Below are 57,671 nucleotides of genomic sequence, written 5' to 3' on the forward strand. Positions count from 1 at the left end.
CCTGCGGTTTGGCGCTCGTGTTGGGGTGGCCGGTGGTCCCCACTTTGGGGGGGTGGGGCGCCGGCCCCGGCCCCGTGGTCGGCTGCGCGACCCCCGCGCACCGGGGCGGCCCGGCCGTTCACGGGCGCCTCCCGGCCATGGGCTTTTCTCAAACCAGACGCTTGTCTTTAAACTGGCGCCATGGGTTACGACTCCTCCGCCACGCGTGCGCGTCTGATCGAGGCCGCCTACGCCGAATTCGTCGCGTACGGCCTCGCCGGAGCCCGCGTCGAGCGCATCGCCAAGAACGCCCCGGCCAACAAGCAGGCCATCTACGCCTACTTCGGGTCCAAGAACGAGCTCTTCGACACCGTCCTCGGCAACCGCCTGCGCATCCTCGCCGACGTCGTGCCCTTCACCGCCCACGACCTCCCCGCCTACACCGCCGCCCTCTTCGACGCCTTCATCGCCGACCCCGACCTGATCCGCCTCACCCACTGGAAGACCCTCGAGAAGCCCGAGGCCTCCGCCCAGGAGCTCCAGGCGCACCTGGAGAAGGCACAGGCCGTGGCGGACGCCTACGGCGCGGACCTGGAGACCGGGATGGACGCGCTGATGATCGCGCTGTCCGCCGCGCAGTCCTGGCTGGCCACCCCGCCGGCCATCCGCAATCCGGGCGAGGACGCCGAGGAGGCCCGGCTGAAGCGGCACCGCGCGGCGGTGATCGCCGCGGTCGAGGCGATGACGGACCGGCTGCTGCCGTCGGGCGGGTGACGGCGGCGGGGTCGCCGCCGTCCGGCGGGTGACAGGGCGTCAGCGCAGCAGGGGCAGGCTCCCGGTGAGGCTGTTCACCGCCTTGCGCGTACCGTGGACCGCGATGGCGGCGGGCTGGAGCTTCTCGGTGGGGGTGCCCGCGACCAGTGAGGTGAGTTCCTCGTAGCTGTTGGTGGTCTGTGCCACGGCGGGGAACTCGCACAGTCCCAGGCCGCGTTCGACGGCCCGCGCCGCGATCAGACGCAGTGCGTCCCGGTCGGCGCGCAGCACGGGCAGGCCCGTCGTGTAGGTGCCGGTGTGCGCGAGGCCGTCGGCGTCCGTGAGCGGGGCGCCGAGCAGATGCGGCATCGTCGCTCCGACGACGAGGCCGGCCACGGCGACGGCGTTCGCCAGGTGTCCCAGGGGAAGGTCCTGGTCGACGACGATGACGAGCCGTTCGACGGGCTCGGGTGCGGGTGCGGTCGCGTGGGTCATGCCTGTCCTCCGTTTCGGTTGCGCACGCTCTCGGCGAGCCGGTGCAGCAGTTCGGGTACGTCGTCCATGCCGGTGCGGGCCTGGACGAGGACCATGCGGTCGGTCGCCCGGCGGGCCCGGTCCAGGGCGTCGGTGAGTTCGGCGGGTGTGGTGGCCCGCAGGACGAGGGCGTCGGGTGCGCCGAGCGCGGCCGGGACGGCCTGCCAGTCCCAGGCGGCGATGTCGTTGTAGGGGGCGCGGGGGCCGTGGATGGCCCGTTCGACGGTGTAGCCGTCGTTGTCGACGAGGACGATGACCGGGGTGAGTCCCCGGCGGGCCAGGGTCCCGAGCTCCTGAATCGTCATCTGGGCCGAGCCGTCGCCGATGAGCAGCAGGCCGCGCCGTGCCGGGTCGGCGAGCTGGGCCCCGAGGAGGGCGGGCAGGGTGTAGCCGATCGATCCCCACAGGGGCTGGGCGATGAACGTCGCGCCGCCCGGCAGGCGCCGGGTGCACATGCCGAAGAACGAGGTGCCCTGTTCGGCGACGACCGTCGTGCCGGGTTCCGTCCAGGCGGCCAGGGTGTCCCACAGGTGTTCCTGGGTCAGGGGCGCGTCCGGCGCGGCGGGCACGGGCGCCTCGGGCCGGGGTGGGGCGAGTGGTGCCGGGGGTGTCCCGCCGGGCCGTCCCTCGACGAGTGCGGTGAGCACGTCGAGGGCGTCGGCCATCGGCAGCCGCTCGAAGGTCTTGCCGTCGACGCGCGCGGTGCGGGGGCCCACGTCGATCCCCGTCTCGGGGTCGAAGCCGTGGGTGAAGCCGCCGGTGGTGGTGTCGGCGAGGACGACGCCCACGCGGATCAGCAGGTCGGCCTCGTCCACGGCCCTGCGGGCCCGGGGTTCCACGAGCGCTCCCGAGTAGACCCCGGCGTATCCGGGGGTGTCCTCGCCGAGCACGGTCTTGCCCGACGACAGGGTGGACCAGGTCAGGCGGCCCGTCTCGATCAGCCGGGCGAGCGGGGCCCGGGAGTGGTGGCGGTGGGCGAGGAAGTCGGCGAGGACCGTGACGTCCCGTGCCCCGGCGAGGCGGGCGCGGGCCGCGTCCCGGAAGGCGGCCCGGCTCTCCTCGTCCGTCTCCGTACGCGGGTCCAGCGGCGCGGTGGGGGCCCCGACCCGTACGGCGGCCACGTCCGAGGGCAGCCGGAGGTACCCGGGCCGGCTCTCGCGCAGGGCGGTGGTCAGGACGCGGTCGATCTCGGCCGCCGCCGTGTCGGGCCGGAGCACGGCCGACGCACAGACGAGGGGTGCGTGGGCGCGGGCGAAGCGGTCGTAGTCCCCGTCGGCCGCCGTGTGGTGCACGACGGCTCCGGCGCGCTCGGCGCTCTGGGCGGGGCCGACTGTGACATGCACCAGGGGCACGCACTCCGCATAGCTTCCGGCGACGCCGTTCGCGGCGCTCAGCTCCCCCACGCCGAAGGTGGTCAGCAGGGCGCCGAACCCCCGTACCCGGGCGTAGCCGTCGGCCGCGTAGGCGGCGCCGAGCTCATTGGCGGTGCCGACCCAGTCGACGTCCGGGAAGTCCAACACGGTGTCCAGAAGTGCGAGGTTGTAGTCGCCGGGGACGCCGAAGAGGTGGTGCACGCCCAGGGCGGAGAGGCGTCGCAGGAGGTACTCGGCGACCGTGACGGTCGCGGGCGGGTCGTTCGCGCTCATGGCTCCAGCATCGTTTTCCGGCGCAGGCCGCCGCTACGGAGGGATCGGAGAAGCGGGGGCGGTGAAACTGTGGATTCCACAGGGCGGCCGTTAGCCTGGCCGAAAGGACCGGGAAAGCCGGGGGAAGCCCGGGGAAGGCGGGGACGCTCGTGGCGGCTCGGGAGTCGGTGGTGGAGCTGTGCCGTGCGGTGGCCGGTGACCTGGGGTCCCTGGTCCCGGCGATCGTCGACCGCATCCGCCGGGAGGTCCCCGGCTACGAGGTGGTGGACCGCGCCGAGCACGAGCAGGCGGTGACGCTCCAGTACGAGGGGCTGCTCACGGGGCTGATCACCCGGCGTCCGCCGTCCCCCGAGGCGAGCGAGCGGGCGCGGGAGCTGGGCCGGCGCCGGGCCCGGCAGGGGCTGGCCATGGAGTCGATGATGAGCGCGTACCACGTGGGCTACCGCGAGATGTGGAACACGCTGCTGGGCCGGGTCGGGCCCGGGGACCAGGCCATGCGGTCGGAGCTCGCGGGTCTGGTCGGCACGGTGTGGCTGTGGATCGAGCAGGCCGGCAGCGCGGCGGCCGACGCGTACGGGGAGACCGTGCGCGCGAAGGACGCGGCGCGGCTCGCCCTCACCCACCGCCTCCTGGGCGCGCTGGCGGCGGGCGGCCCGCTCACGGCGGAGCACACGCGGATGGCGCAGACCCTCGGCTTCGACCCGGCGGGCGCCTTCCAGGCGGTGTGCTCCCCTGCGGACGCCTGGCCGGACGAGGAGGTGACGGCGCTCAGGCAGACGCCGGACGCGCGCCGCGGCACGCTGCTGTGCGCGGTCCGCGACACCGTGCTCGTCGCCGTCCTCCAGGGCGCCCCGGCCGAGGACCTGGCCGAGGTGATGCGGCGGCTGGTGCCCGGGGCCGCCGTCGGGGTGGGGCTGGTCAGGGCGGGGCTCGCGGGGGCGAGCGTGAGCATCGTGGACGCGCTGGCGGTGCTGCCGGCCGCCGGTCCGGGTGAGGTGGCCGCCTTCGAGCGGGACTGGCTGATCGCGACGGTACGTCCGCAGGCGGACCGGCTCGCCGCGCTGCTCGGGCCGTGCCGCGAGGTCGCGCGGGCGCATCCGGACCTCGCCGACACGGTCCGCGCGTTCGCCGGGCACGGCTTCTCCCTCACCGGCACCGGCCGGGCCCTGCACGTCCACCCCAACACGGTCCGCTACCGGCTGGACCGCTGGCAGGAGCTGACGGGCCGGGACGTGCGCACCTGGGCCGGGCTGAGCGCCGGCATGATCGCGCTGGGTCTGCCGCTGCCGGAGTGAGCACGGGCGGGGCGCGTCAGCGGACCTCGGCGCACCGCTTCAGTTCGGCGAGCCAGCCGTACCGCAGGAAGTTCTCCCACTCGGGGTGGGCGTCGCGCATGGTCACGGCCATCGGGCCGCGGGCCGTCTGCTCACTGACGACGGTCGTCGCGTCCTGCCGTGGGCTGAAGGTCCACGCGTGGTAGAAGTGCAGGCCGGGGCCGAGGCCCGACCAGCCGAGGCGGGCGCCGGGCTGCCACTCGCCGATCAGGCACTCCAGCTCGATGCCGTAGAGCCGGAAGCGGAAGGACTCCTGCATGCCCAGGGGGGAGCCGGACAGGGTCGCCGGCCCGGCGTGCGTGACGCCGGGCACCCAGCGGGGCCATTGCGCGAGGTCGACGAGCCGCTCGAAGACCGCACCGGGCGGTGCCTTGACGGTGGTCCGTGCCCGGAAGTGGTAGTCGGCGTCGGTGGGTGTGAACCCGGCCGGCCAGTGGATGCTCAGGCCGTCGTCACCGCTCATCTGTCATCGTCTTTCCCTCACTGGACCGCGGCGCGTCGCACGCCCGGCCGCCGGTACGCCGGAGGCGGGGGCCGCTGCGTCCAGGATGGGACGGCACCGGAACCGGTGCATCAGTCATCTGACTGGAAGGACGGGCCCGCCCGGTTCAGCTCTCCGCCGTCCCGGCGTCGAGGGCGGCCAGGGCGTCGCGCAGCGCGGCCCGCGAGGTGATGCCCAGCTTCGGGAAGATCTGGTAGAGGTGCGAGCCGACGGTGCGGTGGGAGAGGAAGAGACGCTCGCCGATCTGCTTGTTGGTCAGGCCGGAGGCGGCCAGTGCGGCGATCTCCCGCTCCTGCGGCGTCAGTACGGCTGCCCGGCCGCCCTCCCCCGCCTCCCGGGGCAGGCTCTCGCCGGCCGCCCGCAGCTCGGTGGCGGCACGCTCCGCCCAGGGGGTCGCGCCCAGGCCCCTGAACACGGCGAGCGCGTTCGACAGCTGGGTGCGGGCCGCGCCCGTGCTGCGGGCCCGGCGCAGCTGCTCGCCGTACAGGAGCTGGACGCGGGCGTGCTCGAAGGGCCAGCGGCGCGCGTCGCTGTCGGCGAGCGCTGCCTCGTACAGCTCGGCGGCCTCGTGGTCCGCGGCCGTGAGCGCCCCGGCGGCCCGGACCAGCAGGCGCAGCCGGGGTGACAGGTCGGCCATGGCCGACGCCCGCAGGGCGGCGGAGTGCGCGCGGGCCTCGGCGGTACGGCCGGTGCGGACCGCGGACTCCACCAGGTCGAGCGCGCCCCACATGGCGTGCGGCACGAAGGCCGCCAGTTCACCGGGCGGGGTGACCAGGCAGGACTGCCGGTACGCCTCCTCGAAGTCGCCGCCGCCGAGGGCCGACAGCGCCCGCGCCTGGGCTCCCCACACGGCGGCGCCGTGGGCGCCGCGGGGCGCGGACCACTGGATGATCTGCTCGGTGAGCACCCGGTTGGTGTCGTTCTGGCCCCGGACCGCGGACAGGACGGCCTGGCAGTAACGGAAGTACCAGACGAAGAAGTTGTACTCCTGCTCCTCGCACAGCCGCAGCCCCTCGTCGGCGAGGGCGTCGGCCTCGTCCCAGCGGCCGGTGAAGAAGTGGTCGAGGCAGATGTGCATGAGGGCGCCGAGGTGCCGGCGCACGGGGCTCTCGCCGCGGCGGCCCTGCCGCACCACGCGCCAGGACGCCTCGCGGACGTCGGCGAGACGGTCCGGGTAGACGGAGGCGGTGCCGATGCGGATGATGCGGGTGGGGTCGGTCTCCTCGGGCAGCCGGCTCAGCACGGCGTCGAGCCGTGCGAGTCCGTCGGCGCCGGTGCGGGCCGCGTCGCCGAAGGTGCGCGAGACCACCCACAGCAGTTCGGGCGCGGCGTCGCCGAGCCGGTCCAGGGCGGCGAGCAGGGGCGTCCAGAGTTCGGCGCGTCCGCCGTACCAGCACAGCAGCAGGAGGGTGTGCAGGGCCTCGGCGAGCGCGAACTCCTCGGTGGCGTCGGCCACGGAGGGGTGGGCCTCGACGGCGCCGGCGAGCAGGCTGTGCGCGGTGTCGACGTCGCCGTCGGTGTTGATGAGCAGATGGGCGGTGGCGGCGGCCGCGAGCAGGGAGCCGCGCAGCGCCGGGTCGGCTCTTCGGGCGCTGTCCAGGAGGGCGGAGGCGTTGCGCAGTTCGCCGCCGGCGTCGGCGCCGATGTAGGCGGCCTCGGCCAAGCGGCGGCTCTTGTCCTGGGCGAGCGGGCTGAGGCGGGCCGCACGGGTCAGGGCGGCGACGGCTCCGGTGGCGTCGCCCTTGGCGAGGTTGCGCTGGGCGGCGGCCTCCAGGAGCTTGGCGACCTCCTCGTCCGGGAGGGCGGCGGCCTCGCCGAGGTGCCAGGCGCGGCGCTCCGGGTGGGCGGTGAGGGTCTCGGCCAACGCCCGGTGCGCGTCGCGGCGTTCGCCCGTGGTCGCGCTCTCGACGACGGCCGAGGCGAGCAGCGGGTGGGTGAAGGTGAGCCGGTGGGAGGCGAGGTCGATCGCCACGACGCGGGCGCGTTCGGCGGGTGCCAGGTCGTCGATGTAGGGGGCGCCGAGGGCCGCCTCCTCGATGACGGACAGGTCGCCCGTGCCGTCGAGGGCGGCGAGCATCAGCACTTCGCGGCAGCGCGGGGGCAGTTCGGCGACGCGCTCGGCGAACAGTGCCGTGAGGCGTTCGTTGAGCGGGAGGATCACCGGCATGGCGGTCTCGGCCTGCCGCTGGGGCTCGGAGAGCGTGGCCGGCAGTTCCACGAGGGCGAGGGGGTTGCCGTGGGACTCGGCGACGATGCGGCGCCGCACGCCGGGGGCGAGGCCCGGGTGGCACGCCTGGAGCAGTTCGTGGGCCGGGGCGTCGGCGAGGGGCCGGAGGACGAACTCGGGCAGTCCGCCGCGTTCGAAGTAGCCGTCGGTGTGGGCGCGGGCGGCGGCGAGGAAGCCGATGCGGCTGCCGATGAGCCGGCGGGCGACGAAGGCGAGGACGACGGCGGTGGAGCGATCGAGCCAGGGCACGTCGTCGACGACGAGCAGCACGGGAGCCGCCTGGGCGACCTGGCGCAGCAGGAGCAGGGTGGCCGTCGAGACGAGCAGCCGCTCGGGGGCGGGGCCGCTGCCGATGCCGATGGCGACGCGGAGGGCGTCGCGGTGGGCCTCGTTGAGGGAGTCGAGGTGGTCGAGCAGGGGCACGAGGAGCTGGTTGAGGCCGGAGTAGCTGATGTCCGCCTCGAACTGGGCGCCCGCCACGCGCAGTACGGTGCTGCCGCGCTCCCGTGCCTCGCCGGCCACGGCGTCGAGGAGGGCGGACTTCCCGATGCCGGCGTCACCGGTGACGACGAGGGCGCCGCCCTGGACGGAGGCGTTGGTGAAGAACCGCCGGACGAAGTCCAGTTCCTCCCCGCGGCCGACCAGGAGCCGGGCGGAGTCCAGCGGCGGAGGTGCGGGGAAATCGTCCATGCGGCCGGCCTCTTCTCCATGCGGCATTACCAACAGCGGATGCCCGCATACCCGCCCATGCGGTCACATTCCAGCCGCGGAGGGGCCCGGTCGACGCCGAGACGTTGTGTGCGGCACTGCTCCGTGGCCGGCGACGGCCACAGTGTTCATCACGCGGGACTTCTTCTCGACGGCGTCATCCAGGCGTGTTTCAGCCTAAACGGCCTGATCTGCGCCAGGCAAGCCCGTCACCGTCTCGTGATCACCGCTCCCGGCCGCCGGGCGTGGGTCATGGGTGCCGGACCGGGCGCGCGGCGAGGACATGGTGCACCGCGGTCACCAGATCCGCCAAGTCGGGGTCGGCAGGAGTGCGTTCCAGCGCGGTGAGGTGCGCGCGGGCGGTCCCGGGGTCGGCGGCGGCCCCGGTGGCGGCGGCGAGGGCGCGCAGGGTGGTGACGTACGAGCGTGCGCTCGGCGGGGGCGGGCCGGTGCGGTGTGCCGCCTCCCCGGCCAGGGCCGTCGTGTGCCGGACCAGGTCGTCCAGTACGGCGATGGCCTCGCGCACGGCGCCGCGCTCCCCCGCGGTGCGTTCGGCGACGAGGCCGAGGTGGCTCTGCGCCCGTGCGAGGGCGCCCGTGGCCGCGGGCCTCCCGGGTCGCGGCTCCAGGACGTCGGCGGTGGCCGTGAGGACGGCCGTGACCGCCCGGAGCCGCTGGTCCACCGCCCAGCGCGCGGTCACGAGCTGTCCGGCGAGGAGGGCGCCCGCGCAGCCGACGAGGGTCTGGAGCAGGCGCTCACCGGTCAGCGCCCAGGGGGCGGGCGGCACCGGGGACACGAGGACGGCGAGCAGGATCGCCATGGGGGTCACGAAGAGCATCGCGAGGGCGTAGTTGCGGGCGACGACGCACTCGGTGAGCAGGGCCAGCAGGGCGAGCAGCAGCACGGTCGCGGTGTGTCCGGGGCTCAGGGCCAGGACGGCGCCGGCCAGGAGGCATCCGGCGAGGGTACCCGCGCCGCGCAGCAGGGCCCGGTCGCGGACGCCGGCCGCGTGGTTGCCGCCGGCCAGCACACCGCCCGCCGCGGCCATGGCCCAGAACGGATGCGGCGCCCCCACCAGCACCGAGAGCCCTCCGCCGGCCCCCACCCCGACCGCGGTGCGCACCCCGGCCCACGCGAGCACACCCCCACGCACCGACCACCTCGCCCATCGGAGGAACGGGGCCCGGCTCGCGAGGGGCGGTCCCGGCGCCACGGCGGGCACGGCGGCGGCCCCCGCGCCGCTCGGCGACGGGCCCGCCGAGTGCCGGGGCGACGGGGGGCGGTCCTGTGCCGGGGTCGGGGGAAGGGCGGCGGTGGGCGGGCTCCCGCCCCGGTCCCCGGGGAGTGCCGGGTGCGGGTCCCCGGAGCGGTCGTGCGGGGGCCGGGACTCCGGGTGGGGTGGTGCCGGGTGGAGTGCGGCGTGGAGGCGGGACGTCGTCCAGATCAGGGTGGTGGCCAGGAGGCCGGTCGCGGTGATCGCGGCGGCCGCCGGCCAGGGGTTGCCCGGGGGGAGGCCGGTGGCGACGGCGCCGACCAGGATCGGCATGACGATGCCCGGTGGCCTGGCCCCGAGCGCCCCGCAGGCCACGGTGACGACGGCGGCCCACAGCGCGGTCACGAGGACGGCGGGCCAGGGCCGGCCCTGTGCCGTGGAGCAGACGAGGAACCCGGTGGCGAGGGCGAGCGTCGCCGTGGCCGCGGCCCTCGCGTCCCGGCCGGGCGCGCCGGGGCGGCCGTAGAGGGCGGCGAGCGAGCCGAGGCTGCCGAGTGCGCCCAGCGCGGGCCGCTGCGCGGCGGCGCCGGCGAACAGGGGCAATGCGGTGCAGACGGCGGCGATCGTGGCCGTGCGGTAGCGCTGCGGCGCGGGCCGGACGCGGACGAGCCGGGTCAGGAGGCGGTCGGGCGGGGCGGTGGTCATGTCGGGGCTCCTCGGTTCCCGGCGGGCCGGTGCGGTGTGCTCGTGGCAGCGGCCCGCCGGTCGCTCCGGCGGGCCGCTGCCAGGGGGGCGAACGGTCAGACGGGGTACGGGGTGTGACGGTCCGTCACGGTGACCCAGCGGGTCTCGGTGAAGAACTCCGCGCCCCATTCGCTGCCGAAGTGCCCGTAGCCGCTGTTCTTGACGCCGCCGACCGGCGCCTGCGGCTCGTCGGCCACGGACTGGTCGTTGACGTGGGCGGCCCCGTGCCGCAGCCGGCGCGCGACGTCGAGCCCGGTGGTGGCGTTCTCGGTGAACACGGCGCTGGAGAGGCCGTACTCGGTGTCGTTGGCGAGGTCGACCGCCTCGTCCACGGTGTCGACGCGGAAGACCGTGGCGACCGGTCCGAAGACCTCCTCGTGGTAGATCCGCATGTCGGGCGTGACCTTGTCGAGCACGGTGGCCGGGTAGAACGCGCCGTCGGCGGGCCCGCCCCCGATCAGCGCCTCGGCGCCCTTCGCCACCGCGTCGGCCACCAGTGCGGCGACCCGCTCGGCCGCCCGGGTGTTGACGAGCGGTCCGACGAGGGTGCCGGGCCGGTCCGGGTCGCCCTGGCCGAGGGCGGCCACCTTGCGGACGAAGGCGTCGACGAAGGAGTCCGCGATGCCGTTCTGCACGATCACCCGGTCCACGCACATGCAGATCTGGCCGGAGTTCATGAACTTGGCGAGGGTGACGCCCGAGGCGGCGTACTCCGGGTCGGCGTCGTCGAGGACCAGGATCGGGTTCTTGCCGCCGAGTTCGAGGATGGCGGGCTTGAGGTGCTCGCCCGCGAGCCGGCCCACGATGCGGCCGACGGGCGTCGAGCCGGTGAAGTTGACCCGGCGGACCCGCTCGTCGGCGATCAGCGCCTCGACGACGACCGGGGCGTCGGCCCGGTCGTTGGTGACGACGTTGACGACACCGGCGGGCGCACCGGCGTCGGCGAGCACGTCCGCGAGGAAGTAGCCGCTGGTGACCGGGGCGTCCTCGCTGGGCCTGATGACCACGGGGTTGCCGGTCGCGAGGGCGACCGCGACGGCGCGGGCGCACAGGATGAGCGGGCCGTTCCAGGGGACGAAGGCGGCGACCACACCGGCCGGGGAGCGCACGGCCATCGACCACTCGCCGGGCACGTCGCTCGCGAGCAGGGCCCCGGTGGGGCGGGTGGCCATGGTCGCGGCCTGGCGCAGGAGCTCGGCGGACATCCGGATGTTGAAGGCCGCCCATGTCCGGGTGCCCGCGGTCTCCCGGAGCATGATCTGGGTGAACGCGTCCGCGCGTTCCTCCAGGAGGTCGGCCGCCTTCTCCAGGACGGCCCGGCGGGCGGAGGGCGCGGTGGCCGACCAGCCGGGGAACGCGGCGTGGGCCGCGGCCACCGCCCGCTCCACGTCCTCGGGTCCGGCGGCGGGCACGGTGAGGAGGACCTCGCCGGTCACCGGGTCGGCGTCGTCCGTCGTGCGCCCGGAGGCCGCGGGGGTCTCCACGCCCCCGATGAGCAGGCCGCGGGTACGGACGGGCCGCTCGACTGTCTGGTCGATCATCGTGTGCTCCTTGTCTCGTGCTGCGCTGGGGAGGGTGGGGGGTGGTGGCGGTGCGGATGGCGGGGTGTGCCGGTGCGGGTGAAAAACGGGTGTCAGTCGGGTGGAGGACGGGTGTCAGTGCGGGTGGAGGACGTCCTCCAGGCCGACGCGGGTCAGGAACTCGCGGCGGATGCGGTCGGCGACCTCGCTGACCTCCTCCGCGCCGTCGTTCGCCGGGTCGACGTGGACGCGGAACGGCCGTGCGCCGTGCGGGGTGTCGACGACCGCCACGACGGCGTCGGCGACCTGGGCGACGTCGGCGTCGGCCGGGGCGAGCGCGGCGAGCCGCTTGGCGACCTGGTCCACGAGGCCGGGGTAGCGCTCCTCGTACGCGGCGACGGTCCGCCCGTCGGCGGGGTGGCCGCCGGTCGCGAAGTGGTTGGTGCCGGTGGTGAAGGAGCCGGGCACGACGATGGTCGTCTCGATGTCGAACCGGGCCAGCTCCGCGGCGTAGCTCACCGCGAGGGAGTCCATGGCGGCCTTGGCCGCGAAGTAGGGGGCGAGGTAGGGCGGGGTGCCGCCGCGGGTGCTGGTGGAGCCGATCCACAGCAGCAGGGCCCCGCCCTGGGCGCGCAGCCGCGGCAGGGCGGCGCGGTTGACGCGCTGGGTGCCGAGGACGTTCGTGTCGTAGACGGCGGCGATCTCCTCGGGGGTGAACGCCTCGGTCGGGCCGGTGACCATGTGGCCGGCGTTGTGCATGAGGACGTCGAGCCGGCCCTGTTCGGCGAACACGGTCTCGATCGCCGCGTCGGCGGACTCCTGGGAGAGGACGTCGAGTTCGACGGTGCGCAGGTCGGCGTGGTGCTCGGCGGCCCAGCGCGCGGCCTCGGCGACGCGCTCGGCGTTGCGGCCCCGGGTGTCGCGCATGGCGGCGTAGACGGTGTGGCCGGCCTCGGCGAGGGCGCGGGCGCTCAGCGCGCCGAACCCGGATCCGGCACCGGTGATGAGGACGGTCCTGCTCATGGGAGATCTCCTGTTCGTGGGTGTTTGCTCTGCTGTTTCTGCTGCTGTTTCTGCTGGTGTCTTCGCTGGTTCTTGCCGGGGCGGGGTCGGGTCGGGGCCGGGCCGTCGTCAGACGAAGGAGATGACCGAGCGGCCGGCGGCGCGGCCCGCGCCCAGGGCGTCGAGGGCGGCCGGGGCCTGGTCGAGGCGGATCGGGGTGACGTCGGGGAGGATGCCGTGGGACGCGGAGAAGGCGAGGGCGTCGCGCAGGTCGTGCGGCGAGCCGGACGGCGAGGCCATCACGTGCAGCCGGTTGAGCACCATCTGCTGGATCGGGAGGGTGAGCGCGTCGGGGCCGTAGCCGCAGAAGACGAGCGTGCCGTCGGGGGCGAGACCGCCGAGGGCGGCGGCTCCGGCGGCGGTGGAGGGGGCGGCGTTGAGGACGATGTCGGCGCCGCCCTCCCACTGCTTCAGCGCCTGCGCGGGGTCGCGGTCGGCGGAGGCGACGAACAGTTCGGCGCCCAGTGCCTTGGCGGCGTCCTCGCCGTGTGCGGAGCGGCCGACGACGGCGACCCGGGCGCCCATGGCGACGGCGTAGCGGATCGCGAGGGCGCCGATGCCCCCGGTGCCGACGACCGCGACCCGGGAGCCGGCCGTGACACCGCCCTGGCGCAGCCCGTTGAACGCGGTCAGGCCGGCGCACATCAGCGGGGCCGCGGCCACCGGGTCGAGCGCGGCGGGCAGTTCGGTGACGTAGCCGGCCCTCAGCAGGACGTACTCGGCGTAGCCGCCGTCCGCGACGACTCCGGTGACCCGCTTGGCGGCGCACAGGATCTGCTCGCCGCGCACGCAGTGATCGCAGTGGCCGCAGGAGTCGTAGAGGAACTGGCCGCCGACGGTGGCTCCGACGGCCGGGGAGGTCACACCGGGTCCGACGGCCTCGACGACACCGGTGATCTCGTGTCCGGGGACGACGGGGAACCGGGCGAAGGGGTAGTGGCCGCGGACCAGGTTCAGGTCCGAGAAGCAGACGCCGCAGGCGGTCACGCGGACGAGTACGTCGCCGAAGCCGGGCTCGGGGATGTCCTTCTCGGTCAGGGTCAGCGGTGCGTCGACCGCGGTGGCGAGGGCGGAAAGCATGGGTGGTCCTCGGTTTCTCGTGTCCGACGGCCTCGGGAGGGGCCGTGTCCGATGCCGAGGAGTCTGTTCGGCTGGAACGCGCGTGTGATGCGTCAAACGACTGCGCCGACGGCTGGGCCCGGACGGCCGTGCGGGCGCGGGCGGGGGCCGGTCCGCCGGGTGACGGGGCGGCCGACCCGTCACGTGACTGGAAACAACCGGATGGTTGTTATGGTGTATGTGACCTGCGCCACGGAAGGTCGCGATAATCGAGGAGCGGCGCGCCCGTCGACGTGAGGCAGGAGGTGGGAGGGTGAACTGGCTGCGCGAGCACGACCCGCAGTTCGCGGCCACCCGTCGCGCCGCGCGCACCGCGCTGGTGATGCCCTCGCTGTTCGCGCTGTGCGTCGAGGTGATCGGGTCGCCCACGATGGCGACCTTCGCCGCGTTCGGCTCGTTCTCGATGCTGCTGCTCACGGACTTCTCCGGCCCCCTCACCCAGCGCCTGCGGGCGCAACTGGGCCTGACGGTCGCCTGGTTGGTGCTGATCTGCCTCGGCACCCTCGCGGCGCAGCGGGCGTGGCTGGCGATCACCGGCATGGTCGTCGTCGGCTTCCTGGTGCTGTTCGCGGGTGTGGTCAGCTCCGTCCTCGCGGGGGTGTCCACCCCGCTGCTGCTGGCGTTCGTCCTGCCGCTGACCGTGCCCGTGCCGCTGTCGGAGCTGCCCGCCCGGCTCGCCGGGGCCGGGCTCGCCGCGGCGGTCGCGCTCCCGGCCGTCACCCTGCTGTGGCCCCGGCCGCCGGACGACGCCCTGGCGGCACCCGCGGCCCGCGCCTGCCGGGCCCTGGCCGCCCAGCTGCGCGACGACGTCGCGGGCGCGGACCCCGGACGGCGCAAGGCTTCGGAGGCCGCCGCGGACGAGGCGCTGGCCGCGCTGCGCGGCACCTTCGACGCCACGCCGTACCGGCCGGCGGGGCTGTCCATCAGCTCGCGCGCCCTGGTGCGGCTGATCGACGAGCTCACCTGGCTGCACGGCATCGTGCGCGACGACGGCGCCCGGACGATCGCGACGGCCGACGACAGCCCGGAGACCGGGGCCCGCCGGTGCACCGCGGCCCTGCTGGAGCGGGCGGCCGGGCTGCTCGACGCCCCGCGCGGCTCGCCCGAGGCGTTCCGGGAGGCCGTGGCCGACCTGCGCAAGGCGATGGAGGCCCTGGACGGCTGGGCCACGGACGGGCTGCCCGCGCTGCCGGAGCCGTCCGGGAACGGCTCGGCGCCGACCTTCATCGAGCGGTGGGAGTCGACGTTCCGCGCCCACGAGCTGTGCTTCGCCACCCTGCAGATCGCCCACAACGTCGGCCTCATGGCCGCGGCCGAGCGGCGCAGCTGGCCCGAGCGCCTCCTCGGGCACGACCCCGCCGTCTTCCAGGCGCCCCTGCGCGCCGCCCTCGAACGCGCCGCCTCCCATGTGCGGCCGCAGTCGGTGTGGCTGCACAACAGCGTCCGCGGCGCCCTCGGTCTCGGTCTCGCGGTCGCCGTGATCCGGGTCGTGGACGTGCAGCACTCCTTCTGGGTGCTGCTGGGCATCCTGTCGGTCCTCAGCTCCAGCGCGGTCGCGACGGGGCAGCGGGCGCTGCGGGCGCTGGGCGGGACCGCCGCCGGGGCGCTGGTGGGCGCCGGGCTGCTCGAACTCGTCGGCGGCCACGGCGGGGTGCTGTGGGTGCTGCTGCCGCTCGCCGTCCTGGCCGCCGGGATCGCGACCCCGATCTCGTTCGCGGTGGGCCAGGCGGCGTTCGCGGTGACGCTGGTCGTGCTGTTCAACGTGGGCCGCGACCCCAGCTGGCAGGTCGCCCTGCTGCGGGTGGAGGACATCGCGATCGGCTGCGGGGTGAGCCTGCTCGCGGGGCTGATCTTCTGGCCCCGGGGCGCCGCCGCCGCGGTGGACCGGGCGCTCGCGGAGGCGTACGCGGACGCCGCCCGCTATCTGGACCAGACGCTGTCGTACGCGCTGCACCGCTGCGGGCTCGACAAGGAGCCGCCCCCGATCCAGGACAGCCGGGAGGCGGCCGCGGCCGCGCGCAGGCTCGACGACGCGTTCCGCAGTTACCTCTCCGAGCGCGGCACCAAGACGGTCCCCCTTGCCGACATGACGACCCTGGTCACGGGGGTCGCGGCGGTACGGCTCGCGGCGGACTCGGTGGTCGGCCTGTGGCGGCACGCGGGGCCCCGGCCGCCCGGCGCCGCGGAGACCGAGGCGCTGCTCGGGGTGCGGTCGGCGGCGAGGCGGATCTCCGGCTGGTACGAGTCCCTGGCCGGCAGCCTGCGCGACGACGGCTCTCCCCCGACGCCGCAGGGCCCCCACGCCGAGGTGGAGGCCCTGCTCGTACGGCTGCTGCGGCACGGGCCGAAGGACCGCCACGGACAGGCGGTCACCACGGCGGTCCGGATCGTGTGGACGGCCGACTACCTGAAGGCGACCCGCCGGCTCCAGCCGGGGCTGGCCGGCGCCCTGGAGTCCAGGGGCGGCTGACCCCGGCCGGAGGCGTCCCCGGTGGTCACAGCCGGGGATCGATCAGCTTGTCCGGGGTGATGGGCAGGTCGCGCACCCGGCGGCCGGTGGCGTCGAAGACAGCGTTGGCAACGGCCGCGGCGATGCCGGTGGCGGAGAGCTCGCCGACGCCCTTGGCGCCGAGGGGGCCCGCGTGGGGGTCGAACTCGTCGACGAAGGAGATGTCGACGCGGGGCGGGATGTCGGCGTTGACCGGGAGGGCGACCCCGGCGAGGTCACGGGCGAGCCAGTGGCCGGTGCGGGGTTCGAGGTGACTGGCCTCCATGGCGGCCATGCCCCAGCCCCAGACGAGACCGCCGATCATCTGGGAGCGGGCGGTGCGTTCGTTGACGACGGCGCCGACGCTGTAGACGCCGGTGGCACGGCGCAGCCGCAGGAGTCCGAGGTCGGGGTCGACGCCGACCTCGACGAACATGACGCCGAAGGTGCGGGAGGAGACGCCGGGCGCGCCCGCGTCGGCAAAGACGCCGCCGGGCAGGACCATCTCGCCGCTGCCGGCGATCTCCTCGTGTCCGCCCGGGCGCATGATCTCGGCGAACGTCCGGGTCTCGGCGCCCCACCGCAGGGCGCCGTGCTCCGCGCGCACCTCGTCGGCGGGCCACGAGAGGATGTCGGCGAGCCGGCGCAGGACGTCCTTGGCGGCGGCGTGGACGGCGGTGCCCATGGCGAGGGTGGTGCCGGAGCCGTAGGTGGGGCCCGCGTAGGGCAGGTCGGTGTCGCCGGAGCGCCCGGTGACGGCGGTGATGTCCAGGCCGAGGATCTCGGCGGCGATCTGGGGGAAGACCGTGGTGGAGCCGGCGCCGATGTCGGTGTAGCCGGCCTCGACGCTCGCGGTGCCGTCGGCGCGCAGCCGCACCCTGGCCTTCGAGGTGAAGCGGAACTGTCCCTGGGTGCAGTCGGCCATGCCGCAGCCGATGAGCCAGTGGCCGTCCCGGGTGCCGCCCCGGGGCCTGTCCCACCAGCCGAACCGCCGGGCGCCCTCCTCGTACGCCTCCTTGAGCTTCTTCGAGGACCACGGGGTGCCGTCCGCCGGGTTGGTGTCGGCGTGGTTGGTCAGGCGCAGGGTCAGCGGGTCGACGTGGAGGGTGTGGGCGAGTTCGTCCATCGCGGCGCCCAGCGCCCAGGTGCCCGGCCCGTCGATGGGCGAGCGCATGAACGAGGACAGGTTCACGTTGCCGCGGCGTACGCGCTGGCTGGTGGAGATGTGCGGGGAGGCGTACAGCGACTTGGCGGGCACGGTGGCGAACTCGACGTAGTCGTCGGTGAGCGCGGTGACGTTGTCGGCCTCGTGCACGATCGCGTCGAGCCGTCCGTCCTCGTCGGCGCCCAGGGAGAGGCGGTGTTCGATACGGGGCTGGTAGCCGACGACGCTGTACATGTCGGCGCGGCTGAGGACCAGCTTCACCGGTCGGCCCACCGCCCGGGCCGCCTGGGCGGCGATGATCTCGTGGGGCCAGACGAACGCCTTGGTGCCGAAGCCGCCCCCGGTGTGCGGGGCGATCACCCGGACGTGCTCGGCGTCGAGGCCGAAGACGGCGGCGAGGGTGTCCTGGACGGCGTACACGTGCTGGACGGAGTCGTGGACCGTCAGCCGTCCGTCGTGCCACTCGGCGACGATCGCGCTGGGCTCCATGGGATTGCCGTGCCGGGACGGCTGGGTGTAGGTGCCGCCGGCCCGTACGGGTGCCGCGGCCAGGGCCCGGGCGGCGTCGCCCTTGCGGAACTCCAGCGCGTCGAGCATGCCGTAGCCGCTCTCCGGCGACGGGGGGACGGCGACGGCGGTGTCCGGGTGGACGTACGGCGCCTGCTCGTACGCCACCTCCACCAGGGCCGCGGCCGCCTCCGCCGCCTCCAGGGTCTCGGCCAGGACCAGGGCGACCGGCTGGCCGCCGTAGTGGACGGCGTCGGACTGCAGGGGCAGGAAGCGGGTGGCCAGGGGCGGGCTCGGCAGCGCGGCGAACGCCTCGTGGACCGGGGGGAGGTCGCCTGCGGTCAGGACCCGGTGCACACCCGGCTCGGCCAGGGCCGCTCCGGTGTCGAGGCCGGTCACCCGGCCGGCGGGGACGGCGGCGCCCACGAAGACGCCGTGGAGCCCGCCGGGAACGTGGTGGTCGGCGGCGTACATGGCGCCGCCGGTGACCTTGGCGGGACCGTCCTGCCGCAGCGCGGCTCGGGTGCGGGGCATCTCACGCCTCCAGGGCCAGGTCGAGGGCGCGCAGGGCCGCGTTGCGCGCGAGCGGGATCTTGTAGGCGTTCGAGGACAGCGGGCGGCTCTCGCGGAACCCTGCCGTGACCGCGTCCCGCACCTCGGGGCTGCCCGGGCGCAGGCCCACGAGGGCGTTCTCCGCGTCGTACAGCCGCCACGGCCGCAGGGCCACCGAGCCCAGGGCCAGCCGGGCCCGGACGATCAGCCCGTCCGCCACCTCGACCGCGGCGGCGGCCGACACCAGGGCGAACTCGTAGCTCTGCCGCTCGCGGACCTTGACGTACGCCGACCGGGGCGCCGGTGCGCCCAGTTCGATCGCGGTGATCAGCTCACCCGGGCGCAGGACGTTGTGCGCGCCCGGGTCCTCGCCGGGCAGGGTGTGGAACGCGGTCGCCGGGATGCGGCGCCCGCCGTCCTCGTGCCGGGTGACGATCACCGCGTCCAGGCAGGCCAGCGCCACGGCCGGGTCGGAGGGCTGGGTGGCGACGCAGTCCTCCGTCCAGCCGAACACGGCGAGGCGTTCGTTCACGCCGTGCAGGGCGGCGCAGCCCGAGCCGGGCACCCGCTTGTTGCAGGCCACCGGTCCGGTCGAGCGGAAGTAGGGGCAGCGGGTGCGCTGCACCGGGTTCCCGCCGATGGTGGCCAGGTTCCGCAGCTGCGCGGACGCGGCCTTGAGGATCGACTGCGACAGCACCGGGTACGCCGACACGACGGCGGGGTGCTGCGCCACGTCGTTGAGCCGCGCCAGCGCACCGATCCGTACGCCGTCGCCGTCGAGGGGGCCGATGTCCGCGAGCCCGGGGAGCCGTCCTATGTCGACCAGCCGGGCCGGCTCCTCGATGCCGATGCGCGCCCAGTTCAGCAGTTCCGTGCCGCCCGCGAGGAACAGGGTGTCCGGGTCGCGCCCGGACTCCAGCGCCTCGGGGACGGACTCGGCTCTCACATAACCGAAGGACCGCATGTCACACCTCCTCCCCCGCGGCCGCCGCCACCGCGGCGGCGATCTGCGGGTAGGCCGAGCAGCGGCAGATGTTCCCGCTCATCCACTCGCGGATCTCGTCGTCCGAGCCGGTGTGGCCCTCGCGGATGCACCCCACGGCCGACATGATCTGCCCCGGGGTGCAGAACCCGCACTGGAAGGCGTCCGCCTCGATGAACGCCCGCTGGACCGGATGCAGCCCGTCCGCGCGGGCCAGGCCCTCGACCGTGGTGACCTCGGCGCCCTCGGCGCTCACGGCGAGGACCATGCAGGCGTTGACCCGGCGCCCGTCGAGGAGCACGGTGCACGCGCCGCACTCGCCGCGGTTGCATCCCTTCTTGGTGCCCGTCAGCCGCAGGCGCTCCCGCAGCAGGTCCAGGAGCGTGGTGCGCACATCGCACGCGACCTCGGTCTTCGTACCGTTGACCTGGAGGGTCACCGTCGTCTCGGGGGTCAGGCTGTCATCCGGCATCACAACGCTCCTGGGGGACGGCCCGGCGGTCCTCGGAGGTACCGCCGACTGTCGTCCCAGCCTCGGCCGGAGTGTCGGCCGAGGGATCCGTCAAGTGACTGGGATGCCCGACTGCCGCACCCTCAGGCGTACAGCTTCTGGAGCTCCTCCTCGCCCTGCGGCTCGTTGAGCAGCTCGTTCACGAAGGGCACGGCGAGGGTCCTGCTCTTGATCGAGTCGGTCACGCGGTGTCCGAACACCGCCACGCCGTGTCCGCGCACCGGCAGGAGGGTCGCTCCCGCCCCCGGCCCGAACGGGACCGAGAAGACCCGCAGCGGCGCCGGGCGGTAGGGCCGGGGCTGCGAGCCGTGCTTGGCGGTGCGGTCCAGGAACGCGCGCATGTTGTGGCACGCGGCGTCGGCCTGGGCCAGCGCGGACGGGGACAGCTTGGCCTCCGAGACGTCGTTGACGTCGCCGACGGCGAAGATGTCGGGGTGGCCGTGCACCCGCAGGTGCGGGTCGACGCGGACGTGCCCGGCGGAGTTGAGCCAGTCGCCGTGTCCGGCGAGCCGCAGCCACAGCGTGTTGGGCGTGGTGCCGGTCGTCCAGAAGACCAGTTCGGCGCTGAACGGCCTGCCCGCCTGGTCGATCAGGCGGCTCGGGCCGCCGCCCCCGGAGGAGATGGCGGTGTTGAGGTGCACCCGCACATCGTGGTTCTCCAGCCAGGCCAGCGCCCGTCGGCCCAGGCGGCGGTTGCGCGCGCTGGAGAGCAGATAGGGGCCGGAGTGGGCCAGGGTGATCCGGGTCGAGGGCTGCGTCCGGCGCAGCTCGGAGGCGAGTTCGACGCCCGAGGGGCCGCCGCCGACCACCAGGATGTCCGCGGCGCGCGCCGCACGCTGCTGATGGCCGCGGAAGGCCTCGGTGGCCTCGTGGACCGTGACGCCGGAGTAGCGCGCGGGCTCCTGGTAGTCGGCCCCGGTGGCGATCGCCAGGACGTCGTACGGCAGTGAGCGCCCGCCGCGCAGTTCCACCAGGCGTTCGGCGGTGTTGATGCCGATGGCCTTGTCCTGGAGGACCGTGCCGTGGGTGAGCAGCCTGCGGTACGAGAAGATGGGGGCGTTGGTCCACGCGGGGTCGACGCTCGCGCGCAGCGACGCCACACGGTGGAAGAACGCGGCTTTCCCGTCGACCATCGTGACGTCCGCGAATTCGTCCATGTCACGCGCCATTTTGACCCCGGCGTATCCTCCGCCGATTATCACGACCCTGCGCCTGTTGGTGTCCATTGTCGTTCCTCCCGTTGATGGTTGCGCAATTCTGCGCGCCCGCCGCCCGGCATCCCCCACCGGGGTCACTGCACGGGCGCGCTGGACTTCATGTAGGAACAACGGTGCGGAGGGTCGAAGTTGTTCAACCGATTTCGTTGCGGAGCGAGGAAGGGCTCCGGCTCCCGGCACGACGGGGCAGGTCACGGCCGGGAGACCGGCCGTAGCTCGGATCCGGATCCCGAGTGACGGCGATCACTTCCGCGGGGGCGGTCATATGACGGATGTCCGTGCGCGCGGCCCCTTCCGGAATGAGGAGCGGCGCGCCGCACGGCCCACCGCATTCCGGCACGGAGAAACCTCCGCCCGGAATGCGCGACCACGGGGTCCCGGGAGCGGGGCATTCGTGCCGCAATTGCGCTCCATTCGGCACCCCGACCGCTCGCCGAGCGGGGGCACGACAACGCCGGGCACGCCAATGACGAACGGTCGTGCCGACATCCGCGACCCCGGCCGTGAGCGGGGTCCGGCGTCGTAACGACATGGTGTCCCGAGAAATTCCGCCCGGAAGTGAACCCCGGACGGCATCCGCTCCGTGTACCTGCTGAAGGATCCGCTGGAGAGCGGCCGGAGGTCAGGTGGGCCCGGCGTACCACGCCGGGCCCACCGAACATATGACGGCCCTCCACCCACCCGGGGAACGATCCGAAGCCGCCCCGGCACACCACCCCGGGGTCCGTCCGCCTCCTGAAGCGGGCCGATCTCGCGTCGATGTACTCCGCACAGGCATACTCGGGCCCTGCGGACACGTCGGCGTCCGCGCGAAGACGTGGGAGGTGGGCGATGGTCTCGTCGTCGGTGCCGGGCACGGAGCCCCGTAAGGTGACGATCCATGACGTCGCCCGGTCGGCCGGGGTGTCCCGGCAGACCGTGTCGCGGGCGCTGAACGACAAGGGTGAGATCGACCGCACCACCAAGCAGCGGGTCCTCGACGCGGCCCGTGCCCTCGGGTACCGGCCGAGCCGGTTCGCGCGCGGCCTGGTCCGGCAGGACACCACCACCATCGGTCTGGTCATCCCCGATCTGCTCAACCCCTTCTTCACCGAGGTCGCCGCGGCCGCGCTGGAGGCCGCCCGCAGCCGGGGCTGGCACGTCGTGGTGTACGACACCGCGGACCGCGCGGAGGAGGAGCTGGGCACCCTCCAGGTGATCAGCTCGCAGGTGGACGCGGTCGTGGGCTACTTCAGCTGCGCCGAGGACGAGCTGGAGCTCTTCACCCGGGGCATGCCGGTCGTCCTCATAGGGCGTGAGCACCACACCGCGCGCTTCAGCTCCATCCGGATCGACGGCGAGGAGGGGGTGCACGCCGCGGTCGCGCACCTGGTCGCCGCGGGCCACACGCACATCGGCATGCTCGACCACTCCGGCCGGGCCGAGCCGAGCATCCGGCGCGACTGGTTCACCACCGCCGCGGTGTCGCACGGGATCGACCCGGACCGGGTGGTCGGCGCGGAGCAGTCGGCCGACGGCGGCGGCGCGGCGCTGCGAACCCTGCTGGACGCCCACCCCGAGGTCACCGGACTGCTGACCTTCAACGACATCATCGCGATCGGCGCCCTGCGCGAGGCCCGCCGGCTCGGCCGGGCGGTCCCGCAGGACCTCGCGGTCATCGGCTTCGACGGCCTGCAGCTGGGCGCGCTCGTCGAGCCCCCGCTGTCCAGCGTCGCCCTCGACACCCGGCGCCTCGGCGCCCTCGCCATCGACCAGGTCGCCCGGCTGCTCACCGGGGTCGATCCGCTCGACGCGGACGACCTGGTGGTGCGGGCCCAGCTGCGGCTCAGCGGCTCCGCGTAACCTGCCCGACTTGTGTGTGACGCGAACTCTTGACACTCGCCCACGCCCGAGCGCAAACTTCCGAACACTTCACAACGTTGCCCGTGAGCGCTCACGTGAACGTTCACGGGAACGCTCACGGCACCGAAGTACGTAGTTGCGAGTTCCGTCACGGCGCCAGGTGCTTGACCGACACCGTGGCGTCGTGTCCCTTCCAACCAGAAGGCTTCTCGCCTGAGGTGTCAACGTCGACCCGGCCGGCCCGTGCGCCGGCCGTTCTCTGGATCGGAAATTATGAGCAACACAGTCACGCGCATCCGCCTCGTCGCCGCCGTCGCCGCCGCGACGGCCGGCATCACCGTTCTCGCCGGATGCTCGTCCTCCGGGCCGTCGGACAAGGCCGACGCGGGCTCCTGCACGCCCGCCAAGGGCAAGGTCACCCTCCAGTACTGGAACACCGTTCCGGGCATGGACCAGGTCGTCGCCCTGTGGAACAAGAAGAACCCGAACATCCAGGTGCAGACGAAGAACATCTCCAACGACCAGTACGGCACCCTGGGCAACGCCCTCAAGGCGGGCAAGGCTCCCGAGCTCTCCCAGGTCGGTTACGACCAGCTGCCCAGCCTGCGCACCCAGAACGCCTTCGTCGACGCCTCGGCCTGCAAGGAGGCCACGGCCGCCAAGTCGAAGTTCGTGCCCTGGACCTGGTCGCAGACGAGCTTCGGAGACACCGGTGTCTTCGCCCTCCCCCAGGACACCGGCCCGATGGCGCTCTACGTGCGCAGCGACATCTTCAAGAAGCACAACATCGCCATCCCGAAGACGTGGGACGAGTACGAGGCCGCCGCCGAGAAGCTGCACAAGGCCGACCCCAAGGTCACCATCACGTTCTTCGACCCGAACAACGCCGAGTGGTTCAACGGTCTGCTGTGGCAGAACGCCGCCAAGATGTACTCCTACTCCGGCGACAAGTGGCACGTCTCCGTCGAGTCCGACCAGAGCAAGCAGGTCGCGGACTACTGGCAGAAGATGATCTCCGACAAGCTCGTGCGCACCGACCTGGCCAACGGCTCGACGCAGATGTACGCGGCGTACCAGAAGGACCAGATCGCCAGCTACGTCGGCGCCGCCTGGGGCTACAGCATGTTCCGCGACAACCTGCCCAAGCAGGCCGGCAAGTGGTCGATCGTGCCGATGCCCACGTGGGGCACGAACGGCGCCTCCGGCGACTGGGGCGGCTCGACCGTCGCGTTCATGAAGGGCAACAAGCACCTCTACGAGTCGGTCAAGTTCAACACCTGGCTGAACAGCGACCCCGAGGCGCTGGCCATGGAGAACAAGCTGGGCGGCCTCTACCCGGCGGCCAACGCGGGCCTGGAACTGCCCGCGCTGTCTGAGGGCGTGCCGTACTACAACAACGAGAAGATCTTCGACGTCTTCGCCCAGTCGTCCAAGGACATCGACACCAGCTTCGCCTGGGGCCCCACGCAGAAGACCGTGAACCTGGCCCTCCAGGACGCGATGGCCAAGGCGGCGGCCGGCGACGGCACGCTGACCGACGCCCTCTCGGCGGCCCAGGCCTCCGCGCTGAAGTCGATGAAGGACCAGGCGATCCCGGCGACGGCGGGCAAGTGACCCGAGCATGACTGACATCGCAACCCGCGCGAACCGCGTGGTGGCGTCTCCCCGAGGCCGCCGCCGTCTCAACGGCGGCGGCCCCCGGGCGGGCACGGTCATCGCGTTCCTGACCCCGTTCTTCCTCCCGTTCGTGCTGTTCTACCTGGTCCCGGTCGCGTACGCGCTGTGGCAGAGCTTCCGTGTGGTGCGCCGCAGCGGCGGCCAGTACGGAACCTCGTACACGACCTTCGGCGGCTTCGAGCAGTACGGGCAGGTGTTCCAGAACCACGAGTTCTGGTCCAGCATCGGCCGCATCGGGCTGTTCGGCATCGTGCAGGTCCCGGTCATGCTGTTCGTGGCGCTGGTCATCGCGCTGCTGCTCGACACCCCCCTGCTGAAGTTCAAGGCGTTCTTCCGTATCACCGCGTTCATGCCGTACGCCGTGCCCGGTGTGATCGCCGCGATCATGTGGTCGTACCTGTACTCGCCGCAGCTCAGCCCGGTCGTCGACATCCTCCAGGGCGTCGGACTGCACCCGGACTTCCTCGGCCCGGACGCCGTGCTGTGGTCGGCGGCGAACGTGTCGACCTGGCTGTGGACCGGTTACAACATGCTGATCATGTACTCGTCGCTCCAGTCGATCCCGCAGGAGCTGTACGAGGCCGCGAAGATCGACGGGGCGAGCAACTGGAGCATCGCCTGGCGCATCAAGGTCCCGATCATCGCGCCGTCCATCGTCCTCACCACGGTGTTCTCGATCATCGGCACGCTCCAGCTCTACGCCGAGCCGGCCGTGCTGCGGCAGATCTCCTCGAACATCTCCAGCACGTTCACCCCGAACATGCTGGCCTACGCGGTGGCCTCCGGGAACAACTACCAGCAGGCCGCGGCGATCTCCGTCGTGATCGCCGTCATCACCTTCGTCCTGAGCTTCGGATTCATGCGACTGACCTCGCGGAGGGCCGGACTGTGAGCAACCGATCCGTCACCCGCGAGAGCGTCGTCAGCCGCACCGTCGTCATGGCGCTGATGCTCCTCCTCACGATCTACTTCCTGCTGCCGATCTACTTCCTGATCGTCGCGGCGACCAAGCCCCAGGGCGACCTCGCCGCCACCAACGGCCTCGCGTTCTCGCACTTCAACCTGTTCGACAACCTCGACACCCTGTTCACCCGCAGCGACGGCGTCTTCGTGCGCTGGGCCCTGAACACCGTCATCTACGCGGTGCTGGGCGCGGCCGTCGGCACCCTGGTGTCCGCACTGTGCGGCTACGCGCTCGCCAAATTCCAGTTCCGGGGCCGTGAGTTCCTGTTCTCCGTCATCCTCGGCGGCGTCCTCGTGCCCACCACGGCGCTCGCGCTGCCGCTGTTCCTGCTGTTCTCGGCGACCGGCATCGTCAACACCTACCTCGCGGTGTTCCTGCCGAGCATCGTCAGCCCCTTCGGTGTGTACCTCGCGCGCATCTTCACCAACGCCGCGGTCCCGCAGGAGCTGATCGAGTCGGCGCGGCTGGACGGCGCGGGCGAGTTCCGCACGTTCTTCTCGGTCGCGTTCAAGCTGATGACACCGGCGCTGGTGACCATCTTCCTGTTCCAGTTCGTGGCGATCTGGAACAACTTCTTCCTGCCGATGGTGATGCTCCAGAAGGAGTCGCTGTTCCCGATCACGCTCGGCCTGTACCAGTGGAACGGGCAGACCGCCCGCGCCCCGCTGCTGCAGGAGTCCGTGATCACCGGCTCCCTGGTCTCCATCGTCCCCGTGATCATCGTGTTCATCCTGCTCCAGCGGTTCTGGCGCACCGGCCTCGCCGCCGGTTCCCTCAAGTGACCGCGCTCCCCCCTTCGTCGCCCCCACAGCTCCCGCCTGCACAGAAGGTCCCTCCCGCCATGCAGAGATCCGCCGTCTTCGTGCCCCATTTCCACTGGGACCGGGAATGGTACGAGCCGTTCCAGGTGTTCCGGCACCGGCTCGTCACCGCCCTGGACACCGTGCTGGAGACGGCCGAGGCGAACCCGGACTTCCGGTTCACCGTCGACGGCCAGATGGCCGCGGTGGAGGACTACCTGGAGATGCGCCCCGAGAACCGCGACCGGGTCACGGCGCTCGTCCGTGAGGGCCGGCTCGCGATCGGACCGTGGCTGATCCTGCTCGACGAGTTCCTGTGCTCCGGCGAGACCATCGTGCGCAACCTCCAGATGGGCTGGGCCGCCGCGGCCGATCTGGGCGGCTCCATGCCCATCGGCTACCTCCCCGACATGTTCGGCCACGTCGCGCAGATGCCGCAGATCCTGGCGCGGGCGGGCATCGAGCACGCCGCACTGTGGCGCGGGGTGCCCGGCACGGTCGACGGACACGCCTTCCGCTGGCACGCCCCCGACGGCTCCGAGGTGCGCACGGAGTTCCTCTTCGACGGCTACGACAACGGCCTCGACGTCCTGCTGGTGCCCGACCAGATCCGCCGCGCGCTCGGCGAGTACGCGGAGATGACGGCCGAGCGCTGGGGCGGCGACCCCGTGCTGGCGATGGCGGGCACCGACCACAACGCGCCGGACCCGCAGCTCGCGGCCTGGCTGCGGCGTGCCTCCGGCGAGGAGCGGCCCATCACCATCGCGACGCTCGACGAGTACATCCGCGTCCACGTGCGCGACGAGGTGTCCACCGTCGTCACCGGTGAACTGCGCAGCCACGTGCGCGGCAACATCCTCCCGGGCGTGCTGTCCGTGCGGCTCGGGCTCAAGCAGCGGATGGCCGTCGCCGAGCGCACCGTCGACCACGCCGAGCGGATGAACGCCCTGTGGTCGCGGCGCGACGACTCGCCGTTCCTCACCCTCGCCTGGCACAAGATCATCGAGTCGACGGCCCACGACTCGGTGGTCGGCTCGGGCACCGACGAGACCTGCGACCAGGTCGAGGCCCGCCTCGCCGAGGCCGCGCAGACCGCCCGCGCGGTGCGGGACACGGCGCTGGCCGAGCCCGCGGCGCGGGTGCCGAGCGACGGCCATCTGGTCGCCAACCCGCTGCCGTTCGCCCGTACCTCGCTGGTCGAGGTGGACGTCCTGGCCGCGCCCGAGGGCACCTCGCTGGTCGCGTCCGGCGCCGACGGCACGGCCCGGCCGGTGCAGCTGGTCTCCCAGGCCCCGACCGTGCTCAGCGACGAGCGCATGGACGCCTCGCAGCTGGAGCGCGTCCTGCGCCGCATCCACCGCCGCGAGCTGTTCGGCCGGCTCATCGACCACTACGAGCTCACGCCGGGCTCCCTCGTCTTCCACCTCGCGGAGGTGCCGACCAGCGGGCCGTTCGACCTGCTGATCCTGCGCCGCGAGGTCGCCGCGGCGGCCGCCGCGCACCCCGGCGAGTGGCGGGTGCTGACCCTGGAGGAGGCGCGGGCCACCGCGCTGGTGCCGGTGGAGGTCCCCGCGTCCGGCCTGGCGAGCTTCCGGGTGACGCCCGCCGCCGAGCCGGCCGCCACCGCCTCGCCCGCCCCGGCGACGGCCACGCCGCGCTCGCTCGGCAACGGGCTGGTCCTGGCAGAGGTCGCCGCGGACGGCACCCTCGACGTGACCGGCGCCGACGGCACGGTGCTGCGCGGGGTCGGACGGCTCGTCGACGGCGGTGACCGCGGCGACAGCTACAACTACGCTCCCCCGGCCCGGGACGTCCTGGTGTCGGAGCCCGAGGAGATCGCCGTCGAGCTCCTGGAGAGCGGGCCGCTGCGCTCGCGGCTGCGGGTCACCCGCGTCTACGCATGGCCCGCCGCGCTCTCGTCCGACCGTGACGTGCGCGCCACCGAGACCGTGCCGACGCCGGTGGAGACGCTGGTGGAGGTGCGTGCGGGCGAGCCGTTCGTACGGATCTCGACGTCGTTCCTGAACCGGTCCGCCGACCACCGGCTGCGCTTCCACGTGCCGCTGCCCGAGCCGGTGTCCCGGTCCGCGTCCGCGGGGCAGTTCGCCGTCACCGAGCGCGGGCTGACCGCCGAGGGCGGCTGGGGCGAGTTCCCGCTGCCGACGTTCCCGGCGAGCCAGTTCGTGTCGGCCGGCGCCGCCACCGTACTGCTCGACCACTCCGGCGAGTACGAACTCGTCGACGACGGCGCGGAGCTGGCCGTCACCCTGCTGCGGGCCATCGGCTCGATCAGCGTCAACATCCACCCCCTGCGCGACGAGCCCGCCGCGAGCGAGATCCCCGCGCCCGGCGCCCAGGACCTCGGCATGCGGATCGAGAACCGCTTCGCCGTGCTGCCCTCGGCCACCGGCTGGCAGGACGCGCGCGCGGTCGCCCTCGCCGAGGAGTTCCGCAACGACGTCCTCGTCACCCGCGGGACCGCGCCCACCGGCGGCCGACTGCCCCAGGACACCGCGGGACTCGCGGTCGACGGCGAGGACGTGTTCGTCTCCGGCATGCGCCGGGTCGCCGACGAGGAGCGGGGCGCCGGCATCGAGGTGCGGCTCACCGCGATGAGCGACACGGGCACCACGGTCCGGGTGACCGGCGCGTTCACCGAGGCCACCACGGTCGACCTGCTCGGCCGGCCGCTCGCCGCGGAGCCGGTCGCGGACGGGCTCGAACTCGCCCTCGGCCCCTGGGAGATCCGCACGGTCGTGGTCCGGTAGGGAGCACAACAGGCGTGCGTGTCCCCCCACTTGCTACCAAGAAAGAGTTGTGACCTCTTGCCCTCCGAGCTTTCCGCGTATGTTTCGGACACGACACCCGGGCGCGGCGCGCTGCGCCCGGCCCGCTCGTGGCTGCACTCCGACGCCCCGTCACGCTCGCTGAACGGGTCCTGGCGCTTCCGGCTGTCCCCCACCGCCTCCGTCGCGGACGACTTCGCGGCCGAGGACTTCGACGACACCGGCTGGGACAGCATGCCGGTGCCCGCGCACTGGGTGCTCCAGGGCGACGGGGCCCACGGCCGGCCCATCTACACGAACGTGCAGTTCCCGTTCCCCATCGACCCGCCGCACGTCCCGGACGAGAACCCGACCGGCGACTACCGGCGGCACGTCGAGATACCCGCCGACTGGTCGGACGCCGAGCGGGTGGTGCTGCGGTTCGACGGTGTCGAGTCGCTGTTCCGGGTGTGGGTGAACGGCGTCGAGGCCGGCAGCGCGAGCGGCAGCCGGCTGGCCCACGAGTTCGACGTGACGGAGGCGGTGCGGCCGGGTGACAACGTAGTCGCCGTGCGGGTGCACCAGTGGTCGGCGGCCAGTTACGTCGAGGACCAGGACCAGTGGTGGCTGCCGGGCATCTTCCGTGACGTCACCCTGATCGCCCGCCCCTCCGGTGGCGTCGAGGACGTCTGGCTGCGCACCGCGTTCACCGACGGGCGGGGCCGGATCGATCCCGAGGTCGTGGCCGGCGCGGGCGCCTTCCCCCTCACCCTGCGCGTCCCCGAACTCGGCGTCGAGCGCGTGTGGGACGGCGCCGACGACGTGACGTCCGTGGACGTGGGGGCCGTCGAGCCCTGGTCGGCGGAGCGGCCCCGGCTGTACGAGGCCACGGTCTCGTCGGCGGCGGAGACCGTCACCCTGCGGCTCGGCTTCCGCACGGTCGAGATCCGCGGGGACCAGTTCCTGGTGAACGGCGGCCGGGTCGTCTTCCACGGGGTCAACCGCCATGAGACGCACCCCGAGCGCGGCCGGGTCTTCGACGAGGCGCACGCCCGCGAGGACCTGGCGCGGATGAAGCGGTTCAACGTGAACGCGATCCGCACCAGCCACTATCCGCCGCACCCCCGACTCCTCGACCTGGCCGACGAGTTGGGCTTCTGGGTCGTCCTGGAGTGCGACCTGGAGACCCACGGCTTCGACAAGGTCGGCTGGGTCGGCAACCCCAGCGACGACCCGGCCTGGCGCGCGGCCTACCTCGACCGCGTCCAGCGGACCGTGGAACGGGACAAGAACCATCCGAGCATCGTCATCTGGTCGCTGGGCAACGAGGCCGGCACCGGCGGCAACCTCGCCGCGATGTCGGCGTGGGTGCACGCCCGGGACACCGGCCGTCCCGTGCACTACGAGGGCGACCACACCGGCGAGTACACCGACGTCTACTCGCGGATGTACGCGTCGGTGCCGGAGACCGAGCGGATCGGCAGCGACACCGCGCAGTCGACGCTGTTCGACTGCACGCCCGCGCAGAGCGCCCGGCAGCGCGGCAAGCCGTTCCTGCTGTGCGAGTACGCCCACGCGATGGGCAACGGGCCCGGCGGACTCGACGAGTACGAGGCGCTGGTGCACGAACACCCGCGGCTGCACGGCGGATTCGTGTGGGAGTGGCGCGACCACGGCATCCTGACCACGGCCGCCGACGGCACCCCGTACTACGCGTACGGCGGGGACTTCGGCGAGGTCGTGCACGACGGCAACTTCGTGATGGACGGCATGCTGCTGAGCGACGACGTCCCGACCCCGAGCCTGCACGAGTTCAAGGCCGTGGTGCAGCCGGTGCGTTTCGCCTTCGACGGCGACAAGGTTGTGTTCACCAATCTGCGGCACTCGGCGGACACCTCGGACCTGCGCTTCCTGTGGCGGGTCGAGCACGACGGAACGCCCGTGGACTCCGGGGAACTCGAGGTCCCGGTGGTCACGGCGGGCGACTCCGGACGGGTCCCGCTGCCCGAGGTGGCGGTGGCGTCCGACGGGGAGACCTGGCTGACCGTCGACGCGGTGCTGGCGCACGACACCGCGTGGGCGCGGGCGGGCCACGTGGTCGCGACGGCCCAGCTCGACCGCTCGGGCCACCGTCCCGTGCCCGCCGTGCGGCACCGCACCGGATGGCGGCGGGACGAGGGCACGCTGACGCTGGGCCCCGCCGAGTTCACGGCGGGCGGTCTCGTACGGCTGGCGGGGCGGCCGGTGTCGGGTCCGCGCCTCGAGCTGTTCCGGGCGCCGACCGACAACGACGAGGGCGCCTCGGACGAGGTGGAGGAGAGCGACGCCAGTGTCGCCGGGGTCTCCAACGCCGAACTGTGGCGCCTGGACGGCCTCGACCGGCTGACCACGCGCCGGATGTCGGTGGAGCGGGACGGGAACGCCCTGCGCACGATCGACAAGGTGTCCGCGGCCAACTCCGCGCTCTGGGTGACGGTGGAGTCCGTCTGGTCGCTGGAGGGCGACGACCTGGAACTGCGGGTGGAGATCGAGCCGTCGAGCGGCTGGCGCACGGTGTGGCCCCGCATCGGCGTCGGGTTCGAACTCCCGGACGGGGACGCCCCGGTGGACGGCGCCGACTGGTTCGGCCTCGGCCCCTTCGAGTCGTACCCGGACAGTCTGCGCGCGGCGCGCACCGGCCGGTTCTCCGCCACGGTCGACGAGCTGTCGGTCGACTACGCGCGCCCCCAGGAGACCGGACACCGCTCCCGGGTGCGGCGGTTGACGCTGACGAGCGCCGGCGCCGAGGTGCTGCGGCTCGTGGCGCTGCCCGACACGCAGGGGCGCCGTCCCGGCTTCTCGCTGAGCCGGCACACCCCGCAGCAGCTCGCCCGGGCGACGCACCCGCACGAGCTGCCCCCCTCCACGACGAGCCGGCTGATCGTGGACGCGGCGCAGCACGGTCTCGGTTCGCGGGCCTGCGGGCCCGACGTACGGCCCGAGTTCGCGCTGCGGCCGCAGGCGCGCACGCTGCGGCTGCGCATCACGGCGGGCTGACCGCCCCCGTGGGTACGAGAGAGGCGGCGGGCCCGGAGACCGGGTCCGCCGCCTCTTCGCCGTGTGCCGCGGGCTCAGCCCGCCGCGAGCAGTTCCAGGCTGTCGACGACGCGGTTGGAGAAGCCCCACTCGTTGTCGTACCAGGCGACCACCTTGACGTGGCGGCCGTCGACGCGGGTGAGGGCCGAGTCGAAGATCGACGACGCGGGGTTGCCCGTGATGTCGGACGACACCAGCTCGTCATCGGAGTACTCCAGGACCCCGGCCAGCGGGCCCTCGGCCGCCGTCCGGTAGGCCGCCAGCACGTCCTCGCGGGACACCTCGCGGGACACGGTCGTGTTCAGCTCCACGATCGAGCCCACCGGGACCGGCACCCGGATGGAGTCGCCCGAGAGCCGGCCGTCCAGGTTCGGCAGCACCAGACCGATCGCCTTCGCCGCGCCCGTCGTGGTCGGCACGATGTTGACGCCCGCCGCACGCGCCCGGCGGGCGTCGCGGTGGGGACCGTCCTGGAGGTTCTGCTCCTGGGTGTAGGCGTGCACGGTGGTCATGAACCCGTGCTCGATCCCGGCGAGGTCGTCGAGCACCTTCGCCAGCGGCGCCAGCGCGTTCGTGGTGCAGGAGGCGTTGGAGACGATCGTGTGCGCCTGCGGGTCGTAGGCGTCGGTGTTGACGCCGTAGGCGAGGGTCACGTCCGCGCCGTCCGAGGGGGCGCCGACCAGGACCTTCCTGGCACCGGCGTCGAGGTGGGCGCGGGCGGCCTTGGCGGCGGTGAAGCGGCCGGTGGCCTCCAGCACGATGTCGACGCCCAGGTCGGCCCAGGGCAGCTGGGCGGGGTCCCGCTCGGCGAGCACGGTGATGCGGCGGCCGTCCACGACGAGCGCGTCCCCGTCGACGGTGACCGGGCGGCCGAGCCGGCCCGCCGTGCTGTCGAAGGCCAGCAGCCGGGCGAGGGCCGCGGGCTCGGTGAGGTCGTTGACGGCCACGATCTCCAGGGCGCTGTCGCGTTCCAGCAGTGCGCGCAGCACGTTGCGTCCGATGCGGCCGAATCCGTTGATGGCGATGCGAGTCATGAATGGTGTCCCTTCCGGTCACCACCAGCCTCCCGCGCGGCGGGGGCGGGTGGCCGGGGCGGGAGCGCCATGGTTCGCAAGGATCACGCCAGGGGGCCGCGGGGCAGGTCACTCGCCCCGGGCGAAGGTGCGCCGGTACTCGCTCGGGGTGGTGCCGAGGACGCGCTGGAAGTGCAGGCGCAGATTGGCGCCGGTGCCCAGGCCCACGTCGCCCGCGATCTGCTCGACGCTCCGCTCGGACCGTTCGAGCAGTTCCCGGGCCGTGTCGACGCGGGCGCGCATCACCCACTGCATGGGGGTGTACCCGGTGTCCTCGACGAAGCGCCGCGAGAAGGTGCGCGGCGAGACGGCGGCGTGCCGGGCGAGCACGTCGAGGGTGAGGGGCCGGTCGAGCCGGTGCAGGGCCCACTCGCGGGTGGCGGCGAAGCGTTCGCCGAGCGGTTCGGGCAGGCTGCGCGGCACGTACTGGGCCTGGCCGCCGCTGCGGTAGGGGGCGGCGACGAGGCGGCGCGCGGCGTGGTTGGCGACGGACACGCCGAGGTCGCCGCGCAGGACGTGCAGGCACAGGTCGATGCCGGAGGCGGCGCCTGCCGAGGTGAGGACGCTGCCCTCGTCGACGAAGAGCACGTTCTCGTCGACCTTGACAAGTGGGTGCTTGGCCGCGAGGGCGCGCGAGTAGTGCCAGTGGGTCGTGGCGCGCCGGCCGTCGAGCAGGCCGGTGGCGGCGAGCGCGAAGGCGCCGGTGGAGATGGCGGCGAGCCGGGCGCCCCGGTCGTGGGCGGCGAGCAGCGCGTCCACGACCTCGGGCGGCGGGTCGTCGCGGTCCGGGAAGCGGTAGCCGGGCAGGAAGACGATGTCGGCCCAGCGCAGCGCGTCCAGGCCGTGGGCGACGTGGTACGACAGACCGTCGCCGCCGGTCACGAGTCCGGGGGCGGCGCCGCAGACCCGTACCTCGTACGGCATGCTCGCGCGGGTCGTGAAGACCTGCGCGGGGATGCCGACGTCGAGGGGTTTGGCGCCTTCCAGGACGAGGACGGCGACGCGGCGCAGACGGGGGGCGAACACGCCGACCAGGGTAGACGGAGGGCGGGGCGCACCACGGCGGCGTCGCCGTGGTGCGGGTGCGGCGGTCGGTGCGGTTCAGGGACGGGCCTCGGTGCGCGGCCGGCCGGGGGCCGAGCCCGCCGCGGTGGTGCTGCCGCGGGCCGCCGCGCGGGCGGGGCCGTCGGGGAGGGTGAAGGCGAACACGGCGGTGGCCGCGGCGAGGGCGGCGAGGGCCAGGTACGCGTGCTGGTAGGCGCCGATCGGCGGGTTCCCGGAGGCGGCGGCGGGGGTGCCGAGGACCAGGACGGTGGTGACGACCGCCGGGGCGAGCGCGCCGCCGGTCTGGCGGACGACGGTGTTGAGGGTGGACGCCTGTGCGAGGTCGTGCCGGGGCACCCGGGCCACGGAGGCCACGGTGGTCGGCATGAACACCCCGCCCATGGCGACCCCGAGCAGGAACATGTAGGCGCGGAAGGTCCACAGGCCGGTGTCCGCGTCGCAGGTGGAGAACAGCAGCAGCACCCCGCAGACGCCGGTCAGGCCGCAGCCGATGATGACCCGGGGCCCGACCCTGACGTAGAGGACACCGGCGACCTGGACGGTCAGCAGCACGCCGAACGCCTCGGGGAAGGTGCTGGTGCCCGACTCCAGGGCGGTGCGGCCCTGTCCCTCCTGGAGGAAGAGCGGGCCGAGGTACATCGCGCCCAGGATGGGGACGAGGCCGACCAGGTTGATGAGGTTGGTGTCGCGGAACAGCCGCTCGGTGAACAGCCGGAGTTTCAGGAGGGGTGCGGTGGTGCGCAGTTCGTGGACGACGGCGGCGGCCAGCAGGACCGCGCCGAGCGACAGGGAGGTGATCACCGCGGTGGAGGCCCAGCCGCGGTTGGGGCCCTCGCTGACGCCGAACATCAGGGCGGCGAGGGCGCCCGCGCTCAGCAGCAGCCCCGGCAGGTCGAAGCGGCCGGGCCGCCGGCCGCGGTGCTCGGTGAGGAACAGCAGCCCGAAGAGCATGGCGGGGACGCCGATCGGCAGGTTGACGTAGAACACCCAGCGCCAGGAGAGGTGGTCCACCAGCAGTCCGCCCAGGATGGGCGCGGCGGCGGGGGCCATCTGCTGCGGGACGATCATGTAGCGGGAGATGCGCACCTGGTCCGAGGAGTCGAAGGTGCTGAACAGCAGGGCGGCCGATGCGGGGAAGAGCACACCGGCGGACAGCCCTTGCAGGGCGCGGAAGGCGACGAGCTGGGCGAGGTCGGCGGCGGCCCCGCACAGCAGGGAGGAGCCGAGGAAGCCGCCCAGGGCGGCGAGCAGGACGCGTTTGGCGCCGAGGCGTTCCACGAGCCAGGCGGAGGCGGGGATCGCCATGGCCAGGCAGACCGGGTAGACGACGACCACGCCGTCCAACGCGGCGGTGGTCAGCCGGAACTGGCGGGCGATCGAGGGAAGCGCGACGGTGGTGATGGCGCCGTCGACGATCGCGATGAACGTGACGGAGACGCAGACGACCGGGACCGCGAGGCGCTGGCTGAGTCGGAGGGGGAAAGACGGCAGGATGGGGCGGCGTCGGGACAACGGCACATACTGAGCATACTCACTATGTGCATGCTCAGGGAATCGAATACCGGCCCGGTCCCCTGACAAGCGTGCACACCGAGCGGAAGCGGGGGAAGGGCGCATGGCGGTGCACGGAAGCAGTGACGTCCTGGTCGACGAGCTGTACGAGACGACGTTCCGGCTGCGGCAGTTCGTCGAGGCACGGCTGCGCGCCAACGGGGCGTCGGTGGCGCGGCTGCGGGCGATGCGGGTGCTGGCCCGGTCGGAACAGCCGCTGCGGATGCGGGACCTGAGCGAGCTGACGGGGGTCGCGGCGCGGACCACGACCAGCATCGTGGACGGGCTGGAGCGCGACGGACTGGTGGAGCGGGTACGGCATCCGCAGGACCGCCGTGCGTTCCTGCTCCGCCTCACGGACGAGGGGCTGCGCCGCCACCGGGACGCGGAGCGGGTGGACAGGGTGGCGCTGGCGGAGGCGACGGCGAAACTCACCGCCGAGGACCGGGCTCAACTCCGTTCGCTGCTCGCCCTGGTGCGCGAGGGGACGGTATGACGGGTCCGGCGGCGGGGAAATGCGTCCCGCCGCCGCCTTTCACTTCATTCACCTGGCCCTTTTCCGCTGAATGATCAATTCCGCCGACCGCCGGAACGATTCCCCCGACTCGCGGACTCCGTCGCGTGATTGCCCTGTGTCGAACGGTGACTACGTCCACTTGCGCATATCGATGAGTACCTAGTGACAAGGGCGGACGACCCTCTCTAGTCTGGCGCACCCGAGGGCCTCCCCCCAAAGGCCCAGAACCGTCGCAGGCGCCCGGCGAACTCGGCATGCCTGCGTCCGAGTACGGCCCGAAGACCGGCACCCGAACCCGAATTCAGGCCGATGTCGTGCCGCCGCGCCCAAGATCCCGTCGGCGGCCACCTGTTCACAGGGCGCATACACCGACAAGAGGCCCGCCGACCCGATGCGGCACGGCGGCATGAAGGACTTTGTGTGAACGGCACCATTACCCAGTTCCACTACGGCATGATCACCCCGGTGCTCGCCTATCTGATGGCCTGCCTGGGGGCGGCGCTCGGATTGCGCTGCACCACACGCTCGCTCAGAAGGAACAGACAGGCGAGAAAAGCGGCCTGGCTCGCCCTGGGGGCCGTCTGCATAGGATCCGGAATCTGGACGATGCACTTCATCGCCATGATCGGATTCAGCATCGAGGGCACCACGGTCGGTTATCACACGCCGACGACGCTGCTCAGCCTGCTCGTCGCCGTGGTGGTCGTCGCGATCGGCGTGTTCACCGTCGGCTACCGCGGCGCCTCCCCGGTCACCCTCGCGACGGCCGGTGTCATCACCGGCGTGGGCGTCGCCGCCATGCACTACCTGGGCATCGCCAGCATGGAGATCCCGGGCCGGATGCACTTCTCCGCCGGGACGGTGGCCCTGTCCGTGGTCATCGCCGTCGTCGCGGCGACCGCCGCCCTGTGGGCGGCCGTCTCGCTGCACACCCTGTGGTCCGCCGTCGGCGCCAGCGCCGTCATGGGGCTCGCGGTGACCGGCATGCACTACACCGGCATGTCCGCCATGAGCGTCCACCTCCACCAGAACGCGGTGGCGGCCGAGGGGTCCTCGCTCCAACTGCTCACGTTCCTGCTGCCGATGATCGCCGGCCCGGTCGGTGTGCTCCTGCTCGCCGCCGTCATCGTCATGTTCGACCCCGACATGCTCATCGGCGACGAGGCGTCGCTCAGCGCCGCCCCGGCGCACCACGCCGCACCGGTCACCGCCGACACCGCGGCGGACCGGCCGTGGGGAGCCTCCTCGCCCCGTCCCTGAGACGTGCGGGGCGCCGACTCCCGCGCCGCCGACCGAGGCCCCGTGCCCGACGGGACGTCCCGGCTCCCCGCCCGGACGTCCCGTCGGGCGCGACCCCGCGTTCGTATACGACCGCGAGCCTCCCGCCACGGGCGGGGCGGTGTCCTCGACCTCCCGCAACACACACGACACGCAGGGCCAACTGCCCCCGCCGTACGGCCCGTTCGGCGCCGTGGCCCGCGCCGGTCGGGAGCGGCCGGCATCCGATGTGACGTGGGTCACCAACTGCCCACATCCTCAACATGATCACCGTATCTTCATCGCGATCGCCCACCACGGACCCACCGACTCCGCCGGGTGGTCACCCATCCGTGGGACCACCGTCCCCGCATCGCGATCGGACACAGGGAATACGTTGAATCCACGTCACAGACGCCGGCGCGGCACGGTCGTCGCCGCGCTGTCCCTCCTCGCCTTGTCCACGCCCGCAACCGCCGGCGCGGCCACGCTCACCACGAGCGCCCCGCCCCCGGCCTCCCGGCACGTCCCCGAGGGCACCCACACCGTCACCCTCGTCACCGGCGACGTCGTCACCACACGCGGCACCGGCTCCGGCGGCACCGTCTCGGTGACCGGCCCCGGCGGCTCACCCGCCCGGGCCCGCGTCATGGAGGCGGGCGGCCATCTGTACGTCTATCCGGACGCCGCCCTCCCCTACGTCGCCCGACAGGCCCTGGACCGGCGCCTGTTCGACATCACGCGCCTCGTCGCGGACGGCTACGACGACGCCCACCGGGACGCCCTCCCGCTGATCGTCTCCTACGACGACACCGCGCCCGCGCTGCGCGCCCGGGCCTCCCTGCCCGGAGCCACCGTCCACCGCACCCTCGACAGCGTGCGGGGCGCCGCCCTCACCGAGTCCCGCGAGGACTCGGCCGACTTCTGGGCCGCGCTCACCGCCCCGTCCGCCGAGTCCGCGCTCCGCGGCACCACTTCGGCCGCCTCCGGCTTCGGCGCGGGCGTCTCCCGCGTCTGGCTCGACGGCAAGGTCCACGCCGACCTCGCCGAGAGCACCGCGCAGATCGGCGCCCCCGAGGTCTGGGCGGGCGGGAACACCGGCCGCGGTGTCGACGTGGCCGTGCTCGACACCGGCGTCGACACCCGGCACCCCGACCTGGCACAGGGCATCGCCGCCACCAAGAGCTTCGTACCGGGCGAGGACGTCGAGGACCGCAACGGGCACGGCACGCACGTCGCCTCCACCGTCGCGGGCACCGGCGCCGCCTCCGGCGGCAAGGAGCAGGGCGTGGCCCCCGGCGCGGCGCTGCACATCGGCAAGGTGCTCGACGACAGCGGCTCGGGACAGGAGTCCTGGGTGCTGGCGGGCATGGAGTGGGCGGCCGTGGAGCAGCACGCCGAGGTCGTCAACATGAGCCTGGGCACCGACACCCCCTCGGACGGCACCGACCCGGAGAGCGCCGCCGTGAACCGGCTGAGCGCGCAGACGGGCACGCTGTTCGTGGTGGCCGCGGGCAACCTGGGGGCGCCGGGCACCATCGGCAGCCCCGGCGCGGCCGACGCGGCTCTCACGGTCGGCGCGGTGGACGCCGATGACAACGTTGCCTTCTTCTCCGGTCAGGGCCCGCGCGTCGGCGACGGCGCCCTCAAGCCGGAGATCTCCGCGCCGGGCGTCGACATCCTCGCGGCCCGTTCCCGCTACGCCCCGGAGGGCGAGGGCGACTACCAGACGCTCAGCGGCACCTCGATGGCGACCCCGCACGTGACGGGCGCGGCGGCGCTCGCCGTCGCCGCCCATCCGGAGCTGACGGGCGCCCAGGTGAAGGACCTCCTCGCGAGCACGTCGGCGCGCACACCGCAGTACGACGCGTTCCAGGCGGGCAGCGGCCGGGCGGACGCCGCGGCGGCCGTACGGTCCACGGTGTTCGCGTCCGCCACCGCCTCCGTCGGTCGGGAGCAGGCCGGGACCGTGGAGCGGCCGGTGACCTACACCAACCTCTCCGGCTCCGCGGTCACGCTCGCCCTGTCCGTGGACGCGCCCGCGGCGCCCACCGGGGTGTTCCGGCTCTCGGCGGACCGGGTGACCGTGCCCGCGCACGGCACCGCCCGGGTGTCCCTCGCCGTCGACCCGTCGGCGGCCGGCGGCAACGGCCGCCTCAGCGGCCAGATCCTCGCCACCGGGACGGATGGAACCGTCGTCGCCCACACGGCCGTCGGTCTGGGCGACGTCACGCACAAGCTGACCCTCGTCCTCAAGGACGGCCACGGCAAGCCGATGTCGGGTGTCGTCGAGGTGCTCCAGTCGGGCCAGTTCCAGCCGGACTTCTACCTCGTGGACGCGTCCGGGACCGCGCAGGCGTATCTGCCCGACACCGTGTACTCGGTGCTGTCCTTCAAGGACGTGCAGGGTGTGCACGGCCCGCGTTCGCTCGGCATGGCGCTGCTCGGCGACCCGGACGTGACGCTCGACCACGACACGACGGTCACCCTGGACGCCTCGAAGGCCACCCGTGTCGACATGACGACGCCGCGGCCGACCGAGGCGACCTATCAGCGACTGGAGTACAACCGCTCGATGGGCGGCGCCAGTTGGCGTGACTTCATGGAGACGCAGACCGCGTACGACAGCCTGTGGGCCCAGCCCGTGGCGGACAGGGTCACGCACGGCGACTTCTATTTGGGCGCCCGCTGGCGCAAGGAGAAGCCCGCGCTCGGTGTCTCCACACGGGGCGGGGAGTTCACCGACGTGCTGCGCCAGCAGTCGGTGACCCCGCTGCCCGAGGGCCGGCACCGGCTGCCGCTGGTCTACGCGGGCGACGGCGCGGGCGCCGACTACACGGGCGTGTCCGCGCGCGGCGCGGCGGTGGTCGTACGGCGGAACTCCGCGGTGGGCGACGCGGAGCAGGCGTCGGCCGCGGCCGCGGCCGGGGCGAAGCTGCTGCTGGTCGTGAACGACCGGCCGGGACGCCAGTTCCTCGACTACAGCGACGACCCGACCGTGCGGGCCTCCGTCGACGTGGGCCTGCTCAGCCCGGACGAGGGCGACCGGCTGGCGCAGCAGGCGCGTTCGCGCGGTGCGGCGGTGACGGTCGACTCTTCCACGGCGAGCCCCTACGTCTACGACCTGATGCGCACCTGGCACAACGAGGTGCCCCGTGACCTGGTCGTCCAGGGCTCCGAGCGCAACCTCGCCCGGGTCGACGAGACCTTCGACAGCCCCGATCCCACCCTGGGCGGCGGGGAGTTCCGCTTCGACTGGCCCACCTACTCGGAGTGGGGCATCGGCATGACGATGCGGCTGCCGGTCAACAGCGAGCGCACGGACTGGGTGTCCACGGGCGGTGCCTACAAGTGGGGCCAGGAGGCGTACGTGGACGGTCTGTTGTACGAGATCGCGCCCCGCGCCACCTACCGGCCGGGCAGTGTGCAGCAGCAGGAGTGGTTCAAGCCGGTCACCCGCCCCTTCCTCAACGACAACTACCGAGCGCCCACCCGCAGCGGCAGCCGGCTGAGCTTCGACGTCCCGGGTTTCGGCGGAGGTGACCGCGTCGGCATGTCGATGGACAACCTGCGCAGCAAGGAGACGCTGGCCCTGTACCAGGGGTCGACGCGGCTCGCGCAGGGCACCGGGACGATCGTCGGCGCGACCGCGCCGTCGGCGGACCCGCTGCCGTACCGGCTGGTGGTGGACACCACCCGGGACGCGTCGTTCAGCCCGTACTCGTCGGCGACGAGCACGGAGTGGGGGTTCACGTCGCGGGCGCCGCAGGGCGGCGGCCAGGACGTGCTGCCGCTGCTCCAGCCGGACTGGGCGCTCGCCACGGACCAGGCGGGCCGCGCCGTGCGCGACGCCCGGTTCACCGTGGGGATCGAGCAGCTCGGCGGTGCGGTGGGGGCGGGTCGACCGGGCACACCGCGGGTCGAGGTGTCGTACGACGACGGCGGCAGCTGGCACCGGCTGTCGCCGGGGCACGACGGGTCGTTCCGGCTCGACGCGCCGCGCCGGGCGTCCTTCGTGTCGCTGCGCGTGTCGGCCCGTGACTCGGCGGGCAACACGGTCGCGCAGACCGTCACCCGCGCGGCGGGCCTGAGGTGACGCACGGGGTCCGCCCCGCGTGACGCGGGGCGGACCCCGGTGCCGACGGGCCGGGGTTACCAGCCGACGGCGACCAGCAGCCACTGCGGGCTGCCGTGGGAGACGAACGAGGACTGGCCGGCCACGTCGTCGTACGGGAATCCGTAGGCGAGGTGGTTGATGGCGTTGTCGTGCCAGAACTTGGCGTAGTAGTTCCCCGGCGCGGCCTTGTAGTACTGGTTCGGGTCGGCCTGCTGGTTCGCGGGCAGGTTCGCCACGTGGCGGTTGAGCCCGGCGCACATGTCGGGGTTGGCGGCGAGGGCGGCGGCGCAGCCGAAGATGTCCGAGGTGGCGGCGTTGACGCCGACCGACTGGGCGTACGAGGTGAAGTAGTTGGCGTTGGCACCGCCCGCGCGGAAGCTCGGGTCGCTGCCGGGGGCGATGATGCGGTACGGCGCCTGGGTCTGGGCCAGCACCTTGAACTGCTGCGGGACGGCGTCGGTGAACCGCTGGAAGGTCGTCGCGCGGTCCTCGGCGAAGGTCTGGCGGTTCTCACCGACCTCGACGTCGTAGCCGTCCTTGCTGTGCAGCCGCATCGCCAGCTTGAGTCCGAAGGCGTCGACACGGGTGGTGTTGCCGTTGAAGACGTTGTCGCCGACGGTGAACTCGATGAAGTCGTAGTACTGGCTGTCGGGCGAGCCGAGGTAGAAGTACATGCGCCCGGCGGAGTTGGCTGGCATGTCCAGGTACGGCTGCTCGGCGATGGAGTGCACCTGGCCGTTGAAGCTCCAGTAGACCTGGCTGTCGGGGTACTTGCCGTTGGTCCGGTTGAGGATCTTCACCTCGACGACGTTGTGGGCCGCCGGGATGTCGGACGTGCTGCCCCAGAAGTCGTCGGCCGGGGGCGGGGTGGTGCCGCCGGGACCGCGCACCTCGAACTCCCAGAGGGAGTAGCCGTACGGGGTGGCCCGCTGGGTGGCGTAGAGGCGGACGTAGCGGCCGCTGCCGCTGACGGTGAGGTTCTGGTTGCCGCCGGTGGCAGTGGTCGTGGAGTAGACGTCGGTCCAGTTCTGGCCGTCGGCCGAGGTCTGGATCCGGAAGGACCTGGCGTACGCGGCCTCCCAGTTGAGGGTGACGCCGCTGATCTGCTGGACCGAGCCGAGGTCGACCTGGAGCCACTGGGTGTCGGCGAAGGCGGAGGACCAGCGGGTGCCGGGGTCGCCGTCGACGGCGGCCGAGGCCGGGAAGACGGCGTTCTCCGTGGAGGAGGCCGTGGCGGGCCGGCCGCGCGAGAGCACGGTGTCGGCGGCTCGCGCGGACGTCGGCGCCAGGGCGACGAAGCAGGCGGCGAGCAGGGCGAGGATCAGGACGAGGGACGTCCGGGAACGGCGGACACTCGTCGACGGTCGGGCCGGTGGCGCGGTGATGATGGGCTGCATGCGGGTCTCCGAAGCCTTGCGGCCTGTGGGGAAGGAGGTACGGCAGTGCCATGACTGTGCGTGAGAGCGCTCTCACCGCGTTTGTACTCCCGCCGGTTGCCGCGGTCAACAAGTGAACGCGAAACAGCGGAAGTTGGGCCGGGAGGGCCGCGTCCGTTCAGGTCTTGCAGCCGACTGCCGGACGGGCCGGGGCCCACAGGCGGTCAATAGGAACCGCTAAAGCCGCGGAAAAAGTCGGGGACCGCCGAGGGAAAGCGACCGCTAAAGGTGCCCGGCGGCGGCAGCCCCGAATGCGATTTGACATGACCCGGTCATCCACATATTGGAATGTTGATTTTTTATTTCGCGCTCCTCTCAGCCGGGCCGCAGAACGCCCAAATCACCCCACAAAGAGGGCGGGTTGACACACAATCATCCGTTTTGGCGAGGTCTGACAATTCATCACCGCGGAACCCGGAGGAAACAAATTCCGCCCCGGAACAGGGCCTCCCAAGAAACTCCCGGCGCACACTTCCCCAAGATATTTTCCGGGACCTAAAGTCTCATCGCGCACCCCACTTCCCCCACGTTCACGACCTGCTTGCGTCATGCACGAACGAGGACAGGAATTCCAGCACATGCCCACTTCCCCTCTCGACAGAGTCAGCCGCCGGGCCGTACTCGGCAGCGCCGCCGCGGTGACCGCGGCCGGCGCCCTCGCGACCGCCGGGGCCTCCCCGGCGGTGGCCGACTCCGCCCCGGCGAGCGCCTTCCAGCGCGCCCTCCCGTCCGTCTCCGGCATCAAGAAGCGCCGCCGCCTCGTGGACTACGAGGTCATGGAACTCGCCGCGCTGCTGCGGGCCGGTGTCGTCACCTCCGTCCAGGTGACCAAGGCGTACCTGGACCGCATCGACCGCTTCAACGGACCGTTCGAGACCTACGGCGACAACGGCCTCTACAACGCCTTCGTGCGCGTCGACCGCGACGGCGCGCTCGCCCAGGCGGCCGCCGCCGACAAGCGGTTCGCCAAGGCCCGGCACGGCCGCGAGGAGCTGCCGCCGCTGCTCGGCATCCCCTTCGGCATCAAGGACTCCGTGGCGATCGAGGGCCTGGAGGCCAAGGACGGCAGCCACGCCTTCGACGGCAACGTGGCCCTGCGGGACGCGACGGTGGTGCACCGGCTGCGCGAGTCCGGCGCGGTGATCCTCGGTCACACGGTGTGCTCCGCCTTCTCCGGTTCCATCACCGGCACGTTCGCGGGCAACGCCTGGAACCTGAAGTACGTGCCCGGCGGTTCGAGCCAGGGCTCGGGGGTGGCGACGGTCGCGCGCCTCGCGGCGGCGTGCATCGGTGAGGAGACCGGCGGGTCCATCGTGATGCCGTCCTCCGCCAACGGCGCCAGCGGCATCAAGCCGTCCCTGGGCACCAGTTCGGTCGCCGGCCTGATGCCGCTGTCGCCGGGCTACGACGTGCTCGGCCCCATCGCCCGCTCCGTGCGCGACGCCTCGCTCATCCTGTCCGTGATCCACGGCCCCGACCCGGCCAACGACCCGCTCACCCTCTCGGCCCCCGAGCCGTTCCCGGCGATGCCGCTCACCGCCCGCAAGGGTTCGCGGCCGCTCGCGGGCATCACCGTCGGCATACCGCAGACCGACTGGATGCGCACCAGCCAGGGCGTCCAGGTCGGCACCCCGCCGCAGGACCTGTACGACGCGGACCACCGCGCCGCGTTCGAGCGCCTGAAGCAGCAACTCACCTCGCTCGGCGCCAAGGTGAAGGAGTTCCCGGGCCTGGACGTCACCAAGCCCGAGAACGACCCGTACTTCGCGAGCACGGACGTCCTCGCCACCGTGGAGGGCTCCTCCGTCTCGCCCTCCTCGGCCGTGCTCAGCCCCAACCGGTACGAGATCCGCTACTGGGACGCCGTCAAGGAGTTCGCCGCGACCCGCCCGGCCGACCAGGCCGCCGCGCTGCTCGCCCAGTACGGGCGCAGGGGCCCCGGCGAGACGACGGCCTCCTTCGAGTCGGCGACCCGCTTCGCGGGCGCGGTCCCGGCGTCGGTGCGGGTGGAGGGCGAGAAGCGGCGCCGCACCCTCCAGGCCAACTACCAGGCCGCGCTGGACAAGGCCGGGGTCGACTTCATGCTCGTGATGTCGCTCGGCGCGCAGATCGGCCCGCGCACGGGCCCCGGTTCGGGCTTCCCCGTGTACCGCGCGTACTACCAGCTCCCCAACGCCCTCACCTGGCCGATGGTGTCGTTCCCGATCGGGTACGACAGCACGCTGGGCCTGCCGATCACCGCGCAGTTCTGGGGTCCCCGGTTCAGCGAGGCGGAGATCGTCCAGGCCGCCATCGACTACCAGGCGCACCACCCGGAGTACCACAACGCCGCGCCGCCGGACCCCGACACCAGCGGCAGCACCGCGCGGCTGGCCCCGCGCCGGCTGACGGTGGAGCCCTCGACGCCGCCCGAGCTGTCCAACGACCCGCTGGTCGCCGAGGAGGCCCTGCGATGAGCTTCCTCACCGTCGGCTGGGGGCCGGTGATCAACGCCGGTCTGCCGCCGCAGCATCCCGGGGACGGGGACTCGCCGGTGGCGACCGTGGGCTGGCTGCCCAAGCTCGGCACCGCGTTCTACGACTACCCGGACGACGACCCGGACGCGGAGAGCGCCGACTCCCGCTGACCGGACACACACCGGCACCCGCAGGGGGCGGGGCACCCCCATGGCCCGTCGTGGCCCCGGTGTCCCGCCCCCGCCGACACCCGCACCCCCTTTATCGCGCTTCATCACGCTTCATCGCATCCGCCGTGTCGGCGGGCGCCGCCGTGTGGGCGGCCACCGTCCCGCACGGCCGAACAGTGAGGTCAGGCAGTAGTGATACGACCCGTAAGAGCGCGGGCGCTGAGACGCCCGCTCACCGCGGTGGCCACCGGACTCCTCGTGCTCGGCGCGACGGCCGGCGCCGCCCTCCCGGCCGCGGCCGCGGAAGGCGTCGTCGACTCCGGCGACGGCTGGACCGTCACCCGGGGCGCCGGCGGTTACACCGTCTCCCTCGACCTGGACCACCCGCTGCCCGTCAAGGACGACGTCCCCCAACTCCAGGTCGACGGGGCCGACCTGGGACCGGCCACCGAGTCGGCCGACGGCCGCACCCTGTCCGTCACCACGAACGACGCCCGGGTCGCCGACGCCGGCTCCATCGGCTGGCGCTGGTCGAGCGGCGGCGACAGCACCGCCACCGGCCCGTCGTCCCTGCCGTCCACCAGCGCCCTGCTCAAGGCCCAGCGCACCGCCAAGTCCGGTCCCCGGCACGGCGGCAGTCCTGCCGCCGTCGACCCGACCACACTCGGCACCGGCCACTACACGGTCGCCGACTACGACTTCGGCGCCCAGTCGATCGCGCTGGAGGACATCGGCGGCATCCGCGGCGAACTCGAAGGCCGCATCTACCTGCCTTCGGGCCGCGGCGCGCACCCGCTGGTCGTCTTCCTGCACGGCCGCCACAGCTCCTGCTACAACACCACCACGCTGCGGGGCGCGAGCGGCTGGCCCTGCCCGGCGGGCACCTCGCCCATCCTCAGCTACGCCGGCTACGACGGCGCGGGCGAGGCGCTGGCCGCCGCCGGGTACACGGTGGTGTCGATCTCCGCGAACGCCGTCAACGCCAACGACAACCAGCTCTCCCCCGACGACGGCGCGATCACCCGCGGCCGGCTCGTCCTCGACACGCTGACCCTCCTCAAGGAGGCCGACGCCGGTCGTCCGGTGGTCCGGCACGACGCCGCGACGGACCGGGACGTGACCCTCGACCAGGCCCTCACGGCCGGGCGGTCCACCTACGCGGACGGCACGCTGACGGCGCGCGGGCTCGTCGGCACGATGGACTTCGGGCAGATCGGTCTGATGGGTCACTCGCGCGGCGGCGAGGGCGTCGTCACCGCGGGCACCCTCAACGAGGGGCTGGCACACCCCTGGCACATCAAGTCGGTCTTCGCGCTGGCCCCCATCGACTTCACCCGCGCGACCCTGCCCGACGTGGTGACCACCACCCTGCTGCCCTACTGCGACGGCGACGTCTCCGACCAGCAGGGCCAGCACTTCTACGCCGACTCCCGCGACGGCACCTTCCCGGACGACGTGCTGCGCTCCAACCTGTGGGTGATGGGCACCGACCACGACTTCTACAACTCCTCGTGGACACCGCCGTATCCGGGCGCCTCGGACGACTGGTCCCGCGTGGACGACCCGGTGTGCGGCACCAGCGCCACCGCCCTCGCCTCCGGGGTGAACACCCGGCTGACCGCCCAGCAGCAGTACCAGGTCGGGTCCGCGTACATCGCCGGGTTCTTCGAGAGCACCCTCGGCAAGGAGAACCGGCTTCGGGGCATGTTCGACGGCTCCGGTCAACTCCCGCCGTCCGTGGCCGACTTCGCGGACGTGCGCACCGTGGCCCAGCAGCCCGCCTCCCTGCGCCGGGACGTCGACACCTTCAAGTCGGCCTCGCCGCTCGCCCGTGCGACCGGGGACGTGACCGCCACCGTCTGCGCCAACAAGTACGGGCGCACGGTGCCCGAACCGCTGCCGTACTGCACCAACCCCGGCAGCACGCTGACCAATCAGCAGGTGCCGCACTGGACGCCCGCCAACTTCGCGCCCAACGTGCCGCTCAACCCGATGACACACCTGACCTGGACGGGCACGGACGGCGGTTTCGACGTGACGGTGCCGTCGGCACAGCGGAACGTGTCGCAGTACACGGAGATGACCGTCGACATGTCGCCCGACGAGAGCGTCAGCACCGGGACGGACCTGCGGCTGAGCGTGACCGACACCCGCGGGCACACCTGGAGCGAGGCCGTCTCCCGGCTCGCCCCGTGGGGGGTGACCCGGATGCCCGCGAGCCCGTCCACGACGATCCTCGGCAAGATCGTGCTCCAGCAGGTACGGGTGCCGCTGTCGACGCTGCGCGCGGCGGGCATCGACCTCGGCCGGGTGGCGAAGGTGACCTTCACCCCGGCGGTGGGGGCCGACGGCGCCACGAGCGGCGGGGCGTACGTGTCCGACCTGGTCTTCGACCGCAAGGGGCTGGGCACCCCGCACGCACAGCCGCGCCCGACCGTGAACGTGGCGTCCACGACGGTGGAGGAGGGTTCCGGTCCGGCGACGGACCACGTGGCCGTGTATCTGTCGCGGCCGGCGAGGACCGCGGTGACCGCGTACCTCACGGTGATCGGCTCGGCCACCGGCAAGGTGGGGCTCGCCATGCAGCCGATCACCTTCCGTCCGGGCGCGACCTGCGTGGCGGCGGACGTCCCGATGACCGGCGACACCGTGCCGGGCGCCACCCCGACCACCTCCTACAAGATCGCCGTGTCCGACTCGGCCGGCGCGGTGCTGGGCGACCACGACTTCGGCACGGTCACGGTCCGCGAGGACGACGGCGTGACCGGTACGACCCCGCCGATCCCTCCGGTCGGACCGCAGGGGAACGTCTGCGCGGGCCACTGACTCCCTGACCGCACCCGCCGTGCGGAGGCCGCCCTCCCGTCCGGGAGGGCGGCCTCCGCCGTCCAGCACCCCGGCACCCCGCACGTCACCGTCCCGAAGCCCACCACGCGGCCGACCGGATCGTGGGCCCCCGGGTTTCTCTCCCCCGCGGCACGGGGAGAGCCCGACGGGTCCGCGCCCTCACGCGGCCGAGGCCCGGCAGGTCATCGCACGGACTCCGCCGGCGGGCGTTCGCGCAGGGCGCCGTACCCGATGAAGTACGCGGGCACCCGGCGCAGCGTCCGGGACCGGCCGAGCAGACCCGCGACGCGCCGGGCCCGGTCCGCGCCGCCGAGGGGTGGGCGCCCACTCAGCACGGGGGCGATGAACCCGGCGTGGGCCAGCCGCTGGAGGGTCTGGGTGGCGACCGTGGTGGGGCGGCGCCTGCGCTGCACCCCGCGCACGTCGCGCAGGCCCACGCCGCCGTGCGTCAGGGGTCCGACGAGGTGGCGCGCGGCGGCCACCGCGTCCTCCACGGCGAGGTTGATGCCGATGCCGAAGACCGGGGACATGGCGTGCGCGGCGTCGCCGATGCACAGCAGTCCGGGCCGGTGCCAGCGGCGCAGCCGTTCGAGGCGTACGTCGAGCAGTCTGACCTCGTCCCAGGAGCGCAGTTCGCGGGTGCGATCGGCGATCCAGGGGACGGCGGCGCCGAAGTCGGCCGTGAACCGGTCGAGTCCCGCCGCGCGGCGTGCGGTGTCGCTGCCCTTGGGGATCAGCGTGGCGCACTGCCAGTAGTCGCCGCGGTCGATCATCGCGGTGAGGAAGCGGTCGCCGACGCCGCCGACGAGCCCGCGGGGGTCCCCGTCGCGGCGGGGCAGCCGGAACCACCAGGCGTCCATCGGGCAGGGGAAGCGGTGCAGGCCCAGTTCCGGGCGGGAGCGGGCCAGTGATCCCCGGCCGTCGCAGGCGACGGTGAGGTGGGCGCGCAGTTCGCCGGTCCGGCCGTCCGCCGTGCGGTGGCGCACCCCGGTCACCCGTCCCCGTTCCTCCAGGAACCCGACGGCCTCGGTGTTCATCCGCAGGGTGAAGGACGGCTCGCGCGCCGCCTCGTCGGCGAGGAGGTCGAGCAGGTCCCACTGGGGCACCATCGCGACGTAGTCGTACGGCGGTCGCAGCACCGAGAGGTCCGCGACCGTGATCATCGACTCCCCTTCCCCGACGGGCAGTTGGACGGTCCGCACCCGGCGCTGCGGCAGTCGCGCGAAGCGTTCCGCCAGTCCGAGGTCGTCCAGCAGCGCGAGCGTCGAGGGGTGCACGGTGTCACCGCGGAAGTCGCGCAGGAAGTCGCCGTGCTTCTCCAGCACCGTCACCTCCACGCCCGCCCGCGCCAGCAGCAAGGCGAGCACCATGCCCGCGGGGCCACCGCCCACCACACAGCACGTCGTCCGGTCCATCACGGCCCAGCCTTCCCGGAGAGCGATAATTCATCGGAGGGTGAATATTATACTCCCCGCCCCTCCCCGGATCTCCCCGTGCGCGCGTCCCCGGGCGCCCGCGTGCCCGCACGCCCCCACCGCCGTGCCCCCGGTTCGGCCCGACGCGCCCTTGAGCCGCGCGCGGGGCGCGCAGTACAACCTCGGCAGGCGATTCCCCCCTCGCAGGCGCCCCCGCCACCACACCCCCAGAGGACCGCATGCCGACCACCCGACGCACCAGATTTGTCGCGTTCCTGACATCCACGGCGGGGGTCCTCGCCCTGCTGACCGCCGCCCCCGGCACCGCCGCCCCACAGACCCCGAATTCCCCCGGCGACGCATCCGTCGCTGCCGTCGCGCACACCGCGGACACCTGGCAGCCGCCGCTGTCCACCCGGGGCCGGTACGTGGTCGACGCCCAGGGGCAGCGCTTCCGGCTGAAGTCGGCCAACTGGGACGGCGCCCAGGGGTCCTGGACCGGGAGCGGCAGCGTGGACGACCCCGCCGCCCACCACGCGGGCCAGGACTCCCACGGCGTCCCGCTCGGCCTCGACCGCGCCCCGCTGCCCGAACTGCTCGCCGACTTCCACGAACTCGGCATCAACAGTGTCCGGTTGCCGTTCTCCAACGAGATGATCCACGCGAGCGCACCGGTGCCGGACGCCGCCGTCGCCGCCAACCCCCTGCTGCGCGGCCGGACTCCGCTCCAGGTCTTCGACGCCGTGGTGGCCGCGCTCACCGGGGACGGGTTCGCGGTGATCCTCGACAACCACACGAACACGACGCGCTGGTGCTGCGGCATCGACGGCAACGAGCGCTGGAACAGCGGCCAGTCGACCGGGCGGTGGGCGGACGACTGGGTGTTCATGGCCCGCCGGTACGCCGGTGACGCCCGGGTCGTCGGCGCCGACCTCTACAACGAGGTGCGCCGTGACGTCCTGGACGACCCCAACTGGGGCCTGGGGGACGACCACGACTGGTTCGCCGCCGCCCAGCTCGCCGCCGACCGCATCCTCACCGAGGCCAACCCCCGGCTGCTCATCGTCGTCGAGGGCATCAACTGGACCGGGCTGCCCGTCGACGGACTGCCGCACGAGCGGCCCACGCTCGCTCCCGCCCGCACGCTGTCGCACACGCTCGCCGACGCCCACAAGCTGGTCTACTCGGCCCACTTCTACGGCTACACCGGCCCCCGGCACAGCGGCGCCACCGGCATCGGCGAGACGCACGACCCGCGCTACCAGGACCTGACCCACGACCAGCTGTACCAGGTCCTCACCGACCAGGCGTTCTTCGTCACCGCGGAGGGACGGCACTACACCGCGCCGGTGTGGATCAGCGAGTTCGGCATCGGCGCCGGGGAGGCCGGGGCCGCCGCCCGCGCCTGGTTCGGCAACATCACGGACTACTTCGCCGACCACGACGCCGACTTCGCGTACTGGCCGCTGGTCGGCTGGGAGGGCCACGACGACTGGGCGCTGCTGCGGTACGACTCCGCGGGGCGGCGCCACGGCATCCTCGACCAGGGCGACTGGCGCGGCGCCGCCTGGCGGCACCTGCTCGACACCCCCGGCCGGACGGGGACCGTGCCGTCGGTGCCGGTGTGGCGCATGCTCAACACCGACCACGGCGACCAGGTGCAGTCCCTGCGGGTGCGGGCGGCCGGGGACTGGGACTCCGGGGCGTACAAGGCGGCCTGCCCGGACGGGCTGCGGCTGATGGGGCTGGCGCACGGCGGGGGGCGTGGGCTGTGCGGGGACGCGAACGCCGGTGACCTGCGGGCGGCGGGCGGGGCGCAGACCGTCGTCACCGACGAACGGTACGTCCCGGGCAGCGGCGACTGGGCCTCCGGCTACACCAAACTCCAGTGCCCCGCCGGGCAGTTCGTGATCGGCTACAGCCTGCGGGGCGAGCGGGTGTCGGCCGCGTTGTGCGCTCCCGCGCGGACGGCGCTCGGTGCGGGCGGGCGGACGGTGTGGTTCGACCGCTCCGACAACCGCCCCGCCGACAACGCGGGCGACGACTTCGCGTACGGCCGCTACAAGGGCCAGTGCGCCGCCGACGAGTACCTCGCCGGCACCGCCTTCACCACTCGCCTGGCCACCCCCCAGGGCCCGGCGGCTGTCCTGTGCACCAGGCTGCGCCCCTGAAACCGTCACTACGGGACCGCCCTGCGACACCGATCGCCAGGAAGCCGAACCCGGAGCGATCCGAGCGCCAAGCCGGAGTCCAGGCCGATCAGGGCGCCGACCGACATCCGCCATGCGGGCGCTGCTCCGGCGACAGGCACGTCAGGTGGACGAGGTACTACGGCCGACGGCGTCGGTGGTCCGGCTGTGACAGCTCGCGTGTGCTCCTCACCCACGATGGCCATGAACCGACGGTCGGCACGGCTTCCGGACGAGCAGGCGGTCCATGAGATCCGGGCCCTGTTCCAGTAGCCCCTCGCAGCCTCTCCGGTGAACATCCCGCTCAGCATGTCCCGCAGGAGAGGCTTCTGATTGGTCCCGATCTCGAAGCCCATCCATGCGTGGTTCATCATCAGATCAGCGTAGACATGCCGCTTGTGCTCATGGATGGCCCTCGATGACTGCCGGGGCAGGACTTACGCCGCCTGCTCCCCGTCGCCGTAGTACTCCTCCGCCATGTGCCGCATCAGCTCCGCCGAGTCCTTGATGGACAGTGCGGCGGCCTGAAGGTGGTCGTATCTCAGCGAACAGCTGGTGACCGTATTCGAGTCAGCGGTCGGATGGCCTTTTTCGTATCCCTCGGTGTAGGCGATGGCCGGGTCGGTCTGGAACCGGTAGATGTCGAACGGGCCCGTGAGCCCAGGGTGCGCTCCGGCCGAGAACGGCAGCACCTGAACGTTGACCCGGTTATCGCCCTCGAAGGAGGCCAGATGGGCGAGCTGGCCCCGCATGATGTCCCGGTCACCGATCTCCTGGTACAGGGCGGCCTCGCTGAGAACCATCCAGAAGACCGGCCGTTCCTCCTCGTGAAGGATGCGTTGCCGGGCCAGTCGCGCAGCAGCCTGGTCTTCGAGCGTGGGCTGGTCGAACGCGCCGAGCACCGCGCGAATGTAGGCCGGGGTCTGCAAAAGCCCGTGGACCATACCCATCTGAAAGGCGCAGATCTCGGTCGCCCGTGCTTCCAGCTCCGCGGTCACCCGGAACCAGCTGGGGAGTTGGCTCCTGAAGACCAGCTCCATGAGCCGGGACAACGACCCGCCCGTCTCCAGGGCAGCGTCCGCTCGCTGACTGAACTCCACCGTGGGCAACTTCCGGGCCGTCTCGATCTGACCGACCAGCGATCCGGTGTAATTGAGGACGCCGCCGAGTTGCCTCTGCGTCAGACCCGCCACTTCCCTGAACCGACGGAGTTCGGAGCCGTAGTAATCGAGCGGCGAGGCGCCTGGGTCGAGCACGTTGACGTTGGTCACGGACGATCCCTTCTCACGCAACCGGTCCTGAACGCCCGGGGGAACTGCGCATCCACGACACCTGGCCGGAGAGGACTCAGAGCGCGTCAGCTGGTGTGCTGATGCACCAGTCCGACCACCGGAAGCCGCGCTCCCGGCTCCCTTAGCGTGCGGGCTGGGACCATGGCACCGATACGCCAGGACCGCGCCGCTTCTGCGCCACCTTGGCGGCGACTTTTGGCGCGTCAACGCCACCCGAGCTCGGACACCCTCACCGAACGTGCGCCTCCGAGGTGAGGGCCTCGTAGGCGCAAACACCGAAAAACCTCCACACGTTGTACGGCTTACCGGGCAGCAGAATGTCAATTCCGTGTCGGGGAAGTCCACTTGGTGACCGTGTCACCGTCGTGAAGGATGTCAAGCCGGCGCCCCAGCTCCGCGTGGGAGAATTCTCGTACGGGCGCTGTGCGAATGTATGGACTGAGGCCCGTAATTTCCCGGGCGGCAATCACTGTGTCCAGTCCCTCCCACTCCCGTATGTCCCAGCCATAGCTCGCTGCCTGATCGTCCAGTGCCGCTGCTTCCGGACGTTGGAACCTACGTCGCGTGTAGTGGACTTGAGCCAGATCCCACTCACGCGGGCCGATCGCCGTATGGTCCCAGTCACCGAGGACAACACTGCCGGTCAGCGTTCGCATCTCGTTGTTCGGGTGTGCATCGCCATGGATGAGCCCCCAGGGGTTGGTGAAGGGCAGACGTGGCCAGCTCAACCGTAGATCCGTGATACGGGCAAGTAGCCACGCGCGTTGTGCGGGACGCATGGCGTCGGGCGTTTGAGCAAGCGCGGCGGCGACATCGTCGAAGGGGTCGATGAAGCGGGAAAGCGGAAACGGCGGGACGGGTTGCGCGTGCAGTTCCCTCAGCAGGCGGCCCAGGTCGGCTCCGGACGGAACCGGAGCATCAACCGTGGGCTCCAGATGCCAGATCGAGACCACTCGTCCTCGGGCGACAAAGGGCTGCTCCACACTGTCGACAGGCCGGACACACGAGTAGCCACGTGCAGCGAGCCATCGCGTCACGCGCACAGAAGCGGCAATCCGATCCAGGGCGTCAGGGGCGGTCGCGATACGCGCCACCCAGCCCAGCGACGGCAGAGCGATCACGGCGTTACTGTGCTGGTGAAGCACTGAAGCATCGTCTGTCTCGACAGCCAAGTGGTGGCCGACAGCAGCCAGGACGGCGGCGGTCTCAGGGTCAGCGGTACGATCAGTAGGCACGAGAAGAGTGTCGCTGGTCCGGCGCAGCACCATGAAGGTACACAGGTCCCTCGTGTGCCTGAAGTTCCACCTGCAGTCCGCAGGTAGTGCGGTACCTCATCGCGTCCGTGCTGACGTCATCAAAACGAGCGTCGCTGCGGCCAAGGGCCGACCGGATGCATGACCGGTCTCGCCACCTCGTACAGGTCCCGCACCGCCGACTCGTTCGAGTGAGGTCTGGCTGCGGAGAGCACCTCGTGGAGTCGACGCTGAACCCGCTGCGAGGAGAACGCAGGCAGTAGGGTCACCAGGTCCATCCCGACCGCACAGCCCTGCTCAAGTTCCCCGGCCTGGATGTGTCCGACAGCTTGCACGGCCAAGGAGAAAGCACGCAGTCGCGCGTACCCGTTCTTCCCTGATTCACGCAGGTGCATTGCGTCTTCCTCCGCCTTCGCCGCCTCTTCCCCCCACCCGAGATTTCGGTAGCAGTTCCCCTCTTCGTCCCGCACGTACGCCTCGTCATAAATCTCCGACCAAGCGGGCTCGTCCGTTCCACCGGCCTTGTCGTAGAATTCACGGGCTTGCCCGAGAAGAGATAAAGTTGCAGCCTCTTCTTTGGCAAGCGAAGCTGCGAGCGCCGCTTTCCCGATGATAAATGCGCGGGCCTTCACGCTCTGAAGCCCCCGCATTGCCAGTACCCACGCGGTGAGGGTGCGGTCGTCGGCCTCTTGCGATGTAGCCAGCGCCAGAGCCAGAAATCGACCGGAGACATCATTCTGCCCCACATCGAAGTGCATCCATGCGACACGAACCGCGAACTCGGCCGCAATCTGGAACATTTCGCATCGAACCGGATCACTCATGTGTGTGTGGAGGCGTGGCTGCACCACTTGCTGAAGATAGTCGATGGCGTAGGCCCGAGCGTGACCTCCCCCAAACTGGTGGTCGCTGGCGGTCAACGACGTCAGCATGGAGCGGATGACCACCACATCACCGCTTGTGAGGGGTCCAGGCACGGTGTCACGCACGGAGGGGATGCCGGTCAGGGGAAAGGCGGCATCGGAAGCCATACCGTTCTCATGCTCGTTCGGAAGCGGGCGGTGAGGCCGGTGTTCTACAGGTGTCCCGTTCAGCGTTCCAGACGGTTCAGCAGGGCCGGCAATCGGCCGGAACAACCTTACGGTCGGCTGCTGGAAGAGGTGTTCAAGGATGCGCCGAGTATCACGCTGTGGCGTCCGCTTCAGATCCCCGGCCATCCAGCGTTCAAAAGTACGCTTCGAGACGATCACGTCAGCGAGACGCTTCTCTCCAGTCTCCGCAGCAAGCTTGCATGCCGCCTCGATGAAGTGCACGTTGAAGGTCTCGACTGTGGTCCAGTCCCTCTCCTGGACCAACTGGCGAAAGAGCGTCGCCCGCACCACTGCCCCCCTTTACCATCGGTTCGTTTTTACAGCAGGCGACTTCTGTCACAAGGCTTTCGAGGGACGACGAGCTCCCGGAACGTCCGTTCGAAACGGGAGCGGGACGCGATCCGGTCGTTCCGCCCGGCGCTCTTCGAGGAGTACGCGGAACAACGTGGTCGGGCGTCCATCTCGAAACTTCCTGAAGGGCGAAGGCAGGGAAGCGTACATCCGGCCGCGTGAGCCGGATCACCACGCAACTATGCTCGCGCAGCAAGCTCGTTGGCAAGCCGCGTCACGCAACCTGCATATGCGGACCTGCAGTCTGTCGTCCCGGTGTATGCCATGGCAGACCGCACGCGCCCGTATCCGTACGACAGGGGGAGAGGGGGACCTGACGTGACTGATCCGAAGCCTGCCCCGGCTGTTCTCCAGATCGTCCTCGGCCGACGGCTGGCCGCTCTCCGCAGCGCTGCGGGCATGACCGCGGCCGATGCCGGTCGGGCCATCCGTACCGCGGCGACAACGATCACGAGGATGGAGAAGGCCGAGGTAGGGCTGAATCCTGCCAAGGTCAAGTGGCTACTCGAAATCTACGGAGTCGGCCCGAGCGGGATCCAAGAATTCCTGGACCTGCTCGACAAGGCGAGTGACCCTGGCTGGTGGCAGGGTTTTCGGGACGCCCTCCCGAGCTGGTTCGGTGTGCACGTCTCGCTGGAGACCGCCGCGGCGCACATTCACAGCTACGAACCCGCCGTCGTCCACGGACTGTTGCAGACGGAGGACTACGCACGCGGCGTACTGAGTCGTGGCCTGCCGCGCATGGACCCCGATACGCTTGAACGCCGGGTACATCTGCGCGTCAAGCGGCAGGAACTCCTGACCCGCAGCGATCCGGCGCCGCCCCGGTTGTGGGTCGTCATGGACGAGACGAACCTGCGGCGGCCGGTCGGCGGTCCCGAGGTGATGACCGCGCAGCTCGACCACCTCCTCACCATGGCCGAACTCCCGAACGTGTCGATCCGGATATGTCCCTTCGAAAGAGGCCTGCACTCCGGCGGATTCGGGCCGTTCACCGTTTTCCGGTTCGAGATTCCGGAACTCCCCGACATCGTGTCCGGCGACACCCTGAGCCGCGCCGTCTACAGCGAGGAAAAGAGCGAGGTCGCTCTCTTCCGGGAAGCTCTCGACCAGATGAGTGCAACCGCGCTGTCAGGGGATGACACCAGGCAGTTCATCTGTGACATCCGCAAGGAGCTGTACCCATGAGTCACGTCAGGAACGCCGACGCCGAGCTGGGGTCCGACCAGTGGCACAAGCCCTGGAGCGGGAGCAACGGTGGCAACTGCGTCGAGGCCAAGCAACTCGGCGACGGCCAGGTGGCCCTGCGTCAGTCGGCGGACCCCGAGGGTCCCGCCCTGATCTTCCCGGCAAGGGAGATCAGCGCTCTGATCGCCGCCGCCAAGGACGGTACAGCCGACTTTCTCCTCGCTTGAACGATCCCGGCAAAGCCCCGGCGGTCCCGGTCCTGACAGCCGCCGCAGAGGCTCGTACGCGGTCGGCCGGACGACAGGGGCAGGACCGGTCCGCCGACGGGACCGGCCCGCCGACGGCAGGGCAACCGATGGCGGACCGGTGAGCCAGTGAACCAGTGGCCCAGAGGGGCGACCAAGCCCCGAACCGGGCGGACCCGGGATGCAAGCCGCGCCCCTCCTCCCGCCTCCCCCGGAGGGCCACGTCAGGGGGCGATGACCGCCGCCGTCGTGCGGCCGCCGTCCACGTCCAG

General features: G+C 72.4%; 40 protein-coding genes (1 of these 40 running past the window's edge). 18 read left to right on the plus strand and 22 right to left on the minus strand.

Going from position 1 to position 57,671, the window contains the following annotated elements; genetic code table 11:
* The first annotated feature begins 180 nt into the window (after positions 1-180).
* Positions 181-753, plus strand: a complete 573-nt coding sequence (locus AB0F77_RS34390) for a TetR family transcriptional regulator (protein WP_361955837.1) — start codon at positions 181-183, stop codon at positions 751-753.
* Positions 754-792: 39 nt separating this feature from the next.
* On the opposite strand, the gene AB0F77_RS34395 is transcribed toward AB0F77_RS34390, so the two are convergent.
* Together AB0F77_RS34395 and AB0F77_RS34400 are read right to left on the minus strand one after the other, a co-directional pair.
* Positions 793-1,227: a DUF2000 domain-containing protein gene (locus AB0F77_RS34395; protein ID WP_361955839.1), complete on the minus strand. Its 435-nt coding sequence runs from the start codon at positions 1,225-1,227 to the stop codon at positions 793-795.
* On the minus strand, positions 1,224-2,912 hold the full coding sequence (locus AB0F77_RS34400; protein WP_361955841.1) for a thiamine pyrophosphate-binding protein: 1,689 nt from the start codon (positions 2,910-2,912) through the stop codon (positions 1,224-1,226). The genes AB0F77_RS34395 and AB0F77_RS34400 overlap by 4 nt, the downstream gene beginning before the upstream one ends.
* A gap of 149 nt (positions 2,913-3,061) precedes the next feature.
* Here AB0F77_RS34400 and AB0F77_RS34405 point away from each other — a divergent pair, with 149 nt between their 5' ends.
* Positions 3,062-4,207, plus strand: a complete 1,146-nt coding sequence (locus AB0F77_RS34405) for a helix-turn-helix domain-containing protein (protein ID WP_361955843.1) — start codon at positions 3,062-3,064, stop codon at positions 4,205-4,207.
* 16 nt (positions 4,208-4,223) lie between these two features.
* On the opposite strand, the gene AB0F77_RS34410 is transcribed toward AB0F77_RS34405, so the two are convergent.
* The 6 genes from AB0F77_RS34410 to AB0F77_RS34435 all read right to left on the minus strand — a co-directional run bounded on the left by AB0F77_RS34410 (position 4,224) and on the right by AB0F77_RS34435 (position 13,302).
* Positions 4,224-4,709, minus strand: a complete 486-nt coding sequence (locus AB0F77_RS34410; RefSeq protein ID WP_361955845.1) for an SRPBCC family protein — start codon at positions 4,707-4,709, stop codon at positions 4,224-4,226.
* A 145-nt stretch (positions 4,710-4,854) separates the two neighbouring features.
* Entirely contained in the window at positions 4,855-7,665 is a 2,811-nt protein-coding gene (locus AB0F77_RS34415; RefSeq protein ID WP_361955847.1) for an AAA family ATPase, read from the minus strand.
* Positions 7,666-7,933: 268 nt separating this feature from the next.
* Entirely contained in the window at positions 7,934-9,601 is a 1,668-nt protein-coding gene (locus AB0F77_RS34420; protein WP_361955849.1) for an FUSC family protein, read from the minus strand.
* 95 nt (positions 9,602-9,696) lie between these two features.
* A complete protein-coding gene (locus AB0F77_RS34425; protein ID WP_361955851.1) occupies positions 9,697-11,181 on the minus strand; it encodes an aldehyde dehydrogenase family protein in 1,485 nt (494 codons plus the stop codon).
* Positions 11,182-11,295: 114 nt separating this feature from the next.
* Entirely contained in the window at positions 11,296-12,183 is an 888-nt protein-coding gene (locus tag AB0F77_RS34430; protein ID WP_361955853.1) for an SDR family oxidoreductase, read from the minus strand.
* Positions 12,184-12,291: 108 nt separating this feature from the next.
* Entirely contained in the window at positions 12,292-13,302 is a 1,011-nt protein-coding gene (locus AB0F77_RS34435) for an alcohol dehydrogenase catalytic domain-containing protein (protein WP_361955855.1), read from the minus strand.
* 292 nt (positions 13,303-13,594) lie between these two features.
* Between AB0F77_RS34435 and AB0F77_RS34440 the strand changes: the two genes are divergently transcribed.
* Complete coding sequence (locus AB0F77_RS34440) at positions 13,595-15,811, plus strand: FUSC family protein (protein WP_361955857.1); 2,217 nt, start codon at positions 13,595-13,597, stop codon at positions 15,809-15,811.
* Between the two features lie 25 nt (positions 15,812-15,836).
* Here the strand turns inward: AB0F77_RS34440 and AB0F77_RS34445 are convergent, their stop codons facing one another.
* From AB0F77_RS34445 to AB0F77_RS34460, 4 genes are all read right to left on the minus strand, one after another.
* Entirely contained in the window at positions 15,837-18,035 is a 2,199-nt protein-coding gene (locus AB0F77_RS34445) for a xanthine dehydrogenase family protein molybdopterin-binding subunit (RefSeq protein ID WP_361955859.1), read from the minus strand.
* Between the two features lies 1 nt (position 18,036).
* Positions 18,037-19,017: an FAD binding domain-containing protein gene (locus AB0F77_RS34450; protein ID WP_361955861.1), complete on the minus strand. Its 981-nt coding sequence runs from the start codon at positions 19,015-19,017 to the stop codon at positions 18,037-18,039.
* 1 nt (position 19,018) lies between these two features.
* Positions 19,019-19,507: a (2Fe-2S)-binding protein gene (locus tag AB0F77_RS34455; RefSeq protein WP_361955863.1), complete on the minus strand. Its 489-nt coding sequence runs from the start codon at positions 19,505-19,507 to the stop codon at positions 19,019-19,021.
* A gap of 122 nt (positions 19,508-19,629) precedes the next feature.
* Positions 19,630-20,772: an FAD-dependent oxidoreductase gene (locus AB0F77_RS34460; protein WP_361955865.1), complete on the minus strand. Its 1,143-nt coding sequence runs from the start codon at positions 20,770-20,772 to the stop codon at positions 19,630-19,632.
* Between the two features lie 822 nt (positions 20,773-21,594).
* On the opposite strand from AB0F77_RS34460, the gene AB0F77_RS34465 reads away from it, so the two are divergent.
* The 6 genes from AB0F77_RS34465 to AB0F77_RS34490 all read left to right on the plus strand — a co-directional run bounded on the left by AB0F77_RS34465 (position 21,595) and on the right by AB0F77_RS34490 (position 31,847).
* Positions 21,595-22,605, plus strand: coding sequence for a LacI family DNA-binding transcriptional regulator (locus tag AB0F77_RS34465; RefSeq protein WP_361955867.1), 1,011 nt, complete (start codon positions 21,595-21,597; stop codon positions 22,603-22,605).
* 273 nt (positions 22,606-22,878) lie between these two features.
* Positions 22,879-24,219 (plus strand): ABC transporter substrate-binding protein, encoded by a 1,341-nt coding sequence (locus tag AB0F77_RS34470; RefSeq protein WP_361955869.1) that lies wholly within the window; start codon positions 22,879-22,881, stop codon positions 24,217-24,219.
* Positions 24,220-24,226: 7 nt separating this feature from the next.
* On the plus strand, positions 24,227-25,174 hold the full coding sequence (locus AB0F77_RS34475; protein ID WP_361955871.1) for a sugar ABC transporter permease: 948 nt from the start codon (positions 24,227-24,229) through the stop codon (positions 25,172-25,174).
* Positions 25,171-26,028: a carbohydrate ABC transporter permease gene (locus AB0F77_RS34480; RefSeq protein ID WP_361955873.1), complete on the plus strand. Its 858-nt coding sequence runs from the start codon at positions 25,171-25,173 to the stop codon at positions 26,026-26,028. Before AB0F77_RS34475 ends, AB0F77_RS34480 begins: the two co-directional genes overlap by 4 nt.
* Positions 26,029-26,087: 59 nt before the next feature.
* Positions 26,088-28,814, plus strand: coding sequence for a glycosyl hydrolase-related protein (locus AB0F77_RS34485; RefSeq protein WP_361955875.1), 2,727 nt, complete (start codon positions 26,088-26,090; stop codon positions 28,812-28,814).
* 57 nt (positions 28,815-28,871) lie between these two features.
* Complete coding sequence (locus AB0F77_RS34490) at positions 28,872-31,847, plus strand: glycoside hydrolase family 2 TIM barrel-domain containing protein (protein WP_361955877.1); 2,976 nt, start codon at positions 28,872-28,874, stop codon at positions 31,845-31,847.
* Positions 31,848-31,921: 74 nt separating this feature from the next.
* On the opposite strand, the gene gap is transcribed toward AB0F77_RS34490, so the two are convergent.
* The 3 genes from gap to AB0F77_RS34505 form a co-directional block, all read right to left on the minus strand.
* Positions 31,922-32,920: a type I glyceraldehyde-3-phosphate dehydrogenase gene (gene gap, locus AB0F77_RS34495; RefSeq protein ID WP_361955879.1), complete on the minus strand. Its 999-nt coding sequence runs from the start codon at positions 32,918-32,920 to the stop codon at positions 31,922-31,924.
* Positions 32,921-33,028: 108 nt separating this feature from the next.
* A complete protein-coding gene (locus AB0F77_RS34500; RefSeq protein WP_361955881.1) occupies positions 33,029-33,985 on the minus strand; it encodes a helix-turn-helix domain-containing protein in 957 nt (318 codons plus the stop codon).
* 75 nt (positions 33,986-34,060) lie between these two features.
* Positions 34,061-35,515 carry a DHA2 family efflux MFS transporter permease subunit gene (locus AB0F77_RS34505; RefSeq protein WP_361955959.1) on the minus strand — a complete coding sequence of 485 codons (1,455 nt, stop codon included), beginning with the start codon at positions 35,513-35,515 and terminating at the stop codon, positions 34,061-34,063.
* A gap of 124 nt (positions 35,516-35,639) precedes the next feature.
* On the opposite strand from AB0F77_RS34505, the gene AB0F77_RS34510 reads away from it, so the two are divergent.
* The 3 genes from AB0F77_RS34510 to AB0F77_RS34520 all read left to right on the plus strand — a co-directional run bounded on the left by AB0F77_RS34510 (position 35,640) and on the right by AB0F77_RS34520 (position 41,445).
* The gene (locus AB0F77_RS34510) at positions 35,640-36,071 is read left to right on the plus strand and encodes a MarR family transcriptional regulator (protein WP_361955883.1); all 432 of its coding nucleotides are present in this window, start codon (positions 35,640-35,642) and stop codon (positions 36,069-36,071) included.
* A 441-nt stretch (positions 36,072-36,512) separates the two neighbouring features.
* A complete protein-coding gene (locus AB0F77_RS34515; RefSeq protein WP_361955885.1) occupies positions 36,513-37,352 on the plus strand; it encodes an MHYT domain-containing protein in 840 nt (279 codons plus the stop codon).
* 394 nt (positions 37,353-37,746) lie between these two features.
* A complete protein-coding gene (locus AB0F77_RS34520; protein ID WP_361955887.1) occupies positions 37,747-41,445 on the plus strand; it encodes a S8 family serine peptidase in 3,699 nt (1,232 codons plus the stop codon).
* Positions 41,446-41,501: 56 nt separating this feature from the next.
* Here the strand turns inward: AB0F77_RS34520 and AB0F77_RS34525 are convergent, their stop codons facing one another.
* Entirely contained in the window at positions 41,502-42,863 is a 1,362-nt protein-coding gene (locus AB0F77_RS34525; protein WP_361955889.1) for a beta-1,3-glucanase family protein, read from the minus strand.
* Between the two features lie 617 nt (positions 42,864-43,480).
* Here AB0F77_RS34525 and AB0F77_RS34530 point away from each other — a divergent pair.
* From AB0F77_RS34530 to AB0F77_RS34540, 3 genes are all read left to right on the plus strand, one after another.
* Positions 43,481-45,358: an amidase gene (locus AB0F77_RS34530; protein ID WP_361955891.1), complete on the plus strand. Its 1,878-nt coding sequence runs from the start codon at positions 43,481-43,483 to the stop codon at positions 45,356-45,358.
* Positions 45,355-45,528 (plus strand): hypothetical protein, encoded by a 174-nt coding sequence (locus tag AB0F77_RS34535; RefSeq protein WP_361955893.1) that lies wholly within the window; start codon positions 45,355-45,357, stop codon positions 45,526-45,528. The genes AB0F77_RS34530 and AB0F77_RS34535 overlap by 4 nt, the downstream gene beginning before the upstream one ends.
* Before the next feature lie 240 nt (positions 45,529-45,768).
* Positions 45,769-48,354, plus strand: a complete 2,586-nt coding sequence (locus AB0F77_RS34540; protein ID WP_361955895.1) for a hypothetical protein — start codon at positions 45,769-45,771, stop codon at positions 48,352-48,354.
* A 203-nt stretch (positions 48,355-48,557) separates the two neighbouring features.
* Here AB0F77_RS34540 and AB0F77_RS34545 read toward each other — a convergent pair whose 3' ends face one another.
* Positions 48,558-49,790, minus strand: a complete 1,233-nt coding sequence (locus AB0F77_RS34545) for an FAD-dependent oxidoreductase (protein WP_361955898.1) — start codon at positions 49,788-49,790, stop codon at positions 48,558-48,560.
* A 239-nt stretch (positions 49,791-50,029) separates the two neighbouring features.
* Here AB0F77_RS34545 and AB0F77_RS34550 point away from each other — a divergent pair, with 239 nt between their 5' ends.
* Complete coding sequence (locus tag AB0F77_RS34550) at positions 50,030-51,961, plus strand: cellulase family glycosylhydrolase (RefSeq protein WP_361955901.1); 1,932 nt, start codon at positions 50,030-50,032, stop codon at positions 51,959-51,961.
* Positions 51,962-51,969: 8 nt separating this feature from the next.
* Here AB0F77_RS34550 and AB0F77_RS34555 read toward each other — a convergent pair whose 3' ends face one another.
* The 4 genes from AB0F77_RS34555 to AB0F77_RS34570 form a co-directional block, all read right to left on the minus strand.
* Entirely contained in the window at positions 51,970-52,413 is a 444-nt protein-coding gene (locus AB0F77_RS34555) for a DUF6082 family protein (protein ID WP_361955961.1), read from the minus strand.
* 3 nt (positions 52,414-52,416) lie between these two features.
* Entirely contained in the window at positions 52,417-53,250 is an 834-nt protein-coding gene (locus AB0F77_RS34560; RefSeq protein WP_361955903.1) for a helix-turn-helix transcriptional regulator, read from the minus strand.
* Positions 53,251-53,591: 341 nt separating this feature from the next.
* Complete coding sequence (locus AB0F77_RS34565) at positions 53,592-54,392, minus strand: aminoglycoside phosphotransferase family protein (RefSeq protein WP_361955905.1); 801 nt, start codon at positions 54,390-54,392, stop codon at positions 53,592-53,594.
* 233 nt (positions 54,393-54,625) lie between these two features.
* A complete protein-coding gene (locus AB0F77_RS34570) occupies positions 54,626-55,903 on the minus strand; it encodes a hypothetical protein (RefSeq protein ID WP_361955907.1) in 1,278 nt (425 codons plus the stop codon).
* 381 nt (positions 55,904-56,284) lie between these two features.
* Between AB0F77_RS34570 and AB0F77_RS34575 the strand changes: the two genes are divergently transcribed.
* Together AB0F77_RS34575 and AB0F77_RS34580 are read left to right on the plus strand one after the other, a co-directional pair.
* A complete protein-coding gene (locus AB0F77_RS34575; RefSeq protein WP_361955909.1) occupies positions 56,285-57,154 on the plus strand; it encodes a helix-turn-helix transcriptional regulator in 870 nt (289 codons plus the stop codon).
* A complete protein-coding gene (locus AB0F77_RS34580) occupies positions 57,151-57,381 on the plus strand; it encodes a DUF397 domain-containing protein (RefSeq protein WP_361955911.1) in 231 nt (76 codons plus the stop codon). The genes AB0F77_RS34575 and AB0F77_RS34580 overlap by 4 nt, the downstream gene beginning before the upstream one ends.
* A 242-nt stretch (positions 57,382-57,623) precedes the next feature.
* Here AB0F77_RS34580 and AB0F77_RS34585 read toward each other — a convergent pair whose 3' ends face one another.
* A protein-coding gene (locus AB0F77_RS34585) for a glucose 1-dehydrogenase (RefSeq protein WP_361955913.1) crosses the window boundary here: on the minus strand, positions 57,624-57,671 show its 3' end. 720 nt of this gene lie beyond the right edge of the window; the window shows 48 of its 768 coding nt (coding positions 721-768); the start codon falls outside the window, past its right edge; the stop codon is at positions 57,624-57,626.

The sequence above is a fragment of the Streptomyces sp. NPDC026672 genome (assembly GCF_040638185.1).
GTDB lineage: Bacteria > Actinomycetota > Actinomycetes > Streptomycetales > Streptomycetaceae > Streptomyces.

Coding starts and splice junctions, on each gene's coding strand:
- AB0F77_RS34485 (WP_361955875.1), top strand. CDS start 26,088: ATGCAGAGATCCGCCGTCTTCGTGCCCCATTTCCACTGGGACCGGGAA.
- AB0F77_RS34510 (WP_361955883.1), top strand. CDS start 35,640: ATGGCGGTGCACGGAAGCAGTGACGTCCTGGTCGACGAGCTGTACGAG.
- AB0F77_RS34395 (WP_361955839.1), bottom strand. CDS start 1,227: ATGACCCACGCGACCGCACCCGCACCCGAGCCCGTCGAACGGCTCGTC.
- AB0F77_RS34545 (WP_361955898.1), bottom strand. CDS start 49,790: ATGGACCGGACGACGTGCTGTGTGGTGGGCGGTGGCCCCGCGGGCATG.
- AB0F77_RS34400 (WP_361955841.1), bottom strand. CDS start 2,912: ATGAGCGCGAACGACCCGCCCGCGACCGTCACGGTCGCCGAGTACCTC.
- AB0F77_RS34475 (WP_361955871.1), top strand. CDS start 24,227: ATGACTGACATCGCAACCCGCGCGAACCGCGTGGTGGCGTCTCCCCGA.
- AB0F77_RS34455 (WP_361955863.1), bottom strand. CDS start 19,507: ATGCCGGATGACAGCCTGACCCCCGAGACGACGGTGACCCTCCAGGTC.
- AB0F77_RS34435 (WP_361955855.1), bottom strand. CDS start 13,302: ATGCTTTCCGCCCTCGCCACCGCGGTCGACGCACCGCTGACCCTGACC.
- AB0F77_RS34580 (WP_361955911.1), top strand. CDS start 57,151: ATGAGTCACGTCAGGAACGCCGACGCCGAGCTGGGGTCCGACCAGTGG.
- AB0F77_RS34425 (WP_361955851.1), bottom strand. CDS start 11,181: ATGATCGACCAGACAGTCGAGCGGCCCGTCCGTACCCGCGGCCTGCTC.
- AB0F77_RS34465 (WP_361955867.1), top strand. CDS start 21,595: ATGGTCTCGTCGTCGGTGCCGGGCACGGAGCCCCGTAAGGTGACGATC.
- AB0F77_RS34420 (WP_361955849.1), bottom strand. CDS start 9,601: ATGACCACCGCCCCGCCCGACCGCCTCCTGACCCGGCTCGTCCGCGTC.
- AB0F77_RS34470 (WP_361955869.1), top strand. CDS start 22,879: ATGAGCAACACAGTCACGCGCATCCGCCTCGTCGCCGCCGTCGCCGCC.
- AB0F77_RS34430 (WP_361955853.1), bottom strand. CDS start 12,183: ATGAGCAGGACCGTCCTCATCACCGGTGCCGGATCCGGGTTCGGCGCG.
- AB0F77_RS34415 (WP_361955847.1), bottom strand. CDS start 7,665: ATGGACGATTTCCCCGCACCTCCGCCGCTGGACTCCGCCCGGCTCCTG.
- AB0F77_RS34410 (WP_361955845.1), bottom strand. CDS start 4,709: ATGAGCGGTGACGACGGCCTGAGCATCCACTGGCCGGCCGGGTTCACA.
- AB0F77_RS34460 (WP_361955865.1), bottom strand. CDS start 20,772: ATGGACACCAACAGGCGCAGGGTCGTGATAATCGGCGGAGGATACGCC.
- AB0F77_RS34535 (WP_361955893.1), top strand. CDS start 45,355: ATGAGCTTCCTCACCGTCGGCTGGGGGCCGGTGATCAACGCCGGTCTG.
- AB0F77_RS34445 (WP_361955859.1), bottom strand. CDS start 18,035: ATGCCCCGCACCCGAGCCGCGCTGCGGCAGGACGGTCCCGCCAAGGTC.
- gap (WP_361955879.1), bottom strand. CDS start 32,920: ATGACTCGCATCGCCATCAACGGATTCGGCCGCATCGGACGCAACGTG.
- AB0F77_RS34390 (WP_361955837.1), top strand. CDS start 181: ATGGGTTACGACTCCTCCGCCACGCGTGCGCGTCTGATCGAGGCCGCC.
- AB0F77_RS34550 (WP_361955901.1), top strand. CDS start 50,030: ATGCCGACCACCCGACGCACCAGATTTGTCGCGTTCCTGACATCCACG.
- AB0F77_RS34450 (WP_361955861.1), bottom strand. CDS start 19,017: ATGCGGTCCTTCGGTTATGTGAGAGCCGAGTCCGTCCCCGAGGCGCTG.
- AB0F77_RS34525 (WP_361955889.1), bottom strand. CDS start 42,863: ATGCAGCCCATCATCACCGCGCCACCGGCCCGACCGTCGACGAGTGTC.
- AB0F77_RS34530 (WP_361955891.1), top strand. CDS start 43,481: ATGCCCACTTCCCCTCTCGACAGAGTCAGCCGCCGGGCCGTACTCGGC.